Source organism: Kurthia sp. Dielmo, assembly GCF_000307285.2.
In the GTDB taxonomy this organism is placed as follows: Bacteria; Bacillota; Bacilli; order Bacillales_A; family Planococcaceae; genus Kurthia; species Kurthia populi.
On record NZ_HE578957.1, the window covers coordinates 523,315 to 580,985 of the forward strand.

55 protein-coding genes, 1 tRNA gene, 1 pseudogene, 1 riboswitch and 1 other annotated feature (1 of these 59 running past the window's edge) are annotated in these 57,671 nt (G+C 39.7%); of the genes and pseudogenes, 6 read left to right on the forward strand and 51 right to left on the reverse strand.

Annotation, left to right across the window (positions count from 1 at the left end; translation table 11 throughout):
* Positions 1–11: 11 nt before the first annotated feature.
* The gene (locus KTHG_RS07515) at positions 12–2,663 is read right to left on the reverse strand and encodes a valine--tRNA ligase (protein WP_139992518.1); all 2,652 of its coding nucleotides are present in this window, start codon (positions 2,661–2,663) and stop codon (positions 12–14) included.
* Between the two features lie 50 nt (positions 2,664–2,713).
* Positions 2,714–2,925 (reverse strand) — a binding site (T-box leader).
* Positions 2,926–3,004: 79 nt separating this feature from the next.
* Here KTHG_RS07515 and KTHG_RS07520 point away from each other — a divergent pair.
* The gene (locus tag KTHG_RS07520) at positions 3,005–3,397 is read left to right on the forward strand and encodes a VOC family protein (RefSeq protein WP_126991069.1); all 393 of its coding nucleotides are present in this window, start codon (positions 3,005–3,007) and stop codon (positions 3,395–3,397) included.
* Between the two features lie 47 nt (positions 3,398–3,444).
* Here the strand turns inward: KTHG_RS07520 and hemL are convergent, their stop codons facing one another.
* The 20 genes and pseudogenes from hemL to KTHG_RS07615 all read right to left on the reverse strand — a co-directional run bounded on the left by hemL (position 3,445) and on the right by KTHG_RS07615 (position 24,355).
* Positions 3,445–4,737, reverse strand: a complete 1,293-nt coding sequence (hemL, locus tag KTHG_RS07525; RefSeq protein WP_126991068.1) for a glutamate-1-semialdehyde 2,1-aminomutase — start codon at positions 4,735–4,737, stop codon at positions 3,445–3,447.
* 2 nt (positions 4,738–4,739) lie between these two features.
* The gene (hemB, locus tag KTHG_RS07530; protein ID WP_126991067.1) at positions 4,740–5,723 is read right to left on the reverse strand and encodes a porphobilinogen synthase; all 984 of its coding nucleotides are present in this window, start codon (positions 5,721–5,723) and stop codon (positions 4,740–4,742) included.
* A gap of 2 nt (positions 5,724–5,725) precedes the next feature.
* Complete coding sequence (locus tag KTHG_RS07535; protein WP_126991066.1) at positions 5,726–6,460, reverse strand: uroporphyrinogen-III synthase; 735 nt, start codon at positions 6,458–6,460, stop codon at positions 5,726–5,728.
* Positions 6,447–7,382: a hydroxymethylbilane synthase gene (gene hemC / locus KTHG_RS07540; protein ID WP_139992520.1), complete on the reverse strand. Its 936-nt coding sequence runs from the start codon at positions 7,380–7,382 to the stop codon at positions 6,447–6,449. Before hemC ends, KTHG_RS07535 begins: the two co-directional genes overlap by 14 nt.
* 16 nt (positions 7,383–7,398) lie before the next feature.
* Entirely contained in the window at positions 7,399–8,229 is an 831-nt protein-coding gene (locus KTHG_RS07545) for a cytochrome C assembly family protein (RefSeq protein WP_139992522.1), read from the reverse strand.
* Between the two features lie 94 nt (positions 8,230–8,323).
* Complete coding sequence (hemA, locus tag KTHG_RS07550) at positions 8,324–9,679, reverse strand: glutamyl-tRNA reductase (protein ID WP_139992524.1); 1,356 nt, start codon at positions 9,677–9,679, stop codon at positions 8,324–8,326.
* Positions 9,680–9,974: 295 nt separating this feature from the next.
* Positions 9,975–10,604 carry a ribosome biogenesis GTP-binding protein YihA/YsxC gene (gene yihA / locus KTHG_RS07555; protein ID WP_126991062.1) on the reverse strand — a complete coding sequence of 210 codons (630 nt, stop codon included), beginning with the start codon at positions 10,602–10,604 and terminating at the stop codon, positions 9,975–9,977.
* Positions 10,605–12,923: an endopeptidase La gene (lon, locus tag KTHG_RS07560; RefSeq protein WP_139992526.1), complete on the reverse strand. Its 2,319-nt coding sequence runs from the start codon at positions 12,921–12,923 to the stop codon at positions 10,605–10,607.
* A gap of 131 nt (positions 12,924–13,054) precedes the next feature.
* Entirely contained in the window at positions 13,055–14,314 is a 1,260-nt protein-coding gene (gene clpX / locus KTHG_RS07565) for an ATP-dependent protease ATP-binding subunit ClpX (RefSeq protein ID WP_126991060.1), read from the reverse strand.
* 156 nt (positions 14,315–14,470) lie between these two features.
* Positions 14,471–15,760: a trigger factor gene (tig, locus tag KTHG_RS07570; protein WP_139992528.1), complete on the reverse strand. Its 1,290-nt coding sequence runs from the start codon at positions 15,758–15,760 to the stop codon at positions 14,471–14,473.
* 105 nt (positions 15,761–15,865) lie between these two features.
* Positions 15,866–16,858, reverse strand: a complete 993-nt coding sequence (locus tag KTHG_RS07575) for a tetratricopeptide repeat protein (RefSeq protein ID WP_139992530.1) — start codon at positions 16,856–16,858, stop codon at positions 15,866–15,868.
* A 33-nt stretch (positions 16,859–16,891) separates the two neighbouring features.
* Positions 16,892–17,773 (reverse strand): HNH endonuclease, encoded by an 882-nt coding sequence (locus KTHG_RS07580; protein ID WP_139992532.1) that lies wholly within the window; start codon positions 17,771–17,773, stop codon positions 16,892–16,894.
* Between the two features lie 137 nt (positions 17,774–17,910).
* Positions 17,911–19,401: a D-alanyl-D-alanine carboxypeptidase/D-alanyl-D-alanine endopeptidase gene (gene dacB / locus KTHG_RS07585; RefSeq protein ID WP_255512413.1), complete on the reverse strand. Its 1,491-nt coding sequence runs from the start codon at positions 19,399–19,401 to the stop codon at positions 17,911–17,913.
* A gap of 152 nt (positions 19,402–19,553) precedes the next feature.
* Complete coding sequence (locus KTHG_RS07590) at positions 19,554–20,744, reverse strand: NAD(P)/FAD-dependent oxidoreductase (RefSeq protein WP_126991055.1); 1,191 nt, start codon at positions 20,742–20,744, stop codon at positions 19,554–19,556.
* Complete coding sequence (locus tag KTHG_RS07595) at positions 20,741–21,202, reverse strand: DUF1641 domain-containing protein (protein ID WP_139992536.1); 462 nt, start codon at positions 21,200–21,202, stop codon at positions 20,741–20,743. Before KTHG_RS07595 ends, KTHG_RS07590 begins: the two co-directional genes overlap by 4 nt.
* 546 nt (positions 21,203–21,748) lie before the next feature.
* Positions 21,749–21,883 (reverse strand): annotated as a pseudogene (locus tag KTHG_RS07600) (AraC family transcriptional regulator); the annotation flags it as partial.
* 60 nt (positions 21,884–21,943) lie between these two features.
* Positions 21,944–22,183, reverse strand: a complete 240-nt coding sequence (locus KTHG_RS07605; RefSeq protein ID WP_139992540.1) for a hypothetical protein — start codon at positions 22,181–22,183, stop codon at positions 21,944–21,946.
* Between the two features lie 117 nt (positions 22,184–22,300).
* Entirely contained in the window at positions 22,301–22,768 is a 468-nt protein-coding gene (locus KTHG_RS07610) for an 8-oxo-dGTP diphosphatase (RefSeq protein ID WP_126991050.1), read from the reverse strand.
* Between the two features lie 112 nt (positions 22,769–22,880).
* Positions 22,881–23,024: a hypothetical protein gene (locus KTHG_RS21140; protein ID WP_186439523.1), complete on the reverse strand. Its 144-nt coding sequence runs from the start codon at positions 23,022–23,024 to the stop codon at positions 22,881–22,883.
* Positions 23,025–23,044: 20 nt separating this feature from the next.
* Entirely contained in the window at positions 23,045–24,355 is a 1,311-nt protein-coding gene (locus tag KTHG_RS07615) for a DUF2252 domain-containing protein (protein WP_139992542.1), read from the reverse strand.
* A 133-nt stretch (positions 24,356–24,488) separates the two neighbouring features.
* Between KTHG_RS07615 and KTHG_RS07620 the strand changes: the two genes are divergently transcribed.
* Together KTHG_RS07620 and KTHG_RS07625 are read left to right on the forward strand one after the other, a co-directional pair.
* Positions 24,489–24,947, forward strand: a complete 459-nt coding sequence (locus tag KTHG_RS07620) for a DUF1307 domain-containing protein (protein WP_139992544.1) — start codon at positions 24,489–24,491, stop codon at positions 24,945–24,947.
* A gap of 89 nt (positions 24,948–25,036) precedes the next feature.
* Complete coding sequence (locus tag KTHG_RS07625; RefSeq protein WP_139992546.1) at positions 25,037–25,573, forward strand: cupin domain-containing protein; 537 nt, start codon at positions 25,037–25,039, stop codon at positions 25,571–25,573.
* A gap of 38 nt (positions 25,574–25,611) precedes the next feature.
* Here the strand turns inward: KTHG_RS07625 and KTHG_RS21145 are convergent, their stop codons facing one another.
* Positions 25,612–25,761 (reverse strand): hypothetical protein, encoded by a 150-nt coding sequence (locus tag KTHG_RS21145; protein WP_029499375.1) that lies wholly within the window; start codon positions 25,759–25,761, stop codon positions 25,612–25,614.
* A 187-nt stretch (positions 25,762–25,948) separates the two neighbouring features.
* On the opposite strand from KTHG_RS21145, the gene KTHG_RS07630 reads away from it, so the two are divergent.
* Positions 25,949–26,389, forward strand: a complete 441-nt coding sequence (locus KTHG_RS07630; protein ID WP_139992548.1) for a hypothetical protein — start codon at positions 25,949–25,951, stop codon at positions 26,387–26,389.
* A gap of 168 nt (positions 26,390–26,557) precedes the next feature.
* On the opposite strand, the gene KTHG_RS07635 is transcribed toward KTHG_RS07630, so the two are convergent.
* The 10 genes from KTHG_RS07635 to KTHG_RS07680 form a co-directional block, all read right to left on the reverse strand.
* Positions 26,558–26,959, reverse strand: a complete 402-nt coding sequence (locus KTHG_RS07635) for a hypothetical protein (RefSeq protein WP_222424333.1) — start codon at positions 26,957–26,959, stop codon at positions 26,558–26,560.
* 150 nt (positions 26,960–27,109) lie between these two features.
* A tRNA-Arg gene (locus KTHG_RS07640) sits at positions 27,110–27,183 on the reverse strand.
* An 80-nt stretch (positions 27,184–27,263) separates the two neighbouring features.
* Positions 27,264–27,758: a YfcE family phosphodiesterase gene (locus KTHG_RS07645; protein ID WP_139992552.1), complete on the reverse strand. Its 495-nt coding sequence runs from the start codon at positions 27,756–27,758 to the stop codon at positions 27,264–27,266.
* A gap of 10 nt (positions 27,759–27,768) precedes the next feature.
* Positions 27,769–28,359, reverse strand: coding sequence for an XTP/dITP diphosphatase (locus KTHG_RS07650; RefSeq protein WP_139992554.1), 591 nt, complete (start codon positions 28,357–28,359; stop codon positions 27,769–27,771).
* An 89-nt stretch (positions 28,360–28,448) separates the two neighbouring features.
* On the reverse strand, positions 28,449–29,243 hold the full coding sequence (gene racE / locus KTHG_RS07655; protein WP_126989279.1) for a glutamate racemase: 795 nt from the start codon (positions 29,241–29,243) through the stop codon (positions 28,449–28,451).
* A gap of 10 nt (positions 29,244–29,253) precedes the next feature.
* Positions 29,254–29,697 (reverse strand): MarR family winged helix-turn-helix transcriptional regulator, encoded by a 444-nt coding sequence (locus tag KTHG_RS07660; protein WP_126989278.1) that lies wholly within the window; start codon positions 29,695–29,697, stop codon positions 29,254–29,256.
* 74 nt (positions 29,698–29,771) lie between these two features.
* A complete protein-coding gene (locus KTHG_RS07665) occupies positions 29,772–30,221 on the reverse strand; it encodes an acyl-CoA thioesterase (RefSeq protein WP_139992555.1) in 450 nt (149 codons plus the stop codon).
* A gap of 131 nt (positions 30,222–30,352) precedes the next feature.
* Positions 30,353–31,120, reverse strand: coding sequence for a succinate dehydrogenase iron-sulfur subunit (gene sdhB, locus KTHG_RS07670; protein ID WP_139992557.1), 768 nt, complete (start codon positions 31,118–31,120; stop codon positions 30,353–30,355).
* A 2-nt stretch (positions 31,121–31,122) separates the two neighbouring features.
* A complete protein-coding gene (sdhA, locus tag KTHG_RS07675) occupies positions 31,123–32,877 on the reverse strand; it encodes a succinate dehydrogenase flavoprotein subunit (RefSeq protein WP_139992559.1) in 1,755 nt (584 codons plus the stop codon).
* Positions 32,878–32,936: 59 nt separating this feature from the next.
* Positions 32,937–33,548, reverse strand: coding sequence for a succinate dehydrogenase cytochrome b558 subunit (locus tag KTHG_RS07680; protein WP_126989274.1), 612 nt, complete (start codon positions 33,546–33,548; stop codon positions 32,937–32,939).
* Positions 33,549–33,821: 273 nt separating this feature from the next.
* Between KTHG_RS07680 and KTHG_RS07685 the strand changes: the two genes are divergently transcribed.
* Entirely contained in the window at positions 33,822–34,241 is a 420-nt protein-coding gene (locus tag KTHG_RS07685) for a YslB family protein (protein WP_139992561.1), read from the forward strand.
* A 224-nt stretch (positions 34,242–34,465) separates the two neighbouring features.
* Here the strand turns inward: KTHG_RS07685 and KTHG_RS07690 are convergent, their stop codons facing one another.
* The 13 genes from KTHG_RS07690 to zapA form a co-directional block, all read right to left on the reverse strand.
* The gene (locus tag KTHG_RS07690) at positions 34,466–35,695 is read right to left on the reverse strand and encodes an aspartate kinase (RefSeq protein WP_139992563.1); all 1,230 of its coding nucleotides are present in this window, start codon (positions 35,693–35,695) and stop codon (positions 34,466–34,468) included.
* 111 nt (positions 35,696–35,806) lie between these two features.
* Positions 35,807–35,990: riboswitch (Lysine riboswitch) on the reverse strand.
* 56 nt (positions 35,991–36,046) lie between these two features.
* Positions 36,047–37,819 (reverse strand): excinuclease ABC subunit UvrC, encoded by a 1,773-nt coding sequence (gene uvrC / locus KTHG_RS07695; RefSeq protein WP_126989271.1) that lies wholly within the window; start codon positions 37,817–37,819, stop codon positions 36,047–36,049.
* A gap of 108 nt (positions 37,820–37,927) precedes the next feature.
* Positions 37,928–38,242: a thioredoxin gene (gene trxA / locus KTHG_RS07700; protein ID WP_126989270.1), complete on the reverse strand. Its 315-nt coding sequence runs from the start codon at positions 38,240–38,242 to the stop codon at positions 37,928–37,930.
* Positions 38,243–38,463: 221 nt separating this feature from the next.
* Positions 38,464–39,441: an electron transfer flavoprotein subunit alpha/FixB family protein gene (locus tag KTHG_RS07705; RefSeq protein WP_126989269.1), complete on the reverse strand. Its 978-nt coding sequence runs from the start codon at positions 39,439–39,441 to the stop codon at positions 38,464–38,466.
* 35 nt (positions 39,442–39,476) lie between these two features.
* Positions 39,477–40,250, reverse strand: coding sequence for an electron transfer flavoprotein subunit beta/FixA family protein (locus tag KTHG_RS07710; RefSeq protein WP_126989268.1), 774 nt, complete (start codon positions 40,248–40,250; stop codon positions 39,477–39,479).
* A gap of 27 nt (positions 40,251–40,277) precedes the next feature.
* Positions 40,278–41,051, reverse strand: a complete 774-nt coding sequence (locus KTHG_RS07715; protein WP_139992565.1) for an enoyl-CoA hydratase — start codon at positions 41,049–41,051, stop codon at positions 40,278–40,280.
* 52 nt (positions 41,052–41,103) lie between these two features.
* Positions 41,104–41,685 carry a fatty acid metabolism transcriptional regulator FadR gene (locus tag KTHG_RS07720; RefSeq protein ID WP_126989266.1) on the reverse strand — a complete coding sequence of 194 codons (582 nt, stop codon included), beginning with the start codon at positions 41,683–41,685 and terminating at the stop codon, positions 41,104–41,106.
* Between the two features lie 77 nt (positions 41,686–41,762).
* Positions 41,763–43,475, reverse strand: coding sequence for an AMP-binding protein (locus tag KTHG_RS07725; protein ID WP_126989265.1), 1,713 nt, complete (start codon positions 43,473–43,475; stop codon positions 41,763–41,765).
* A gap of 868 nt (positions 43,476–44,343) precedes the next feature.
* Entirely contained in the window at positions 44,344–44,751 is a 408-nt protein-coding gene (locus tag KTHG_RS07730; protein WP_186439524.1) for a DUF350 domain-containing protein, read from the reverse strand.
* Positions 44,752–44,766: 15 nt separating this feature from the next.
* The gene (locus tag KTHG_RS07735; RefSeq protein WP_139992567.1) at positions 44,767–47,136 is read right to left on the reverse strand and encodes an endonuclease MutS2; all 2,370 of its coding nucleotides are present in this window, start codon (positions 47,134–47,136) and stop codon (positions 44,767–44,769) included.
* A 12-nt stretch (positions 47,137–47,148) separates the two neighbouring features.
* Positions 47,149–48,855, reverse strand: a complete 1,707-nt coding sequence (polX, locus tag KTHG_RS07740; protein ID WP_139992569.1) for a DNA polymerase/3'-5' exonuclease PolX — start codon at positions 48,853–48,855, stop codon at positions 47,149–47,151.
* Between the two features lie 60 nt (positions 48,856–48,915).
* On the reverse strand, positions 48,916–49,455 hold the full coding sequence (locus KTHG_RS07745) for a CvpA family protein (RefSeq protein ID WP_126989261.1): 540 nt from the start codon (positions 49,453–49,455) through the stop codon (positions 48,916–48,918).
* Positions 49,448–49,720, reverse strand: coding sequence for a cell division protein ZapA (zapA, locus tag KTHG_RS07750; RefSeq protein ID WP_126989260.1), 273 nt, complete (start codon positions 49,718–49,720; stop codon positions 49,448–49,450). Before zapA ends, KTHG_RS07745 begins: the two co-directional genes overlap by 8 nt.
* Positions 49,721–49,811: 91 nt before the next feature.
* Here zapA and rnhC point away from each other — a divergent pair, with 91 nt between their 5' ends.
* Positions 49,812–50,744 carry a ribonuclease HIII gene (rnhC, locus tag KTHG_RS07755; RefSeq protein WP_139992571.1) on the forward strand — a complete coding sequence of 311 codons (933 nt, stop codon included), beginning with the start codon at positions 49,812–49,814 and terminating at the stop codon, positions 50,742–50,744.
* 59 nt (positions 50,745–50,803) lie between these two features.
* Here rnhC and KTHG_RS07760 read toward each other — a convergent pair whose 3' ends face one another.
* From KTHG_RS07760 to pheT, 6 genes are all read right to left on the reverse strand, one after another.
* Entirely contained in the window at positions 50,804–52,594 is a 1,791-nt protein-coding gene (locus tag KTHG_RS07760) for an oligopeptide ABC transporter substrate-binding protein (RefSeq protein ID WP_139992573.1), read from the reverse strand.
* A 29-nt stretch (positions 52,595–52,623) separates the two neighbouring features.
* The gene (locus KTHG_RS07765) at positions 52,624–53,538 is read right to left on the reverse strand and encodes an ABC transporter permease (RefSeq protein WP_139992575.1); all 915 of its coding nucleotides are present in this window, start codon (positions 53,536–53,538) and stop codon (positions 52,624–52,626) included.
* 30 nt (positions 53,539–53,568) lie between these two features.
* Positions 53,569–54,531 carry an oligopeptide ABC transporter permease gene (gene opp4B / locus KTHG_RS07770; protein ID WP_139992577.1) on the reverse strand — a complete coding sequence of 321 codons (963 nt, stop codon included), beginning with the start codon at positions 54,529–54,531 and terminating at the stop codon, positions 53,569–53,571.
* Between the two features lies 1 nt (position 54,532).
* Positions 54,533–55,483: an ATP-binding cassette domain-containing protein gene (locus tag KTHG_RS07775; protein WP_139992579.1), complete on the reverse strand. Its 951-nt coding sequence runs from the start codon at positions 55,481–55,483 to the stop codon at positions 54,533–54,535.
* Entirely contained in the window at positions 55,480–56,499 is a 1,020-nt protein-coding gene (locus KTHG_RS07780; protein ID WP_126989254.1) for an ABC transporter ATP-binding protein, read from the reverse strand. The genes KTHG_RS07775 and KTHG_RS07780 overlap by 4 nt, the downstream gene beginning before the upstream one ends.
* A 456-nt stretch (positions 56,500–56,955) precedes the next feature.
* Positions 56,956–57,671, reverse strand: the end of a protein-coding gene (gene pheT / locus KTHG_RS07785; protein ID WP_139992581.1) for a phenylalanine--tRNA ligase subunit beta. The gene runs 1,690 nt beyond the window's last position; only the last 716 of its 2,406 coding nucleotides appear in the window; its start codon lies off the right edge, out of view; its stop codon occupies positions 56,956–56,958.

Genomic DNA, 57,671 nt, shown 5'->3' on the forward strand with positions numbered 1-57,671 from the left:
CTTTTTTTGTCTTACATTTCTTTTAATTCAGCGATACGTTTTTGAACCGTTGCTTGTTTTTCCAAGTAATCGGCTTCTTTTTCGCGCTCTTTCGCCACAACTGCATCTGGTGCACTTGCTACGAATTTTTCATTGTTTAATTTACCTTGAACACGTTTTACTTCTTTATTCCATTTGTCTAATTCTTTTTCAAGACGAGCAATCTCATCTTCAATATTAATTAAACCTTTTAATGGTAAGAATAGCTCTGCGCCTGAAACAACAGCTGACATTGTTTTACCTTCTGGCTCTACATTTAAGCCTACTGTTAATGTTTCTGGGTTACAGAATTTTTCAATATACGATTTATTCGCTTCAAGTACAGCAAGTTCTGCTTCTGTTTTAGCAGAGATGAACATTGGTACTTGTTTGCTCATTGGTGTATTTACTTCCGCACGAATGTTACGTACTGCGTGGATAATATCCATTAGCAGTTGCATGTTTTTCGCTTCTTCTTCGAAGTGAAGATCTTCACGAACTGTTGGCCATGCTGCATTGACGATTGTTTCGCCTTCATGTGGTAAGTGTTGCCAAATTTCTTCTGTGATAAATGGCATTAATGGGTGTAATAGACGCATTGTATTGTCTAATACGTATGCTAATACAGAACGCGTTGTTTTCTTCGCTGCTTCATCTTCACCGTATAATGGTAATTTCGCCATTTCGATGTACCATGAGCAGAAGTCATCCCAGATGAAATTGTTTAAGTAACGGCCTACTTCACCAAATTCGTATTTATCAGCAAGCTCTGTTACTTTTTCGATTGTGTCATTTAAGCGTGTTAAAATCCATTTATCTGCTACTGATTTTTCGCCTGTTAAATCGATTTCGTCATAAGTCATGCCATCCATGTTCATTAATGCGAAACGAGAGGCATTCCAAATTTTATTTGAGAAGTTCCAAATAGCTTCTACTTTTTCAGTTGTGTAACGTAAATCTTGACCTGGAGATGAACCAGTTGCTAAGAAGAAACGTAATGAATCCGCACCGTACTCAGCAATAACGTCCATTGGGTCAACGCCGTTACCAAGTGATTTTGACATTTTGCGTCCTTCGCCATCACGTACTAAACCGTGGATTAATACGTCTTCAAATGGGCGTTCGCCTGTGAATTCAAGTGATTGGAAAATCATACGAGAAACCCAGAAGAAAATAATGTCATAACCTGTTACAAGTGCACCTGTTGGGAAGTAGCGTTTGAAATCATCTGCTTCCTCATCAGGCCAGCCCATTGTAGAGAATGGCCATAATGCAGATGAGAACCATGTATCTAATACGTCTTGGTCGCGTGTCCAGTTTTCTTCGTCTGCAGGTGCTTCTTTCCCTACATACAATTCGCCTGTTTCGTTATGATACCAAGCTGGAATTTGGTGACCCCACCATAATTGACGAGAAATACACCAATCATGAACATTTTCCATCCAACGTGTATACGTGTTTTCAAAACGTTGTGGTACGAAGTTTACTTTTTCATTTTCTTTTTGTTGAAGCGCTAATGCTTCTTTCGCAAGTGGTTCCATTTTTACGAACCATTGTTTAGAAAGATAAGGCTCAACTACTGCGCCAGAACGTTCTGAGTGACCTACTGAGTGTAAGTGGTCTACGATTTTAATTAATACGCCTTGTTCTTGTAAATCTTTTACGATTTCTTTACGGCATTCAAAACGATCCATACCAGCATATTTGCCCGCTTTTTCGTTCATTGTACCGTCGCCATTCATAACCATGATGCGTTCTAAGTCATGGCGGTTACCTACTTCAAAGTCATTCGGGTCATGCGCTGGTGTCATTTTTACAACACCTGTACCGAATTCCATATCTACATAGTCATCTGCAACGATTGGTAATTCGCGGCCTACGATTGGTAGGATAGCTGTTTTACCAACTAAGTGTGCATAGCGTTCGTCGTTAGGGTTTACAGCGATACCTGAGTCACCAAGCATTGTTTCTGGACGAGTTGTCGCGATTTCAACTTTTTCGTCGCTATCTTTAATTTGATATTCCATGTGGTAGAAAGCACCTTGAACATCTTTGTAAATTACTTCGATGTCAGATAATGCTGTTTGTGCTGCTGGGTCCCAGTTGATGATGCGTTCGCCGCGGTAGATTAAGCCTTTTTCGTAAAGTTTTACGAATACTTCTTTAACCGCATCTGATAACCCGTCATCTAATGTGAAGCGTTCACGTGAGTAATCAAGTGCTAAGCCTAATTTAGACCATTGTGAACGGATTGTAGACGCATATTCTTCTTTCCATTCCCATGTTTTTTCTAGGAATTTTTCACGACCAAGGTCATAACGTGAGATGCCTTGTTCGCGTAATTTCGCTTCAACTTTTGCTTGTGTTGCGATACCGGCATGGTCCATACCTGGTAACCATAATGCATCGTAACCTTGCATACGTTTCATACGAATTAAAATATCTTGTAATGTTGTATCCCAAGCGTGACCTAAGTGTAATTTACCAGTTACGTTTGGTGGTGGAATGACGATTGAATAAGGCTCTTTACCACTTTCTGGTTGTGCTTTAAAACAATCTTTTTGTAGCCACCATTCATAACGACCGTCTTCGATAGCTTTTGGATCGTATTTCGTTGGCATTGAAATGTTTTGTTGTTCTGTCATGAGTACGCCTCCTAATTTTGTGCATAAAAAGAATCCCCATCAATCCTTAACATAAGGACGAGAGAACTTCGCGGTACCACCTTACTTCTAGCAACTTGCTAGCAGCTTCATTCGACATAACGGGTCGGCACCGGTTCTTGCTACTATTAGTTCACAAAAACTGCTCTGGGGCTACCTTCAAGCATCTACTTGAGGAACTTTCACCAACCGTTCCCTCTCTAACAAGTAGGAGTGCTCTACTCCTCCCCTTCATCGCATTGTATTTAGCTTCAATTCATTGTATCTAATTTATTTCCCTTTTTCAAGTATTTCTGTTATGTTGGAATCAAGAGGTGATAAGCATGAAACGATTTATTCATCATATTTGTATTCAGACAAATGATTATGCAGCATCGAAAAATTTCTATGAGACACTCGGCTTCACGCTTGCCAAGGAATCGCAGGGCTTTCATTCGCGCGATTATAATAGCTGGTTGAAGATGGACCACTTTTATATCGAGCTACAAACAGCAAAGCAAGGTGAGTTACTTCGTGATTTTTCGAAGCATTCTGCCGGACCTGTGCACTTCTGTCTCTATATCGAAGACTTACAAAAAGAAGTGGCTCGCTTACAAGTGCTCGGACTACCATTTGCGAAAAAGAACGGTCAAGTACTTTATGACGTTGAAGGTAGCCATCTAGCAAAAGTTGTTGCCCCAGAAGGAACAATTATTGAATTACGTGATTCATTTTAAATAAAAGAGGACTCCGTACAAATTGTACGAAGTCCTCTTTTTTCGTCTTAGCGACGTAATTGTTTAAATACTTTTTGGAATGCAGCAACCGTTTGGTCAATATGCGCTTCTGTATGAGCTGTTGACATGAAGACCCCTTCAAATTGTGATGGTGGAAGGAATACGCCTTCTTGTGCCATTAAGCCGTAGTATTCAGCGAATAAATCAAGATCCGCTGTTTTTGCTGTATCAAAGTTAATAACTTGTTCATTTGTTAAGAAGTAACCAATCATTGAGCCTGCGCGGTTTACGGTGTGCGGAATGTTATATGTTTCTGCCGCTTCACGGAAACCTTGCTCTAGACGGTCGCCTAATTTTTCAAAGTAAGCATATGATTCAGGTGTTAGGCGATTAATTGTTTCTAAACCAGCTGTCATCGCTAATGGATTCCCCGACAAAGTACCTGCTTGGTAAACTGGACCTGCTGGCGCAATTTGCTCCATAATGTCACGACGGCCACCGAACGCACCAACTGGTAGACCACCACCGATTACTTTGCCTAAGCAAGTAAGGTCTGGTGTCACCCCGTAGTAACCTTGCGCTGAGTTAAAGCCTACACGGAAGCCTGTCATTACTTCATCAAAGATTAATAATGTGCCCGCTTTTGTTGTAATATCACGTAACCCTTCTAAGAAACCAGGTAGTGGTGGCACACAGCCCATATTCCCTGCTACAGGTTCAACGATAATCGCTGCGATGTCTTCACCGTAATGTTCGAATGCTAATTTAACCGATTCTAAATCATTATATGGCACCGTTAATGTATTTTGAGCAATCCCCATTGGTACCCCAGGACTATCTGGTAAGCCAAGTGTTGCAACACCTGAGCCTGCTTTGATTAATAGTGAGTCACTGTGACCATGGTAAGAACCTTCAAATTTCAAGATTTTATCGCGACCTGTGAAACCACGTGCTAGACGAATCGCTGATAAGGTTGCCTCTGTACCAGAGTTCACCATACGCACCATTTCAACAGATGGTACACGTTTGATTACTTCTTTTGCTAATTCATTTTCAACAGCAGTTGATGCACCAAAGCTTGTACCTTGCATTGCAACGTCTTGAATAGCTTTAATAACATTTGGTTCTGCATGGCCTAAAATAAGTGGGCCCCATGATAATACATAGTCGATATAGTCGTTGCCATCAACGTCTGTGATAATAGCGCCTTTACCATGGTCCATAACGATTGGTGCTTGGTTTACAGCTTTAAAAGCACGGACAGGTGAGTTAACGCCACCTGGCATTAAATTAACGGCTTCTTCATAAATAGCCTTTGATTTATCGAACGAACGAGTCATGTTTATTTACCCTCCATAAAACGAATCGCATCTTTTGCATGATACGTAATAATTAAATCAGCGCCTGCGCGTTTCATTCCTAATAATGTTTCAAGCACTACTTGTTTTTCATCAATCCAGCCATTTAGCGCAGCTGCTTTAACCATCGCATACTCACCAGATACATTGTACGCAACAACAGGTACGTCATAGTTATTGCGCACATCGCGTACGATATCTAAATAAGCTAATGCGGGTTTAACGATTAGGAAGTCTGCACCCTCTTCAATATCAGATGTTGCTTCACGCATTGCTTCCATACGATTTGCTGGGTCCATTTGATATGTTTTACGGTCACCAAACTGTGGTGCGCCGTCTGCTGCATCGCGGAATGGACCATAATAAGCTGAAGCGTATTTTACTGCATAGGACATGATTGGCACATCTTCAAAGCCTGCTGCATCTAAGCCTTCGCGGATTGCTGCAACAAAGCCGTCCATCATATTTGATGGGGCGATAATGTCTGCACCCGCTTCTGCTTGAGATACCGCTGTTTTTGCTAATAAATCAAGAGATGGGTCATTTAATATTTTTTCATCAGCCGATACAACGCCGCAGTGACCATGAGAGGTGAATTCACATAAGCATGTATCTGCTATAACTAAAACGTTTGGATAATTCTTTTTAATAAAGCGTGTCGCTTCTTGAACGATGCCATGATCGTGATAAGCTTGTGAGCCTGTTTCATCTTTTTCAGCTGGTAAACCGAATAAAATAACAGCTGGAATGCCTAACGCAACAACTTCATCCATTTCTTCACCTAAGCGGTCAATTGAAAATTGGAACACACCTGGCATTGAAGACACTTCATTTTTAATGTTTTCACCATCTTGAACAAAGATTGGGTAAATGAAATCTTCCTTGTGTAAATGTGTTTCTTGAACCATTTTGCGCAGTACGGCTGTTTGACGTAAGCGACGGTGGCGTTTGAATGTTAATTGTGTCATGTTTAATTCGTTCCTTTCTGTTTGACGAGTTCATCAATTACGGCGCGCATCGTATACGTATGAGGCATGATAATATTCATTTCTCCCGCATTTTCGAGTGCCGTTTTTGTAATATGTCCAATTGCCGCGACATGATAAGGTTTTGATGCTTTATGTGCTTCAAACACCTCTACCGCAGATGGACTGGCAAAAATAATCGTGACTCGCTCCGTTAACAGTTCATTAAGTGCTGGCATATGCCGAGCAGTCTGAACTGTGTCATACACAGTATAGCACTCTACATCACAGTTGAGACCATCGGGGATTGTAGATTTCGCTAAATTACCACGGAAAAACACACATTTCTCCACAATTGCTGGCTGAAATTCCTTAATGAAAACATCTGCGCTATAAATGCTTGGCATAAAATCAATTGTAAAACCGATTGCGCTAAGAGCTGCTGCTGTTTTTTCTCCGACAACAGCTACCTTGCCGTGCCAATGTGCTGCTGTATAGCCGTAACGAATCAATTTTTGCTTAAAAAAACGGACAGCAGACTGACTCGTAAAAATAAGCCACTCTGCATCCATACTTGCAATAAATTTTTCATGATCCTCTGCCGTACGCTCTACAACTTCAATGAGCGGTAGATGTACTGCTTGACCACCGAGTTTTTGAATATACTCAGCAATCGCTTTTGTCACACTTGTCCCCGTGAGTACAAGCGTGTCGCCAGCAAGAGGATTAGTGTTGTTCATTTTGCTCAGCCTTTACGCGTTTAATTAACTCGTAAGCACCTTGCTCTGTTAAAATTTTCGCTACTGCTTTCCCTGCTTCTTCTGCATTTTTAGATGTCGCAGAATCCTCGTAAAACTCAGAAGCATCCGGTGCCGCTACAAGACCTGTAAAATGAATCTCTTCATTTTCATACGTTGCATAGCCAGCGATTGGCACTTGACAGCCACCATCCATTGCTGCAAGGAAGGCGCGTTCAGCGTGTGCTGTTTCCCATGTTGCTTTGTCGGTTAATTTCGCAAGCTCTTGTAATAATTCCGTATCATCACCACGACACTCAATACCAAGTGAGCCCTGTGCGACTGCTGGAAGACAAATTTCTGGCTCTAAATATTCTGTAACAACATCATTTGACCAGCCTAGACGGTTTAAACCAGAGGCCGCTAAAATAATCGCATCGTACTCTTCTGTTTCAAGCTTTTGTAAACGAGTATCAACATTCCCACGAATCCATTTAATCTTTAAGTCAGGACGTGCTTTTAAAAGCTGTGAACTACGACGTAAGCTTGACGTTCCGACTACCGCTCCTTGTGGTAAGTCTGCGAATTTTACGTGACCGACAGAAATAAATGCATCGCGTGGATCTTCACGTTTTGGAATACAACCAATGACTAAGCCTTCTGGCAATACAGCCGGCATATCTTTCATGCTGTGTACAGCAAAGTCGATTTCTTTGTCGTATAAAGCTTGTTCGATTTCTTTTACGAATAAGCCTTTGCCGCCTACTTTAGATAATTGCACGTCTAAAATGCGATCCCCTTTTGTGACAATTTCTTTCACTTCAAATTCAAATGGCACACCTGCTTGTTTCAATTGCTCGATAAACCAATTTGTTTGAGTTAATGCTAATTTACTTCTTCTTGAACCTACGATAATTTTACGCAAAATAATTCAACCTCTCTTAATACCAAAAATGGAATGCTGAAAAACGACTGCCTAGGAAGAAATTGATGAGTATGAATAAAAACGCATACACATTTGCCCACGCATATTTTGTCGCATATAACTTTCCTTTTTGGTTTCTATAAATAATAATCGAATACATAAATAATGAAATGAAAGAGCCTAGAATTTTAATATCCCAGAACTTCAAATCTGGTAATGCAATATATGCCCACATCATCCCTAAAATCAGACTAATGCCAAGCAATGGAATGCCACAATAAATCGTGTAGCTCATACCGCTTTCTGCCTGCGCTAACGATGGTAAGCGTGAAAATTGTTTTGGCCATTTTTTACTTTTTAATACATTATGCAAAACAATATACAACATCGCAAAAACAAAACCAATTGTAAAAGCACCATATGACATAATCGCAAACATAATATGAATCACAAGTAGTTCTGACACAAGTGTGTCACTTACAGGTGACGGTGCAAGTTCGTTTGGTGCAAATGTATGCACAACCATAAAGCAAAAACCAACGACATTAATTAAAATAACCGGTAAATCTAATTTAAATATACAATGCATCGCAATGGAGATAGCTACAAGCAACCAAGCATAAAAATAAATGCCCTCAAATAACGTCAGTACGGGGAAGCGATGTGTTTCCCAAATATAAAGCGCTAAAAAAGCAGTTTGCAGCAACCACACAATTGAGACACCCCAAAAGGCATAACGGTATAACCGCCTGTTCTTTTTCCAATAATCAATGAAATAAAAGACAAGGCTAATGGCATAGATGATGACCATTATTTCATGTAGCCTTGTCATCGTCATATCCGTCATAAGATCTCCTTCTGCTACTTAACTAAATTGCACAAAAAAGCGCCCTCATATCTACAAGTTTAACATATAGATACGAAAACGCTCGCAAAAAGATTTAATTAAATAGTAAATTTGTTTGGTCAATTGTCGCTTTAACACGGCGTTCTTTTTCCGCTAATTGATGCTTTTCTTTTTCTAGTTCGACAGCCTCTTCAATCCCAAAAATACGCTCGAATAATGCCAATTGCTCTTTTGCATTTACTTCACCTGCAAGCTCTTTTGCTTGAAGAATTGGTTCTTTCAACAACTGATTGACGATTGATTTTGTATGTTTACTCAATACTTTACGCTCGCGATCTGTTAAATCAGGCATTTTATTTTCAATGCTCTTCATCGTTTCTTGTTGAATGATATTCGCCTTTGCACGTAATGCTGAAATGACTGGTACAACACCAAGTTGACCAACCCATTCATTAATTTCATCTAGCTCGCCATCAATCATGTTTGTAATTTGCATAGCTGCACGTTCACGCTCTGCTAAGTTCGCCTCTACGATACCATGTAAATCATCAATGTCGTATAAGAAAATATTTTCAAGCTCGCCTACAGTTGGATCGATATCACGTGGTACGGCGATATCTACCATAAATAGCGGTTTACCTTTACGCATACTATCCACAAATTCCATTAACTCACGGTCAATAACATAGCTAGTAGCACCTGTTGAAGTAATTAAAATATCCGCATCTAATAGCGTACATTGTAATTCCTGCATCGATTTCGCTTCACCATGGAATTTTGCTGCAAGTGATTCTGCTTTTTCAAATGTACGGTTAATAACCGTTACTTGACCAACACCACTGCCATATAAGTTTTCCATCGCAAGCTCGCCCATTTTACCAGCGCCTAAAATCGCGATATGTTTTTTCTTTAATGAACCGAAGATTTTTTTTGCAAGCTCTACTGCTGCATACGATACAGACACAGCATTTTCACCAATGCTTGTTTCGTCATGCGCTTTCTTCGCAAATGTCACGCTCTGTTTGAAGACATGATTAAAAATCGTACCTGTTGTACCAATTTGTTGCGCTTCTAAAAAGCTGCTTTTTACTTGGCCTAAAATTTGTGTTTCGCCAAGTACCATCGAGTCAATTCCCGCTGTCACTTTAAATAAATGATTTAGCGATGCATCGTCTTCACGAATATATAAATGTGGTTCGAAGCTTTCCACTGGCATACGGAACCACGTAGCTAAAAATTGCTTCACAAAATGGCGACCTGTATGTACTTGGTCGACAACTGCATAGATTTCTGTGCGATTGCATGTCGATACGATTACGTTTTCTAAAATGCTTTTTTGTCCTTGTAATGCTCTCATCGCATCCGCTAACGTACCATCAGCAAACGAAAATTTTTCACGGATTTCGACGGGAGCTGTTTTATAGTTCAAGCCTACTACTAGGGTATGCATGAATAATACACCTCTCACGTTCAAATTAACTTCTCTATTATAGCATAGTCCATCTTGAGAAACTGCTTCTTTTTTATGTCCTATGTGCATTGTTCTATTGTTTAATTATAATTATTCTAATTAAGAATATACTCGTTATCACCTAAAATTTCAACCTTATTGTCTTGAAATGAAGGGAACTTCACGAAGCCGTCACAATTATACCTCTCTTCCTTTCACTTCCCAATTCCACTTTCAAAAAACATTTGACAACAAAAAAGCAGGATGCATCCTTATTGGATACCCCTGCTCTTTGTTACTTTTTCATATTTGTTGTATCTAAATCAACATCTTCTAAATCTTCACCTAGATATTTTTCAATTTCTTCCCATGCTTGGTCATACCCTTTACCTGTTTCAGAAGAGAATAAGATAATTGGGTCACGTGGGTCCATATCAAGTACTTCTTTGATCACTTTTTTATTGTGTTCCCATTTCCCTTTTTTCACTTTATCCGCTTTTGTGGCAATGATAATTGTTGGGATTTCATAATGTTTTAAGAAATCATACATCATACAGTCATCATCTGTTGGTTCATGGCGCAAGTCAATGATTTGCACAACGGCTTTTAATTGACGACGCGCTGTTAAATACGTCTCAATCATTTTACCCCATGCTTCACGCTCGCTTTTTGATACTTTCGCATAGCCATATCCTGGTACATCGACAAAAAATAATTGCTCTTCGATTTTGTAGAAATTAAGCGTTTGCGTTTTACCAGGTTTCGCTGAAATACGCGCCAATGCTTTACGACCAATCATGCGGTTAATAAATGAAGATTTCCCTACATTTGAACGCCCTGCTAGCGCAAATTCTGGGTAGCCTTCCTCTGGGTACTGCTCAGGTCGAACCGCACTCATTATCATATCTACATTATGGACTTTCATTTAATTGTTTCCTCCATCTAAAGCGATTGCTAGTACGTCCTCCACGTTCGATACGGCGTGGAATGTTAATTCATCACGCACGCTTTGTGGAATATCGTCTAAATCGCGTTCGTTTTGTTTTGGAATAATAATCGTTGTTAAACCAGCGCGGTGTGCACTTAACGATTTTTCCTTTAAGCCACCAATTGGTAGCACGCGACCGCGAAGTGTTACTTCCCCGGTCATACCAACTTCCTTACGAATCGGTGTATTTGTGATAGCAGATGTTAATGCTGTTACCATCGTCACCCCAGCAGATGGACCATCTTTTGGTACGGCACCTTCTGGAACGTGAATATGCACATCATGCTTCGCAAAGAAATCGTCGGCAATATCATACTTTTCTTGTTGTGAGCGCACATACGATAACGCCGTTTGTGCAGACTCTTTCATAACATCGCCAAGTTTCCCTGTTAACTGAATTTTCCCTGCTCCTGGTGAAATCGACACTTCGATTTGAAGCGTATCGCCACCAGCTGTTGTATACGCAAGACCTGTTGCAACACCAACAAGGTTTTCTTCGTTCGCTTGTCCGTAATGGAAACGGTGCTTTCCGAGTATATCCTCTAATGTTTTCGCTGTAAAGACGACTTTTTTCTTATCGCCGCGCACAATGGTACCTGCTGCCTTACGACAAAGCGTTGCAATGACGCGGTTTAAGCCCCTTACACCTGCCTCGCGTGTATAATAACGAATTAAATCTTTTAACACATCTTCTTTTACTTGGACTTGTGATTTTGTTAAACCATGATCCTCGATTTGACGAGGTGTTAAATGATTTTTTGCAATCGCCAATTTTTCAAGCTCCGTATAGCCAGCAATTTGAATGATTTCCATACGGTCACGTAAAGGACCAGGAATGCCACCTAAATCATTTGCTGTCGCAACGAATAACACATTTGATAAATTGTATGGTTCTTCAATGAAGTGATCACTAAATGTACCATTTTGCTCGGGATCTAATACTTCAAGCATTGCCGCCGCAGGATCGCCGCGGAAGTCATTCGCCATTTTATCAATTTCATCTAATAAGAAGACAGGATTTGTTGTGCCAGCTTTTTTCATACCTTGAATAATACGTCCCGGCATCGCGCCTACATACGTACGGCGATGACCACGAATTTCAGATTCATCACGTACACCACCTAGTGACATGCGGACAAATTCACGATTTAATGATTTTGCAATTGATTGTGCTAGTGATGTTTTACCAACACCGGGTGGACCAACTAAGCATAGAATCGGGCCTTTTAAGGAGCCTTTTAATTGCTGTACCGCTAAGAATTCTAAAATACGCTCTTTTACTTTTTCAAGACCTTCATGATCTTTATTCAAAATTTGCTCCGCTTTTTTCAGGTTGTGGCGGTCTTTCGTTGCTTTTGACCACGGAATTGCAACCATCCAATCTAAATAATTTCGGATAACACTGCTCTCTGCAGCTTGGACAGGAATCGCCTCATAGCGTGCTAGTTCCTTTAAAACCACTTTCAAAGTTTCGTCTGGCATACCCGCATTAAGAATTTTTTCGCGTAATGCTTCACTATCTTTTTGTTTGCCGTCTTTATCGCCAAGTTCTTTTTGAATTGCCTTCATTTGCTCACGTAGATAAAACTCTTTTTGTGTTTTTTCCATCGCGCGCTTCACCGTACTATTAATCCGTTTTTCAACAACTAAAATTTCTTGCTCATTTTGCAAACGATTCATTAACGTCTCTAAGCGTTCACGCACATCTGCAATACGTAAAATCTCTTGTTTCGCCTTCATTTTCAATGGTAATTGTGTCGCGATGTAATCGGCTAAATGGCCCGGCTCATCAATCTCTTGTGCATGATCGATTAAATCTGGAGACATACGACCATTCATTTTCACATAACGAGAAAATTGATCGGTTACAAGACGCATAAAAGATTCGACTAATACATCTACTTGTGCGTCATCTTCAAAAGCTTCGACATTTACAAAAGTTGCGCTATTCTCTTCAATCATTTCTGTGACAGAAGCACGGTACTTTGCCTCAACGATTAAACGCATTGAATCATTGGGCAATTTTACGAGTTGCTTCACGTATGCAACAACACCCATCGCGTAAAAATCTTCGCGTGTTGGGTTTTCAGTAGCTGCCTGCTTTTGCGTTACTAAAAAAACAAGTTGATCTGCTTTCATTGCATCATCAACAGCAGCCATCGAACGTTCACGACCTACATCAATATGTAAAGACATTTTTGGGAATACAACGAGACCACGTAGCGGAATCATTGGGATATGTTGTGTAACTACCATGCGGGGCCCACCTCCATCATTGCATATTCAATTTACCCGCAAATCGAACTGCATTTTTGTTATATAAACAGAAAAAAAGCTGGCTGCGACCGTTCATTGAGACAATCGAAGCCAGCAAAAGCTGTTAAAGTTTATGCCGATGTTTTTTCATCGTCTTGAACTTCAGTTCCGTCTTCTAAAATAAGTTTCGGACGTGCTTTATCTTGTAGTGTTTCTTTTGTGATAATGCATTTTACAACATCTTCACGAGAAGGTAATTCGAACATGACATCAAGCATCGTATCTTCAATAATTGAACGAAGACCACGAGCACCTGTTTTACGTTCGATTGCTTCTTTGGCGATTTCAAATAACGCTTCTTTCTCAAATACAAGCTCAACACCATCTAACTCAAGCATTTTGACATATTGCTTCGTTAGCGAGTTTTTAGGCTCTGTTAAAATTTGAACAAGCGCTGCCTCGTCAAGTTGTTCAAGACTAGCCAATACTGGCAGACGACCAATAAATTCAGGAATTAAACCGAATTTTAATAAGTCTTCTGGAATCAAGTATTGCATGAACTTATCGTCATCTACTTTTTTCTGTTCAGAACCAAAGCCAATTACTTTTGAACCTAAGCGGCGTTTGATGATTTGTTCAATACCATCAAATGCACCACCAACGATGAATAAAATATTCGTCGTATCAATTTGTAAAAATTCTTGATGTGGATGCTTACGGCCGCCTTGTGGTGGAACGCTTGCTGTTGTACCTTCTAAGATTTTTAGAAGTGCTTGTTGTACACCTTCACCAGAAACATCACGTGTAATGGATGGGTTCTCAGACTTACGTGCGACTTTATCGATTTCATCAATATAGATAATCCCTTTTTGTGCACGTTCAATATCATAATCAGCTGATTGAATTAATTTTAATAAAATATTTTCTACGTCTTCACCAACGTACCCAGCTTCAGTTAATGAAGTGGCGTCTGCGATAGCGAACGGTACATCAATAATGCGAGCCAACGTTTGTGCTAATAACGTTTTACCGCTACCTGTTGGTCCGATTAAAACGATGTTTGATTTTGCCAATTCGACATCATCAATTTTACTATTTGAATTAACACGTTTGTAGTGGTTATATACTGCTACAGAAAGGGCTTTTTTCGCACGATCTTGACCGATGACATAATCATCCAAAATGGTACGAATTTCTTGTGGTTTTGGAACATCTTTGATTTCTACTTCTTCTTCTGTGCCTAGTTCTTCTACTACGATTTCAGAGCAAAGATCGATACATTCATCACAAATGTAAACACCAGGACCTGCCACAAGCTTGCGCACTTGTTCTTGCGGTTTCCCACAGAAAGAACATTTTAAATTGCCTGTTTCATCATTAAATTTGAACAATTATTTCACCCCTATTCAAGCCAATGTTACAAGATAGTTACTGTTTTAGCAACTATAATGCCCATGACTCCTCTTTATACGTCTATGTATGACAAAACAAGGTACGGAAAAAAACCGCACCTTGTCTTTGATGTTTATTCTTCTATAGAAGAAAGATTAAGCAATTTTAGCGTTTTCAACTAAGAACTCAACAGTTTTTTGTACTTTTACATCATGTGTGATGATTGAAGTACCACCTAGAGCAGCTGTGATTTGGTCAGCTGTCATTTTGAATTGTTCAGCCATTTTAGCAAGTTCTGCTTCAATGTCAGCTTCAGTAGCTTCGATGCCTTCAGCTTCAGCGATTGCATCTAATACTAATGATACGCTTACGCGTTGTGCAGCTTCTTCTTTACGTTCAGCGCGGAATGAAGCTTCATCAGTACCTGAGATTTGGTAGTAGAAGTCAAGGTTTAAACCTTGCATTTGAAGTTGTTGGTTGAACTCTTGTAACATACGGTTTAATTCAGTTTCAATCATAGCTTCTGGTACGTCGATTGTAGCGTTTGCAGCAGCAGCTTCTACTAAATCGTCACGTAATTTGCCTTCTACAGCTTCTTCTTTTTGTTTAGCAGTAGTTTCTTTTAATTTAGCGCGTAAAGCGTCTAAAGTGTCAACTTCGCTATCGATTTCAGAAGCTAAGTCATCGTTTAATTCTGGAAGTTCTTTAGCTTTGATTTCTTTAACTGTTACTTTGAATACAGCAGGTTTACCAGCTAATTCAGCAGCGTGGTATTCTTCTGGGAAAGTAACTTCTACTTCTTTTTCTTCGCCAGTTTTAGCACCGATTAATTGTTCTTCGAAGCCTGGGATGAATGAGTTAGAACCGATTTCTAAAGCGTAATCTTCGCCTTTACCACCGTCGAATGCTTCGCCATCTTGGAAGCCTTCGAAGTCGATTACAGCAGTGTCACCGTTTTCAACAGCGCCATCTTCTTTTACTACTAATTCAGCAAGACGTTTTTGGTTTTCAACAAGGATTGCTTCAACTTCTTCGTCTGTTACTTCTACAGATTCTTTAGAAACTTCTAAGCCTTTGTAGTCGCCTAGTTTTACTTCAGGAATAACAACAACTTTCGCTGTGAAAGTGAAAGGTTGGTTTTTGCCTAGAGCATCTGGAGCGAAGTCGATTTCTGGTTGATCTACTGGAGAGATACCTGTTTCATCGATTGCTTTTGTGTAGTTAGCTTGTAGTAAGATATCAAGTGCATCTTGGTATAAAGATTCTACGCCGAATTTTTTCTCGAATAATTGGCGAGGCATTTTACCTTTACGGAAGCCTGGTACGTTGATTTGTTTTACTACTTTTTTGAATGCTGCATCTAATGCTGCATTTACTTCTTCAGCTGGCACTTCAACTGTTAATAAACCGTTGTTGCCTTCTTGTTTTTCCCATTTTGCTGACATGTGTATAACCTCCAAAATTAAATTCAAAGAGCTTAAAATTGTGTTTTACCGCTCATTTGATAACTGTTTTAGTATATCATAGTTCCGTTCACTTTCAACTCATTTTCACGCTTCAGGGAGCTCTGAAAATTTTTCGAGTTCTGCAAAAAAGTTTTGCAATTCGGAATTGCTTTGTGCAGGGTGGCCAAACATCTGATGTACATAATCAATATAGCCTTCTACGATCTCTTCCGCCTCATAGTCAAACCATGCAAACGGATACGTAACGAGCACGTGACGCGCTATTAAATATTGTACCATGTCACACGTTGAAACTTCTTGTTCTAGCTTATTTTCGACAAGTTCTAGTACACGAGCGACAATTTCCATATTTTCAGGCAGTACAAGCGTCGCCGTATTAACAAGTTCTGTGTGACCAAATTTTGATACTTCTACATAAATCGATACTTCTTGCTCTACCAAAATATAGAGCGCAATCGATTGCACCATCGGATGAACATCTTCTGATTCAATAATGTTTTTTAAACGTTTCGCAATCGGACGCACATTCGTTTGTTGCAGAGTACGTAGTAATTGAACTTGTTTTAATAAAGATTGTTCAAAAAAAGCATCGAGTAAATAATTAGATTCATCTAGTTGCTCTTCAACATGCGTTTGCTCTTCTTTGTTACGCTCAGAAGCCGCGATGCGACCATTCAAGGCGCGAATATGTTCAAATTGCTCGAATGATTGCGGTGGAATAACATTTTCCGTCATCAATTGTGAAATAATAGCTTCCACATGTTGAAATTCACGTAATTCCATACAAGTTGATAAATAAAGCTCCATCACTTCAATATACATATCTGTACCCATCGCGAATAATTCTTCGCAAATGGCACGGGCTTCTTCAAAACGCTTCACTTCAAATAATGAAAAAGCATAGGCACTGAGTAATTGCTCATCACCTTCTTCATACGCCAACACTTTTTCAAACGCTTCAATAGCTAAGTCATATTGATAATTTTCCGCATAATGATGCGCTTGCGTCTTAAAACGTTCCAGCGTACCTGGAAACATAATAACGTTCTCTTTTGTAATGTATTTTTTCTTTGGCATGCTCGGACGCTCCTTTTGCAAAATCATATCATATTATATTGACTGAAACACTTGATTCCTATGCCATTTCACATACTTTTTCTGCTCTTTTACAAGCACAACTTGTTGTCCCTCATACAAACCAAGTGCATACTGATCATCCATTAAACGCTCGGATACGAGTAGCTGCCCTTTATCATTCATCGTCACAAGCCCTTCCTTAAACAACATATGATGATTATGACAAAGTACAAGCGCATTATATTTATCAAGTCGCTCTTCTTGTGTACATTTTTCAGGTGCTTTTATAAACGGCACATCTAATAAAGGTGCAAATGCCGCCCCACAAATGGCACAGTTCGTATGCTCTGTTAGTGCATCAAGACGTCGTTGTTGTAAGAATTCATCACGTTGTGCGATAAATGCTGTTTGCCAATCACGGAGTTTTCCTAACAACGACACCGTCAAATTACTTGTTTCCTCTAATAAAGTCGGCTGAATCAATTGATCCTCGACAACAATTCGCAATTGCTTAATTAAATAAAGCGTTAATTCTACATGAATCGGAAATAAATAGCCGCTATTGCCACTACCATCTTGTTGGAATGGCGCATATTTTTCAGGTAACAATGGACGAATGTTTTCAAATAAAGGCGCAATGTCTAATGGTCGTTCTAAATCAGTATACGCCACCTTTGCCCGGTATTTTTTTTGCCCTGCCTCATCTGTCACAATATGCGTCGGCTCTTTGACAACACTAAGTGCTTTAATTTGCCCTTTCACATAATGCATCACTAAATCCCCCGGCACTAAATCATTCATATATTCCCATGAAAAATTGCGCGCGCCTGATCGGTCAAAAATAGCTGTTTGAAGAAGCGATTGTTTGCGCTCCTCTTCATATGTTTCACCTTGCATGACGATTAACCCGTTCATAACATTCCCTCATTCGTTGATAGTTTCGTTACTTCTAAGTATACACATTCTGACGAGAGAACAAAATGCTTGCAACAAAAGCAAAATAAAAAGCAGAAACCCTCTATATGACGAGGATTCCTGCTTTATCTAGCCTATTACTTTGTTTTCTTAGCTGTGACAACTACATCATCATTAATAATTGTTGTAACAACGGAGTCAATCAAGGCCGTTGAAGATGACCCGCTTGTTAAGACACTCACAATTAGTGGATCTCCGTCTTTTTGGGTCATATAGCCACTTAATGTACGTACATTATTAATTGAACCTGTTTTTGCCACAATACGATTGGTCATATCAGCTGTTGTAAAGCGGTAACGTAATGTGCCGCCTACCATACGTTCATCATTTCCTGCGACTGGTAAGCTTGTGTACAATGTTTTATAGTATTTTTCCTTTTGTGCATGGTATAAAAATTTCGTCATTTGATTTGCGGTTACTTTATCTTGATGTGATAAGCCCGAACCATCAATATACGTCCAATTCTTCGCTGACACAGAATGAGCTGTCGCATATGTTTGAATTGCTTTCACGCCGCTTGCATTTGTCCCTTTATTGAATACTTTTTTACCCATTGTTTTTGTTAATGTATCTGCAATCCCATTATTACTTAATTTCATAAATGGCACCATAATCGATTTAAGTGGGACAGATTTATCTGTAATACGTGTAGTCGTACCTTTTTTCGGTGTAACTGCTAATTTATACGCAGGATTTTTTAGTGTAATACCGGCTTTTGTTAATTCCGTCGTAAAAATTGTCATCGTATGTTTGGATGGATCATCCACTGAAATCCATTTATCGGTTTTTGAACCTTCTGCAATTTTCCCTGTTACATATACTTTATTTGTTCCATATTTACGTGAAATTTTAATTGCTGTTGTATCGCCTTTTTTGACGGTCTTTGCTTTATTCACAACTTTTAAATGACCTTTTGCGCTAAAGGCTACTTTTGGTTCCTTCCCCTCTTTATCGCCCTTCACATAAACAACGACTGTGCCGGTATCATATTCTTTGTTTGGTGATGTTGCGAGTGCAGATACGGGTGCACCGTAATACGTTAATGAATCAGCTTTATTAATGCCTGGCGCTAAATATTTATTATCAAACCAGCTCTCATCACCGTACACATGGCCACTAATTTTTTTGATTCCTTTTGCTTTTAATACTTTCGCGAAATGCGTCAAATCTGATTTATGCAGCGTCGGGTCCCCTTGTCCAACTAAATAAATGTCCCCCATTAGTGTGCCATTTTTCTTTAATTTCCCGGTCGTTTTTACCGTTGTTGTAAAGCGATAATTTTCACCTAATGTACTAAGTGCTGCAGAACCTGTTAATAATTTCATATTCGATGCCGTCGACATTAAATTTTTGGCATTATATGTATACAAAATTTTACCCGTTTTTGCATCTCGTACGCTAATACCTGTTGTTAATGTTGAATCTTCTAATGTTTTATTTAATGTTTTTATTGTCGAATTTGTTAAAATTTCTTTTTGTGTCGTATTAGTTGTTGCCGCCTGTGATTCCATAACGGGACTAAATAGAAATAGCCCTGCTAAAGCACTTGCGAACGATACACGTTTCATTTTATTCACGTCATTCGCCCCTCTCTCGTTTTATTATAGGTGCAAACAATAACAAATTTATATTACTTTTTGATTACAAATTTTAACACCTTTTTTGTGTGCATTAAAAAAAGGCTTTGCACTATGCAAAGCCTCTTCAAAATCTATATGGCTTAGTAAGCTAAACCGTAAAGTGCTTTAATGTGAGATAAGTAGCGAATGTTAGACGCTTCTTTCATTAATGATGCTGGTAAACCTTTTAGTTGTGTGCTGTTGCCACCAACTGTTGCGACGCCGTCTTTACGACCTAGTGACGCAAGTGTACCAGAATCTACTGGTGCGAATTCGTTCATTTCTTTGCCTGTTAAATAAGCGAATAAGTTGTACCCAACTAATTCACCCATTTGCCAAGCATTTTGAGCTGTTGGCGCATATGGACGATCTGTTTCTTTGTTTGCACCTGGTGCGTAAGCTGCTGCTGCATCCCCTACAACGAATACATCTTGGTGAGAATCTGATTGTAAGAAGTCATTTACTACGGCTTTCCCGCGGTTACAAACTAAACCTGATTCTTCTACGATTGGATATTGGGCTACGCCACCTGTCCAAACGACTGTGTTTGCTTCGATTTTTTGGCCATCTTTAAGTGACACAACATTGCCTTCAACGCCTGTTACAGGAAGACCTGTTAAGAATTCAACGCCGCGGTCTGCAAGTGATTTTGTCGCGCGTTCGATTAATTCTTGAGGAAGTACTGGTAAAATACGTGGGCCAGCTTCCACTAATTTAATGTCTAAATCAGATGCTTTTACGCCGTATTTTGCTGCGATTTTCGGCATATTATCAACGATTTCACCAACAAGTTCAACACCTGTTAGACCACCACCACCGATAACGATTGTGGCATCAGCTTTGTTACCTGTTTCAGCGAATGATTTGATTTTAGAGATGATGTGTTCACGGATTGTGTTCGCATCTTCAACTGATTTTAGAACGAATGAATTTTCTTCAAGTCCCGGAATACCGAAGTAGCCTGTTTTTGAACCTAATGCGACAACTAATGCGTCGTATGATAAGTTTTCACCGTTATCTAATTTTACTGATTTGTTGTCTACTGAGAATGATTCAACAGTTGCGATTTTTAGCTTGATGTCTTTGCCGCGGAATAATTTTCCTAAGTCAAAAGCAACTGCTTTTTCGTTTACTGTGCCACCTGCTAGACGGTGTAATTCCGTGATGATTTGGTGTGTTGGGTATTTGTTAACAACAGTTACTTCGGCTTCGTTGCCATCTAAATATTGACGAACTGTTAATGCAGATAATACGCCGCCGTAACCTGCACCTAAAATGACGATTTTTTTCATTGGTTAAACCTCCATGTTACTAAGTGTTGTGGAATATTAGTGGTTTTGTTTTCTTTTGAAACTTCTAAGAAAGCATTTGCAAAACGGAATACGCTTTGTACTTGTGGGTCTTTCATTAATTTTAAAATGCCGAATAAGCCGATTTGTTCGTGGCTTACATCTGCGCGGTCTTTTGCTTCAATTGCAGTTGCAGCTAAACCTTTTGCAGATTTTACGACTGGTCCTACGATTTCAGAAGTCGCGTTGACCATATCATTTTTGAATACCGTATCTGTAGCAAGACCTTGTGCCACATCATACACTTGTGTAAGAGTTGTCACCATTTCTGCAAGTTTTGGTAATTCGTTCACTAAAGCTGTTAATGAAGCTTGTACTTGTGGATCTAATAATTGGTCAAGTACGTCTAATTGTTGTTGGTTTACTGCTGGTTGTTGTGATTGAGTAGTCTGTTCTGACATATCCAATTCTCCTTTACAATAACTATTTCTGTGACTTCACAAACGTGAAATTTGTGTCTAAGAGCATTTTGCTCTAGTGTAATGCGCTTCTAAATGATCTTTCAGGCATCGCCCATCGTCGCGGTGCAACTTTCCATTACTTCATCAAACTTCCATTCAATGAAGTGAAGAAACGACAAATAACAAGTAACATAATGCGAATGTTCAAGACTGTTCAAATAGGTGTTGTCAACAAATCTCAAATCAATTTTAACATAGATTACTTTGAAAAACAGTTGTTTATCGAGATTTGCACGCATTCGGAAAACTTCCTTTTTACGATTTCGTGAAGCCTTTCACAAAGGATTATACACCTGTCTAACGATAATTCCTATAGTGATTAACTGAAAATTCTTTCAATAACTTTTTTTCATAGAATTTTTTCAAAACTTCTATGAATCTTTAAATATTTTAACGTTAAAATATTTAACACCTTCACTATCATAACATAAATCGTTATAAATCGCCGAAATGAATACTTAAGTTTTTAAAGAAAACAGGATACCGCTAACTATAAATACTGCGAAACTGCTTTGGTGTACAGTTTGTGAATTTTTTTAAAACTTTTGTAAAATGGCTTTGATCATGAAAGTGAAGCAACTTCGCAATAGAGTGATTGACCTTTCCTTCATCAATCATTGCATATGTAACGCGTATTTCATCAGTAAAATGTGCTAATGAAAAGCGAAAATGTACGACAGGTCAAACAATAATCGTAGTTGTCTGTCGCTTAAAAAGATAATAGCATTCGATATTATTAACACGCCATTTTTGATAAGACGCCCATTCTTTAGGAAATGTTTTTTTAATAACTTGTGCAATAAAAGGTTGAGCCCCTATATAAGCCATTGTATGTAAAATTTCTTTTGTTGCATTATGCACAACAGTTACTGGGATATGAAACGTTTCTTCAATAACTAAACGTTCTTCGTCTACTCCCACAAAAATTCCTCCTTCACGATTGCCAACATCTAATTTAGCGACAAAATAAATGAATTTTCGAGAGAAATTTCGCGTACTTTAAAAAAGGCGCCAAAAGGAATTGGTTTTTACACAAAATTACATTTTATGGATTCTATATCCTTCCACCTCTTGCCTACTTTCATTCCATTCTCCGTGAATTTCAAACACCCCCTCTTCAAAAAACAATGGAAATCGACGTTTAAACCATGGCTGCATTGGTAATGACATTGCTTCATCTAATGTAACCCAGCACAATTCGCCTTCTGGTGGATGTTCGAGTAATGTACCTTCAAAATCTGTTGCGACATAATTAAATACCATATAGCGATAATTATTTTTCGTATCCGCATAGCCATCCACACCTTTATAGATGAGATTTTTCACCTTGAGCCCTGTTTCTTCAAAAACTTCACGAGCTGCACCTTCTGCAATGCTCTCAGGAAAATCCACTTTACCACCCGGCCCTAGATACCCTGGAAAGCCTCGTTCTGGTGGACGATTTAGTAATAAAATACGCTCTTCTTTCTTCACAATACACATCGTATAAATATCCGTATTAATCATATTTGTTCACGCCCCTTTTCTACACTTATCATACTGCTTTTAAAATATTGATTTCAATCCTACAATAGCGCTTAAAAATTGAACAAGCAGGAAATTGAAATCTCCCGCTTATTTATTTTTGATGACGACATTTTTTACAATAGCTATTTACTAAAATAAGCAGTTCCTCTGGCTTTATCGCATCCCCAAGTCTTATTGTTTTAATGACTACTCCACATTTTTTACAATGTACTTCTTTTTCAAATGGTATTGGCATATAATCCCCCCCTCATTCCTTTATCGGAGAATTATGGCCGTCTTAAATGTTTCATAATCTCTCTTCACTTGCTCCTTATACATAAATGTCGCATACGATACATAGTGAATAAACTGCTCTTTGTCAGTAATCGCCTCTAAAATTTCTTCTGCGCTACGATATGCCCCTTCGATATCTGCACGCGTATGGATTTTCGCCGCGACACAGCCCATCGTCTCAACCGTCCGCTTATAATCCTTCTCCGTCACTAAATCGTTCGGCTTCACTTTCTTTTTATATGGGGACCGTTCACGAATATAAAACTCCTTATCGCCAATAGTCATATAGCCAACATACGGATCATTTAAATGATGCATCGCTTTTTGTGTCGCTACAACGCGTTCTCCTTGATGCGGATGTTTCTGCCAAAATGTTTCGTTGTAGGGTAGAAAATAAGCTGGCACTGGCGGACGTGCTTCTTTCATTTCAAGCACCAAATCATCATGACCTCCCGCTTCTAGCCCGCCCTCAATCAAAATATAATAGCGGCTTAGGCCAATAGAAGCCGTCCCTGAGCCGTATTTACGCGCAATATCTTTAATGCGAAAATGCTGTGCATTGGGCACATGTTTTTTCTCAAGCGTCTTTATATAGTCCTGCATAACCTCCCCAATTTGCATCGCCTCATGTCCCGTTACTGGCTGCACCTCTTCGTCAAAATGAAATACGCGTTCGCCTCGCTCATTACTGTACGTAATGTCGGCTAAGAGATGATTGCGCTTACGCTTTTCTAATTTCTTTAATACTTTTTTTATCGGTTTTTTCGTATTGTCTACTGTGAATACAAGCGTTAGCGGATCTTGTTCGTTCGCCACAAAACGTGCTAGTTGCTTATAATAGCTTTCCGTAAACGTCCGAATGAATGTCCGCTGCTCTTCAGCTGTGCGTCCTTGCTCATCGGCATAAAGCGCAATGCTCGTACTCATGCGCAAAATATCGTATAAATAGGAACCAACATAGCCTTCATCAAAATCATTGGCGTCAAAAACGATTTGTCCCGCTTCATTTTGGAAGCATCCGAAATTATCCATATGCATATCTCCTTGAATCCATACGGGTCTATGCTCAGGCGTATGATAAAGCGATGGAATCTTCGTCACATCATAGTAAAATAAATAGGCACTCCCTCTAAAAAATCGGTACGCACTCTCCTGCATCTTGTCATACTTTGCTTGGCGCTGTGCCTCACTTAGTCCCATACAGTCCACATCAAATTCATGTAGCACGGTTTCAATAAAATGCTTACGCAAAGCTTGGCGTGTATGTTTCACACGTTCATTATTAATCGGCATCGAACTCCTCCTTTAATATTTCAACTATGTAACGAAGCTATCAATTTCATGTAATTTCACTGTTTTGCCTATATTATTACCCTCCATTTCGATACACTTAACAACGTAAAAAAAGAAAAGGTTGGTGATTCGAATGATGAAACGCACACTATGTACCCTACTGGTCGGTACAAGTTTTTTATTAGGTGCTTGCACACAAGAAGATACAGCAACCTATGAAATGCAGCAAGACGGCATCGACATGACCGTCAAAAATTATTATGTAGATGATACTATTACAAAACAGCATATTGAAACGACGATGTCATATAAAACGCTTGGCTACGCTTCAAAAGAAGCTGCACGTGAAGCGAATTTAGATGCTGAGCAAGAATATAATCACGAAGCTGGTATACGCTATAAAGCAAATTATAAAAGGAATGCGATTGCAACCAATTTGACGATTGATTATGATAAAATCGAACATTTAGAGGCACTTGAAAACTTGCGGGGCGTTACCTTTGAAGTAGAATCGACAAATCCGGTTCAAGTAAATAAAATCAAGACCGAAATGCTTTTAAAAGAAAATGGTTTTAAGAAGCTTGAGGAGTAATTTGTAAGCTATTGTAGGGCGAAAAAGGACATAGGCAATTTCGACTGTTTCTGTTACACTAAATGTATTGATTTAAAGGGGATTAGACTATGTTGCCAACTACCGTAAAACACCGTTATACAGGCGAACAAATTACGTTTGTCGAACGCACGAAAGACTACACCATTATTGAAGTAACACTACCAGCCAACGGGGATGGCCCACCACTACATAAGCATGACCGCTATGAGGAAAATTTTGAAGTCATTAGCGGTCAACTAACGGTCACTGTAAATAAAAAAACGACCATTTTAAAGCCAGGTGATGCAGCACTTGTTCGTCTAAAACAGGCACACCGCTTCACAAATGCACATCCAGAGCCGGTAACATTCCGTGTGACACTAACACCACGTTGTGATTTTGAGACGTCTGTGCGCATTCATTACGGACTGATGGACGATAATCTAACAGATGATAAAGGTAATCCGAAAAAATTTACCCATCTAGCTATTATCCTGTACTTCCAAAACACATGGATTGCTGGTATTCCAATTAGTATTCAACGCTTTATTGCGAAGCGCATTTTAGCGAAAGCTGAGAAAAACGGTACGTTAAAAGAATTAGAAAAATATTATATTGAAGCATAAAAAAAGAGGCTCTCACACATGTGAAAGCCTCTTTCTTATTATTTCCCTTGCTTTGCTTGTTTCTTTTGTAAATATGCCTCACGTAATTGTGCAAGACGTTCTTGTTTATTGGACTGAGCCGGCTTGTTTTTTTCGTGGAACTTCGTTACTGCTGCCTGGCCTTTTGAATCTAATTGATATTTTCCCATTTTGGTTCACCTACTTTTTGTTAACGTAACCATACTACTATACATTATTTTCGTCGATTCGTGTAAAGAGAATGTTTGGAAAAAGATGCTACCTTATTTTTTCTTTTTAACCTCATCTTAACCTTTGGCCTATAGGATAGGTAGTAAGAAGTGGTAATCTACCACTAAAAATGAATGGAGGTTTACAATGAAAAAACGTTTAATTAGTAGTAGTATGGCTGTTGCTTTATTATTTACAGGTGCTGGACACTCGTCTGCAACTACAGTAACAACTGCAGCACAAACAAATTTATCAAGCTTGCAAGGTATGGATCTCGAGAACGCATTATTGGCCGTGCAAAGTCAGCGCGCAGGTTTATTGGAAGATCAACTAAAGAATCAGCTAGAACAGGTACAAGTACGAAATGCTGAGATTTCAAAACTTAATGAACGGTTAGCTACTTGTAAGAATGAAGAGGAAAGAGCATTGATTAAACAACAAATGGATACGCTAGCCAATTCGCAGCAAATGGATACGCTTCGTCTTCAAAGCTTATCAAATAAACGCAACGAAGCATTTGATACAATGACTAATTTCATTAAAAAAATGCAAGATAATCGTTCGTCTATCCTAACAAATATGCGCTAATAAATAAAACCTCCACCGTCGTTTGAATACGGTGGGGGTTTTCATGTTTATATATGGCTTTCTATCGTTTAAAATTCCGCTTCAATATGCTCAAAATATCATCGCAATTTAGCTTGAAATATTGAAAACCCTCTCCTAGTGATTTCATTCCTATTCTCGTATGTACTGTTAGTCACTCGTCTCAAGCAATTCTCTTGTCTTCCAGTCATATACTTTGTAATCCATTTCAAACTGATGATTGTGACTTACCGTAATCTCACAATAATATGGATTGGCCTCGCCATATGCGGGTAGCTCGGGTTTCCCCTTACTCCTAATTTCCTCGTCTAAATACACCATATCAAAATACGTTTTCGTCGTATGATGTCGCCCACTTTTAGCGGTATCAATCGTACATTTCCCCTCTAGCTTGTCATAGTCTTTTGCCACAATTGATTTTAAATCCGGTACCGTAAATACGAGTAGCCCGATTCCCACTACAAATAGCCCGAGCGTTTTTAAAATACTTAAAAACGGGAAAACCCGGTCCTTAACCATTATGATTAAAAGAAAGATACTGCCAGCCGCCATCACAATACCCACAAGCAATACAAGATAATAATCGATTATTCTCCACTTCCCTATGCCATATTCTCTTTATTTTATCATTTTCTAGAAAACAAAAAACGCATTAAATTCTTATCTAATAAGAATTTAATGCGTTTTTCGATGACACCTTGATGTCCCAGGAGGGATTCGAACCCCCGACCGACGCCTTAGAAGGGCGTTGCTCTATCCAGCTGAGCTACTGAGACGGTATTGCCTAATTCGATTAGGACAATACTTATTATATAGGACGTTTCTATAAGCGTCAATAAATTTTTTTAATATAGAATTAGAAATTAATTTTTGTAATGAGCTGATGTTGATCGTCTAAAAATGTAACGCTATAGCTATCGGCTGTTGTCTCAATAACCGCATAGCTTTTTTCTTTACGGCCACGTGGTGATTTGAGGCTACCAGGGTTTAAAAAGAGTGTGCCATCAACTAATTCAGCGCCTAAAGCATGCGAGTGACCAAATAAAACGATATTGGCACCAACCTCCTGTGCACGCATCGCAAGTGGTGTCAGTGTCGTTTTGACATTAAATAAATGACCATGTGTCATAAATACCGTCTTATCCTCGACATCGACCACTTCCTCTACTGGATAGTTCACATCATAATCACAGTTCCCGCGTACACGTTTACAATCTTTTATATGCACATCCTCATAAGCAAGCTCACTATCGCCACAATGGAAATAATACGCTGCATCTGGATGTGCTGCGATCACATCAGGAATAATTGCAGCATCTCCATGCGTATCACTTAATACGACAATCTTCATCGAATCCCTCCTATAATTTACCTGCTAATTTTTCTGTTAATAAACGCAGTGCATTGCCTCGGTGAGACACCTTGCCTTTTTCCTCTGCGCTTACTTGTGCTAATGTTTTGCCGAGCTCTGGCATGTAGAAAATCGGATCGTAGCCAAAGCCAGCCTCTCCTCGGCGTTCACGTAAGATTTGACCCTCACAGTAGCCTTTTACAGTCATCGTGTCCATCTCTGGACCTGTGATTGCTAGGCAGCATACGAAACGTGCTGTACGGTCCTTATCTGGCGTTTCTGAGAGCTTTTCAAGCACTTTATCGATATTCGCTTCATCATCATGGTCGCCTGCGTAACGTGCTGAATAAACGCCTGGTTCGCCGTTTAGTGCATCCACTTCTAAGCCACTATCATCGGCAATGACTAATTGCTGTAAATCTTTTGCTAGTGCCTCTGCTTTTAAAATGGCATTTTCCTCAAATGTTGTTCCTGTTTCCTCAATATCCATGCTTGGTGCGACATCAAATAGTGTTAATACATCATAGCCAAGTGGTTTAAAGATGGCTTCAAAATCATGTGCTTTCCCTTTGTTTTTTGTAGCGATAACGACTTGTTTCATAATTAATTCCCTCCATATGTAGAAAAGGAGCTGCCATGCAAAACCTTCTTCTGTTGAAGAAAAGCTCCTGCGGGACAGCCCCTTGTTTGTTATAACGTAATGCGCGCTGCATTCACGTCATCGATTGGTAGCCAGTTCGTTGCGATATCTTTAAAGATTGGCAATGAGCCTGTTGCAAAAAATCGATGTTGTGGTGCAGTTGTGGCACTTCGTTCGATACCTTTGAATTGTAGAATATCTAATGCTTGCTTCGCTGTCTCAGTAGCTGACGATACGATATGTACCTGGTCGCCAACTGCACGTTGAATCAAATCTTTAATAATTGGATAATGGGTACATCCTAAAATTAATGTGTCAAACTGATTTTTTTCTAATGGTTGTAATGTCTTTTTCACTAAGTCAAAAGCAAATTCACTTTCATACTCGCCACTTTCGACAAGTGGCACAAGCGGTGGACATGCAAGCGATGAAATTTTACTTGATGAATAAAGTGATGCTACGGCATTTTCATACGCCCCGCTTTTCACTGTACCCGCTGTTGCGATAACTGCGATATCATGTGTTTTCGTCGCCTTGATTGCGGCTTGTGCACCTGCATTGATGACACCGATGATTGGAATGTTGCTATGTTTTTGTAGACTTTCTAATGCTACGCATGTTGCCGTATTGCATGCAATGACAAGCATTTTTATACCCATCTCTTCCAGTTTATTCGCCATTTGCCATGTAAATTTCACGACTTCTTTAGGCGTTCTTGGACCGTATGGGCAGCGCGCTGTATCACCGATATAGTAAATCTCTTCATTAGGTAAATAGTGAAGCATTTCTTTTACAACGGTTAAGCCACCAACACCTGAATCAATAACTCCAATTGGAGCATTCACGTTAACCGCCTCATTCCTCTTTCATTTCTTGATACATTCGTAAGAGGAGTGTTGAAAGAACCTCCACTTCCGAATCGTCAAAATCTTTAACAACGTCTTGTAAATAGCCTTGTCGCTTTTCAACAACCTCCGTAATAATTTGTTTACCCTTTTCCAACAAATGTACACGGACCACACGACGATCTTTCGTATCGCGAGAACGAATGACTAATTCTTTCTGTTCCATACGATCGACTAAATCAGTTGTTGTACTAAACGCTAAATACATTTTAGTAGAAAGTTCGCCAATTGTCATGTCCCCAAGTTCATCTAACCACTGAAGCGCGATAAATTGTGGTGGCGTAATTGTATAATTACTCAAAATTTCGCGACCTTTTTGTTTAATGTTTCCGGCGATATGTCGCAAACTTTTTTCGACACTTAAAATATTTTCAGTTAACTCGTCATGCGGCATTAAAATCACTCCCGTAAAGTATATATAACCTCTATTTTGACTTTAAATGCCTTAATAAGCAAGTCATTTCTGAATTATTTAACTGTTCCGGCAAGTGACTCTAATTGCTCATTATTGAACGCTATAGATTTCCCTGTATTTTTATTCATTTGTACGACTGTGCTTGTGCCTGTAAAAATAATTTCTTGCCTCTTCAGTGCAACATAATGCATATCAATCGATGAGCGACCAACACGTGCTATTTTCACACCAACCTTTAACACATCGTTGTAGTAGGCCTGTTGCACATAGTCACAATGAAGATTTGCCATGACCGGCACACCGAAGACACCTGGCTCAAGCTCTTGTGCCATTAAGCCGCTATTTTCCATATACGCTGTACGTACCTGCTCAAAATAAATAAACGGTACGGTATTATTCATATGACCAAATAAATCTGTTTCACAAAAACGTACTTTAATATCCTCGAAATAATAAAAATCAGCCAACCATGTTTGTACATCTTCAATATATGCTGGTAACATGTAAATCCCCCTAAATAAATGAATAGTTGTTCATTCTCATATTTTACCAACTTTTTCTCGTAATTGCACATATTTTCTTTTTACAAACAAAAAAGCCACCCGCAGAAGCGAGTGGCTTTTGTTCAATATTCTTAGTCGACCATGTGGTCAGAACCGAAGAAGTTTTTGAACATTTGAACTGTTGCAGCACGGTTAAGTGAAGCAATAGAAGTTGTTAAAGGAATACCTTTAGGACATGCTTGAACACAGTTTTGAGAGTTACCGCAGTTAGCAAGACCGCCGTCTCCCATAATAGCGTTTAAGCGTTCGTCTTTCACCATTGCACCAGTTGGGTGAGTGTTGAATAAACGAACTTGTGATAAAGGAGCTGGACCCATGAATGAAGAGCCAGAGTTTACGTTAGGGCATGACTCTAAGCAAACACCACAAGTCATACATTTTGATAACTCATAAGCCCATTCACGTTTACGTTCTGGTAAACGAGGACCTTCACCTAAATCGTACGTACCATCGATTGGAACCCAAGCTTTAACTTTTTTAAGTGAGTCGAACATGCGTGAACGGTCAACTTGTAAGTCACGGATAATTGGGAATGTGCTCATTGGTTCGATTGTAAGTGGTTGTTGTAATTGGTCAACAAGAGCTGAACATGATTGACGTGGACGGCCATTGATAACCATTGAACATGCGCCACAAACTTCTTCTAAACAGTTCATGTTCCATGCTACTGGAGTAGTTTTTTTACCGCTTGTAGTTACTGGGTTCTCACGAATTTTCATAAGAACAGAGATAACGTTCATATTTGGGCGGTAAGGAACTTCGAATTCTTCCCAACGAGTCGATGCCTCTGGACTATCTTGACGTTTTACTTTAACAGTAATTGTTTTTTGTTCTGCCATGATTAGTGAGCACCTCCTGTGTAGTCACGTTTACGAGGTTTGATCATAGAGCAATCAACTTCTTCGTAAGTGATAATTGGATCAAATGACGGTGTGAATTCAGCAATTGTTGTTTTTAAGAAGTTCTCATCGTCACGTTCAGGGAATTCAGGTTTGTAGTGAGCACCACGAGATTCATCACGTAGTAACGCACCTTTTGTAATTACGTTTGCAAGCGCAAGCATGTTACGTAATTGACGAGTAAATTGAACACCTTGGTTAGACCATTTAGCTGTATCATTTACGTTGATGTTGTTCCAACGTTCTTTGAATTCAGCTAATTTTTCAAGTGTTTCTTGTAATTGTTTGTTGTAACGAACAACTGTTACGTTGTTTGTCATTAATTCACCAAGCTCTTTGTGAAGAAGGTAAGCATTTTCGTTACCTTTATCCATTGAGATAACTTCATTCCATTTAGCTTGTTCTTCGCGAACTGCATCATCATAAATTTTAGATGGAAGGTCTTCAACGTGTTTGTCTAAACCTTTAATGTAGTTAACTGCGTTTGGACCAGCTACAGTACCACCGTAGATAGCTGAAAGTAATGAGTTAGCGCCAAGACGGTTACCACCGTGTTGAGAGTAATCACATTCACCTGCAGCGAAGCAACCAGGGATTGTTGTATGTTGATCGTAATCTACATATAAACCACCCATAGAATAGTGAACTGCTGGGAAGATTTTCATTGGTACTTTATGAGGATCATCACCTACGAATTTTTGGTAGATTTCAATAATACCACCAAGTTTAACATCTAATTCGTGTGGATCTTTGTGAGATAAGTCAAGGTATACAACGTTTTCACCGTTAATACCTAATTTTTGGTTGATACATACGTCGAAGATTTCACGAGTCGCAACATCACGAGGTACTAAGTTACCGTACGCAGGATATTTTTCTTCTAAGAAGTACCAAGGTTTACCGTCTTTATAAGTCCAGATACGGCCACCTTCACCACGAGCAGATTCTGACATTAGACGTAATTTGTCATCGCCAGGGATTGCTGTTGGGTGGATTTGAATCATTTCACCGTTTGCGTATTTAGCACCTTGTTGGTACACGATAGATGCTGCAGAACCAGTGTTGATCATTGAGTTTGTTGATTTACCGAAGATGATACCAGGGCCACCAGTTGCCATAACAACTGCGTCACCACGGAATGCACGGATTTCGTGAGTTGCAAGGTCTTGTGCTTTAATACCTTTACATACGCCTTGTTCATCTAAGATTAGGCCTAGGAATTCCCAGCCTTCGAATTTTGTAACTAAGCCTTCTACTTCCCATTTACGTACTTGTTCGTCAAGTGCGTATAGAAGTTGTTGACCAGTTGTTGCACCAGCGAACGCTGTACGGTGATGCATTGTACCGCCGAAACGACGGAAATCTAAAAGACCTTCTGGTGTACGGTTGAACATAACGCCCATACGGTCTAGTAAGTGGATGATACCAGGTGCTGCTTCACACATTGCTTTTACTGGTGGTTGGTTTGCTAAGAAGTCACCGCCATAAACAGTATCATCAAAGTGGATCCAAGGTGAGTCCCCTTCACCTTTAGTATTAACGGCACCATTCATTCCGCCTTGCGCACATACAGAGTGTGAACGCTTAACCGGAACTAATGAGAATAATTCTACTTCTGTGCCCATTTCAGCAGCTTTCATTGTAGTCATTAAGCCGGCTAAACCGCCGCCAACAACTAGAAGTTTGCTTTTCGCCATGTTTTTTCTCACTCCTCGTTCAAATAGTAGTTAGCGTTTTCAATAAATTAGCTTATCGATTAAACGAAAGCTAAAATTGCCATTACGCCTACTACAGATAGCAATACAAAGAAAATCATTGTTACCCAAGTTGCAACTTTTTGAGATTGTTTAGATTGTGTAATACCCCAGCTAACTAAGAATGACCAGATACCGTTAGATAAGTGGAATGTAGCTGCGATGATACCAACAATGTAGAATGCTAACATTGCTGGGTTTGATACGATGTCAGCCATCATATCGTAGTTAACTTCAGCATCTGCAAGCGTTTTTTGTAAACGTGTTTGCCAGATATGCCAAGCAATGAAAATTACTAAGAAAATACCTGATAAACGTTGTAACATGAAGAACCAGTTACGTGTTGTACCAAAACGTTTTAGATTTGATTTTGCAGTAAATGCAATATATACACCATAGAATGCATGGAACATTAATGGAATATAAATTACAACCCATTCTAAAACTAATAAGAATGGCATTTTTTCAACTAAGCCTGCTGCTTCGTTGAAAGCTTCTACACCTTTAGTAGCTTGGAAGTTGACTAATAAATGGAACACTAAAAACAGACCTACAGGAATTAAACCAAGTAGTGAATGTAGTCGACGCCAATAAAACTCTTTTTCTTTCGCCAAGACTGTTACCCCCCTCAGTACTTAAAACTTGCAGCACAAGATTAACCATCGTTAGATTCGCTAACGTATGGTTTCACTACAAGCTTTATCATGGTACAATATTATGACAAGTTCATTGTACTCTCATAACTATTGAGCGTCAAGGAAACCAAAGCAATTTCAAAGCGTCCTATACGTGTGGAAACCGCTATAAATGAGTTGAATTATCTATTTCGAGCAAATATTTTCTATCTCATTCAAATTTTAGACAAATTTTAAGAAAGAAGTGGTCATATGTCGCAAGAATTAACACAAAATGTTTCTGCGTTTGGCTACGAGCTTATTCGAGACCATATTCTGTCTTCTATCTTAGGTAAAAATGAAGAAGATATTCTCTACTGGGCTGGTAAAGAGCTAGCACGCAAATTCCCCGCTACGACACTAGAAGAAGTATTACAATTTTTTGCAGATGCTAGTTGGGGCACCTTAACACTTGATAAACAATCAAAAGATGAAGCGTTCTTTACATTATCAGGTGCTGAAGATTTACTACATATTACACATCGTTGCTTCCGCTTAGAAGCTGGCTTTTTAGCTGAGCAGCACCAAAATATGTCTGGACTTCTTACAGAATGTCTAGATGATAAGCATGAACGAAAAAACAGCGTAACCTTCCATGTAAAATGGGATTTAAAAGATCCAATCGAACGTTAATTCCTTCAATGCTCAAAAAAAGGATTGCGAAAGCCGCAATCCTTTTTTTATATAATAAAATGACTGATTTATGAAAATAATCGTTTATTATTGATGCCTTTCATGTCATTTCATTTTTAAATAGAAGAAACTCAAAATTTTTAGAGATTTCTGTTCAATTTCCACTTGGATAACTGGACATTTGCCTACACAAAAGACTACTCTTTTTTTTATTTCTTTTCCGTTTAAACTTCTACTGAAACTTTACTTAATTCAAATTCCTCATGTAGAGCATTGGCTGCTTTTAACATATCTTCATGCGCTACTACGACCGACACTTTGATTTCAGATGTACTAACCATCTTCACACCGATGCCTTCGCGGTATAGACGGTCAAACATCGCCGCCGCAACTCCTGGATTAGAGGCCATACCTGAGCCAACAATCGATACTTTTGCTAATTGACTCTCATGCTCGATATGGTCATAGCCTAATGTACTTTTATGTGCTGCTAAAACGGTTAATGTCTCTTGTAACTGTGATTCTTTAACAGAGAATGACACCGTTGGACTGCCTTGTGCGACAAGCGCCTGTACAATAATATCAACATTGATATGATTTTTAGCTAATGTTGTAAAAATATTGGCAAGTGAGCCAGTATAGCTTTCATTATAATAAACGGTCATACGCACGATTTGCTCTTCAAAGGCAACTCCGCGCACTACTAGATTTTTTTCCACTATAACTTCCTCCTTCAAAATCGTTCCCTCAACTTCTTCATAACTCGAGCGAACAGTCATCGGCATACGATGATTTTTAGCGACCTCCACGCTACGTGGATGAAGCACACCCGCGCCTAAATGTGCGAGTTCAAGCATTTCATCATAAGACATCTCCTGTAGCTTACGCGCGCCTTTAATATAGCGTGGGTCACTTGTATACACGCCGTCCACATCGGTGTAAATATCACAGCGTTCTGCGCCAAGAGCTGCCGCAAGTGCCACCGCTGTCGTATCCGAGCCACCTCGACCGAGCGTCGTAATATTCCCTTGTGCATCAATGCCTTGGAAACCCGCTACAACAGCAATTTTATGCTCATTTAATGCTTGCTGAATCGTTTTTGCTTGAATGTTTTCAATACGTGCATTGCTCGGTACTTGCTCCGTCACAATGCCCGCTTGCCACCCTGTAAAAGACTGTGCTTCAATGCCTAAAGATTGAAGCGCCATCGATAATAATGAAATTGTCACCTGCTCACCTGTTGTTAGCAGAACATCCATTTCACGTTTTGAAGGAGTCGTTGCTATCTCATTTGCCATTGCGACAAGTTGATCGGTCGTTTTCCCCATTGCAGATACAACGGCCACAATGCTATGACCTTTTTTATATTCCTTTTGAATTCGCTGTGCTACGTGCTGAATTCGTTCTGTTGTCGCTACCGAAGTACCGCCAAATTTTACAACTAAAGTACTCAAATTTATTCGCTCCCCACATATTGTCTATGTCAGGCAGTCAACATGAATCAAAAAAAGGCCGACCTAAATTTTAGGCCGACCTTCGCATGTACGTTCATCGTTCGAACATTCATGTGTGATAGCCCTCCAGAACCATTGCTGATTCTGACAATTCCACATTTCTTAAATGTAGAACCAACAGTTAGAAAGAATAGATTTCCTAACCATTTCGGCGGCCTCCCCTTTCAACACTCCTCACCGGTTCTATCCAACCTAAGAATGTTTACTATTAGAGTTCCGCGCCTCTATCATCACTAATCTAGTGATTTCATTTGGTGCTTTAACATTATCACAATATTTGGAAAAGGACAATTATTTTTTTGAAAAATACGCAATTACGGTATTACTCAATGATTTTGGTAGTCCAGCTTCTACTAATTGTGCCTCATCTGCTTCTTTAATTTTCTTAATCGAGCCGAAATGACGCAGTAGTTGCTGCTTTCGCTTTGGACCAACGCCTGGTATCTCATCTAATACCGACGTAATCGCATTTTTTTGGTGCAACTGACGATGGAACGTAATCGCAAAGCGGTGCACTTCATCTTGTATACGCTGTAATAAATAAAAGGCCTCACTATTATGCTTGAGTGGCACAAGCTCCGGTGGCATACCGTATAGCAGCTGCTTCGTACGGTGCTTATCATCCTTTGCCAGACCCACAATCGGAATATCGAGCCCTAGCTCATCCTCTAGCACCTCGCGCACGACCTCCATTTGCCCTTTACCACCATCTGTGACGATTAAATCAGGCCAAGGCTGGTCATCACGTAGCATCCGTGTATAACGACGACGTACGACCTCACGCATCGCTCCGTAATCATCATGCGCCTCTGCCTGCTGAATTTTAAATTTACGATAATCCTTTTTACTCGGCTTACCGTCAACGAATACAACCATTGCAGAGACGGTATCGGCGCCAAAAATATGTGAGTTATCGAAGGCTTCGATGCGCAGCGGTGTAACGATTTGTAATGCATCCCCTAGTTCCTCACAGGCTCCAATCGTGCGCTCCTCTTGACGCTCAATCAGCTTAAATTTCTCATCAATCGAGTTTTGCGCATTTTGCGTCGCAAGCTCTAGCAATTCTTTTTTCTTACCCTTTTGTGGCTGTAGTACAGTAGCATGCAGCGCCTCTTCTAGCATCTTCGCATCAATTTGTTGTGGGACGAGTATTTCCTTCGGTAGCAAATGCCCTTTTTCATAAAAGCGCGCCACAAATGTTAAAAATTCTTCTTCCGGCTCTCCGTAGGACGGGAACATCGATACTTCACGCTCGATTAGCTTGCCTTGACGTACAAAAAAGACCTGTACACAAATCCAGCCCTTATCGACCGCATAACCAAAAATATCGCGATCTGTGAAGTCATTAATAATAATTTTTTGATGTTCTACAACTTTTTCGATATGCGCAATTTGGTCTCGAAATTCCTTTGCTCGCTCAAAATCAAGCTGCTCAGAGGCCTCATACATTTTCTTCGTTAATTCTTTTTTGACATCATCCTGCCCACCCTTTAAAAAGCGTGAAATTTCCTGCTTCATGTCATCATAGGTTTCCTTAGGAATGTCTTTGACACAAGGCGCAAGACACTGGCCAATATGATAATAGAGACAAACGCGATTTGGCATCGGATCACATTTGCGTAATGGATATAAACGATCTAGTAGCTTCTTCGTTTCAGCAGCGGCATAGCCGTTTGGATAAGGACCAAAGTATTTTGCGCGGTCCTTTTTCACTTTACGCGTAATCATTAGGCGTGGATAGCGTTCATTTGTTATTTTCAAATAAGGATATGTTTTATCATCCTTCAGCATAATATTATATTTTGGGTCATGTAATTTAATTAGATTAAGCTCTAGTAAAAAGGCTTCCATATCCGAGGATGTCATAATGTATTCAAAATCGACAATTTCACTAACTAAGCGCTCCGTTTTCGCATTATGTGAACCGGTAAAATACGAGCGCACACGATTTTTTAAAACTTTCGCTTTCCCTACATAAATAATCGTTCCTTGGCGGTCCTTCATTAAGTAGCAACCCGGCTTATCCGGTAAGATGGCGAGCTTTTGTTTTAATAAGTCATTCAACGACGTTCCCCCCTCATATACTCATTATACAAAATCGAACAGGCGTTCACAAAAAAAGAGCGCTTATGCCGTAGCACAAGCGCTCTTCTTTCTATATGTTGTTGCTTATTAAGCGTGTTTTGATACGAATTCAGCTAAAGCTTCTTTTGGTTGGTAACCAACAACTTTATCTACTAATTCGCCATCTTTGAATAATACAAGTGTAGGAATTGACATAATACCGAATTCAGCAGCTGTTTGTTGGTTTTGGTCAACATCTACTTTTACGATTTCTGCTTGTCCTTCGATTTCAGGTGCTAGTTCTTCAAGAACTGGCGCGATCATTTTACATGGTCCACACCAAGTTGCCCAGAAATCTACTAATACTAAACCTTTTTCAATATCGCCATGGAATGACGCGTCTGTTGCATGTTTAATTGCCATAATTATATAGCCTCCTTAGTTCTCATTATCGAAAGTTTAGCACATTTCAAGGGTGCCTGCGACTTTTTTGCTTGATATAAAGATATATCCGCATAATCTAGCGAATGAATCTTCCGGTATCTCTTTTATCCAATGCGGATTTCCTATAAAATCGTCTCTTTCATATCTTTTTTAATACAAAAGAGGAACCACATTGCTGTGATTCCCCAGTGTTTTTAAAATTACGCGTTCACTTGAAGCGCTTTAACTTCTTCGATTAGAAGAGGTACTACTTCGAATAAGTCGCCTACGATTCCGTAGTCAGCTACGTTGAAGATGTTTGCTTCTGGGTCTTTGTTAATAGCAACAATGACTTTTGAATTCGACATACCCGCTAAATGTTGGATTGCACCAGAGATACCTGCAGCGATATAAAGGTCTGGCGTTACAACTTTACCTGTTTGGCCGATTTGTAGTGAGTAATCACAGTATTCTGCGTCACATGCACCACGAGATGCACCAACCGCACCGCCAAGAAGATTAGCAAGCTCTTTTAATGGTTCGAAGCCTTCAGAGCTCTTTACGCCACGACCACCAGAAACGATTACTTTCGCTTCTGAAAGGTCAACGCCTTCTGTCGATTTACGAACAACGTTTTTCACGATTGTACGTAAGTTTGTAATATCTACTGATAATGCTTCAGCAGAGCCCGACTTCGATGCATCTTTTTCAAGAGGCTCGATGTTATTCGGACGTACAGATACTAATAGTGGAGAGCTTTGAGATTCCACTTTTTCAAACGCTTTACCAGAGTAGATTGGGCGGATAAATTGTGCGCTATCGCCTTCACCCTCGATTTTTGTGACGTCTGAGATAAGACCTGCTTCTAGTTTTGCCGCAACTTTTGGTGATAAATCTTTACCAAGTGCTGTGTGACCAAACACGATTGCTTCTGGGCCTTCTTGGTCGATTACGGCGTTAAGCGCTTGACCGAAACCATCAGAAGTATAATGTTGTAAGTGTGGGTGCTCCACTGTAATAACACGGTCAGCACCATAAGCGAATAGCTCACCTGCTAAGTCACCTACTGATTGGCCGAATAATGCTGCAACGACTTCGCCGCCGCCAGAGATCGTTTTACCTGCTGCGATTGCTTCAAATGATACATTTCGTAACGCGCCTTCACGTGCTTCTGCTAAAACAACTACTTTTTTTGACATTGTAAATCCTCCCATCAATTTGTTTACTTAGGATGTTAAATAACTTTCGCTTCAGAATGTAGTAATGATACTAATTCTTTCACTTGAGCTGGTAATTCACCTTCAAGTACGCGACCTGCTGCTTTTGTTGGTGGAAGGAAAATTTCCACAACGTTTGTTTTTGGTTCTACATCGTCTTCATCGATGTCTAAATCATCTAACTCTAATTCTTCAAGCGGTTTTTTCTTCGCTTTCATAATCCCTTGTAGTGAAGGATAGCGAGGTTCATTTAAACCTTGTTGTGCTGTGATTAATAGAGGTAGAGCTGTTTCGATTTCTTCTGAATCCCCTTCAACGTCGCGAACGATGTTTGCTTTACCGCCACTAATTTCAAGAGAAGTAATAGTTGTTACATAGTTAATGCCTAATAATTCTGCTAAACGTGGAGCTACTTGACCTGAGCCGCCGTCGATTGCAACGTTACCGCCTAGGATTAAGTCTGCTTCTTTATCTTTTAGGTATTCTGCTAAAATAGCTGAGATTGTATATTGGTCTAAATCATCTAAATCTTCTTCAGCGTTGATTAATACGGCTTTATCTGCGCCCATTGCTAATGCTGTACGAAGTTGTTTTTCTGACTCCTCATTACCGATTGTCAGTACTGTTACTTCGCCGCCCTCAGCGTCGCGGATTTTAATCGCTTCTTCGATGGCATATTCATCGTACGGATTGATGATAAATTCAGCACCGTCTTCTTGAATTTGACCTCCGTTAATAACGATTTTTTCTTCCGTATCAAAAGTTCTTTTTACTAATACAAAGATGTTCATAATCGTAAACCTCCCTATGTGTATTATCTATTTTCCCTTAAATACTGGCTTGCGTTTTTCTACAAACGCTGCGATGCCTTCTTTTGCATCTTCTGTCTTAAAGCATGCTGCAAAGTGCTCGGCTTCCGCTTCTAATGTTTCCTTTAGATTGGGTGTATCGCCTAAACGAAGTAGGTCGATGGCTGATTTTAATGCTAGTGGACTCTTTTCAGCAATTTTTTGTGCTTTTTGAAGTACACTCGCTTTCAGCTCCTCTTCTGGAAAATGGGCATTAGCTAACCCCCACTGTACAGCTTCCTCACCTGTTAATGACTCAGACGTAAACATCATTTCTGCTGCTTTAGCAAGTCCAACATGGCTCGGTAATCGTTGCGTACCACCATACCCTGGAATTAATCCAAGGTTAAGCTCAGGAAGCCCAAGCTTGGCATTAGACGCGACATATCGGATATGGCAACTCATGGCTAATTCCAATCCGCCACCTAGCGCAGCACCATGAATGGCCGCGATAACTGGTTTCTCGAAAGTTTCGATTTTTCTGAAAATTTTATGCACAGCCATTGTCTGATCATGCATTTGTTTTTCCGTTTCAACTTGCGTAAACTCTTTAATGTCTGCACCAGCTGAGAAAAATCGGCCTTCGCCGTGAATAACGACAACACGTGTATCTGGATCGTTGGCAATTTTATCAAATAGACCGTCAAGCTCGACGATCAGCGCATAGCTCATTGCGTTCGCGGGTGGGCGATTAATCGTAATGACTGCTAGGGCGCCTTGGTTCGATAATTGTAGAAAGCTCATTCGCTAATTCCCTCCTATATGTAAGAGGCTGAGCAAAAGCTCAGTCTCTAAATTATGACTTAATACCATTTAGCAATAACTCATATACTTTGGGTGCTAGTGCGAGCAAATCAAATTTTTGGTCTTTCATCACCCATGAAGTCGTTACTTCATCAATGGTTCCAAAAATACATTGTCTCGCCAAACGAATGTCCATATCCGCTCTGAAGTCACCTGCATTAACACCTTGTCGTAAGATTTCATCGATTAAATCAAGATAACCTTTTAAAATAGCATTAATTTTCGCTCGAACTTCAATATTGGATTGGCGCAATTCTAGTTGTGTCACGATCCCGAGATGTTTATTATCCGTTTGTACTTTAAAGTGACTTTCAATCATCTTTTGCAGTTTCTCAGAAGCTGTTTCATTGCGATCTACAATCACTTGTAAGCGGTTAATAAAAACTGCCATCTTATCTTCAAAAACGGAGATTAAAATATCCTCTTTATTTTTGAAGTATAAATAAATGGTTCCATCCGCAACACCAGCTTGCTTCGCGATTTTCGAAACTTGCGCTTGATGATAGCCGTTTTCTGCAATAACAATTACTGCAGCGTCTATAATTTGCTTATACTTCGGCTTTTCTTTCCTCACTTTGTATCACCACCATATCCAAAAAATGAATGGTTATTCATTCACATCTTTATAATAAATGCACCTGGTAAGTTTTGTCAAGCAAGGTTATCATTTTGTTTTGCTTTTTCTTCATCCACAAGCTGACGACGCAAGATTTTCCCTACCGCGGTCTTCGGTAACTCTTCTCTAAACTCATAAATACGTGGCACTTTATACGATGCTAGATTTTTACGGCAGTAACGATTTAATTCGTCATCACTTACCTCTGCACCTTCTTTTTTCACAATAAATGCTTTTACAGTTTCACCGCGATACGGATCTGGTACTCCGATAACGACACATTCTTGAATCCCTTCATGCTCATATAGTACCTCTTCGACTTCACGCGGATAAATATTGTAGCCACCTGCGATGATGATATCTTTTTTACGGTCCACAACGAAGAAATAACCATCCTCGTTCATATACCCCATATCACCTGTTAATAGCCATCCGTCACGTAATGTTTGTGCTGTTTCCTCAGTACGATTCCAGTAGCCCTTCATAACTTGTGGTCCTTTAATGCATAACTCGCCCACTTCTCCAACGGCTACTTCCGTCATCGTCGTTGTATCCATAATCGCCGCATCAGTATCTGGCCAAGGCACACCAATCGAGCCTTTCACACGTCGGTCAATCCATAAGAAATTACTATGCGTTACTGGCGAAGATTCTGTTAGCCCATAGCCCTCTACTAGCTTACCGCCTGTTACTTCCTCGAACTGATCCTGTACTTCAACTGGTAGCGGTGCTGAGCCACTAATACATGCCTTAATCGATGATAAATCATACTTCGCAATATCCGGATGATTTAAAATGCCAATATAAATTGTTGGTGCTCCTGGGAATAATGTCGGCTTATGCTTATCAATTGTTTTTAAAAGCTCTGTCGCATCAAACTTCGGCACTAAGAGCATTTTAAAGCCCATCATGACACTAAGCGCTAATACCGTTGTCATGCCGTACACATGGAAAAATGGTAGCACCCCAAGTACCACATCCGGCTCCTGCTCATCCTCTGGAATACGATAATCATTCGTCCACATTGCACAGGCCTGCACATTCGAGACAATATTACGATGCGTTAGCATAACCCCTTTTGGGAACCCTGTCGTGCCACCTGTATATTGTAATAATGCCAGATCCTCATTAAAATCAAATGCTTCATCGATTGGTATTGCCGTATCTGGGCTTGTACGTAAAATTTCAGTAAATAAATGATTTACCCCTTGATGTTCCACTGAAACTTTGAAACCATACTCTTTTCGTTGCATGAACGGGTAGACGACATTTTTCGGGAATGGTAAGAAATCTTTTAAGCCCGTTACGACGATATGTTCTAAGTCTGTATCCTTCCATGTTTTCATAATACGTGGATACAAAATATCGAGTGTAACGATTAGTTTTGCACCAGAATCTTTTAGTTGATACGCCACTTCACGCTCGGTATAAAGTGGATTGGTCATCACAACCGTACAGCCGGCATACATCGCACCAAAAAAGCTGACTACCGCCTGTGGTGTATTTGGGAGCATAATCGCAATGCGGTCTCCTTTTTGAAGGCCAAGTTTTTGAAGATAATTTGCAAATTTATACGCGTATTGTTGTAACTCTTTGAAGCGAACTTCTTTTCCCATAAAATAGATCGCGACATTATCTGGTGTCTTATCCGCCATCTCTGATAAATACTGTTGCAGCGGTATCTCTCGGTAATCGAGTGATGTTGGGACTTCTTCCGGATAACTTTTTAGCCAAAGTTTCTCAGTCACTTGCGAACACCCCTTTGCAATAATAAGTTAAAAACTTACATTAAGTATATCGGACGGAAATAGAACTTTCAATGAATAGCCACTCATTTTTTCGTTTTTTCGAGAAAATTCGTAACAAAAATAGAATTTTTTATTTTCGAACGTCCGATTTCTAATTATTGATACACGATTATGGATGTTTGCCCGCAATATTTTTTCTGCATGTATTACCAAAAGATTAGCTAGCACAAAATGGTCAGAACCTCAGAAAGCGTGTTTTAGCTACGACATATTTCAAAATAAGTGTCAGCTAGCGACCATTGTCGGATAAATTTTTAGCGTTTTCCTAATGATGTTGCAAAAACTGTCAACAAAAACAATTAAATTGCGACAAACGCGCAAAAATATAGCAACGCTGCCCAGTCAACCGAAGCATTTTTGACCTAAAAAAACATAAAAAAGGCTGTTTTGCGCTCTCCGCCGGTTCTTTAAAGGACCGTTTCAGACGATACATTCACTTTACAAAAAAATAAATGACAACTTTTTATAAAAACAGCTTCCTAAGCAGATCTCATAAAATACCAGACCATAGTACAACAAAAATACCCCTTAATCTATTAAAACCGGACAAAAATAGCCCCTTAGAGCACCTGAAACGGGGCATTTTTTTATCTTTCGATTACAATAATGTTGTAACTATCGCCAGTAGTTTGATAATTATTTTTCATTTTCTTATTTTTATGCAGATGTTTAACAAAATAGCATGGCTATATTCTTAGCGATGGCACATATTTAAAGATATGTCGTATCCAAAAGCCGCTTCTTAGTGTAATGAGCGATTTCAAATGAATAAAAAAAAGAGACTGCTTTTACGCAGTCTCTTTAAAACTTATGGAATCGTCGAACCGATAACAAATGACAGACCTAACGAAATTGCAAATGAAATAAAGCCAACTGCCATATTGCCCTTTGCAATCTCCTTATCAACGTCAAGTCGCGGTGTAACAAATTCAAATAATAAGTACGCAATAATTAATAATACGAAACCAAACATACCCCAGCCAATTGTTGCGAGTAATGTGGCGTGATGCTCAATCGAATAGCGAAAGACATTACAGATACCAATAATCTTCCCGCCGGTCGCCAGTGCGACAGCGACGTTTCCTTTCTGAATTTCCTCCCAGTTTTTATAGCGTGTTACCACTTCAAACATTGCCATTGCGACAAGCAAGCATAGTAGTACAACGGTATAATAACCGGTCATTTCTACAACTGGATGTTGCCAAAATGCGTCCATGAGCACCGTTCCCCTCTACTTAAATTCTACAACCGTTACGCCATAGCCGCCTTCATTCGCATTACCAAAGTGGTAGCCTTTTACGCGAGGATGTCGTTTTAATAATTGTTGAATTCCTTCGCGGAGCGCGCCTGTTCCTTTACCATGAATAATCGATACTTGGTGATAATTCGATAGTAAGGCATCGTCTAAATATTTCTCCGTACGGTGCATCGCATCTTCATAGCGCTCACCACGTAAATCAAGCTCAAGTTTTACTGCTTGGCTACGATTTCGAACACTTGAGACATTAACGGTATCTTTCACTTTTTCAGGCTTGATGTATTCTAGATCTTCCTCTGGTAATTTCATTTTTAAAATACCAATTTGAACAGCCCATTCACCTGACTTATCTTTTTTCAGCAATGTACCGCGCTGACCATAGCTAAGCACTTTTACTTCATCGCCTGCTTTTAATTCCTGTGCACGCGCATTTAGTTGGCGTTGTTTTTTCAGAACGCGATTTTCCTGTGCAGGTGTCGCATCTTCAAGACGTTTTCTCGCATCAATAATTTCATGCTCCTTGACCGCTTCATTAGCACGGTGCTGCATTTTATGAAGCTCATCAATGACATCCTCTGCCTCGCGCTTCGCAGCATCAACAATTTTACGCGCTTTTTCTTTTGCTTTTTTCGTTAGCTCTTCTTTTGTCGCTTCGTATTCCGCTATTTTGCGGTCTAAGTCGGCACGGAGCTCATTTGCTTCTGCCACAAGGCGTGCTGATTCTTCCGCATCTTTCTCTGCTTGAATACGAGACGTTTCAAGGGACGCAATCATTGATTCAACTTCATGCGTTTCTGTACCTGTATAATTTTTCGCCGTATCAATAATATGCTCGGGTAAGCCTAAGCGCTGTGAAATTTCAAAGGCATTTGAGCGCCCTGGTACCCCGATTAATAAACGATACGTCGGACTTAATGTATCGACATTAAACTCCATACTCGCATTAATTACACCTGGACGATTATAGCCGTATGCTTTTAATTCTGGGTAGTGGGTCGTCGCCATTACACGCGCGCCGCGACCATGCACTTCGTCTAAAATCGAAATGGCAAGTGCAGCCCCTTCTTGTGGGTCTGTACCCGCACCTAATTCATCAAATAATACAAGCGATTCATGGTCAAACTCATGTAAAATATCGACAATATTCACCATATGGCTTGAGAAAGTTGAAAGGCTTTGCTCAATTGATTGCTCATCACCAATATCAGCAAATAGTTGCGTAAAGACAGCAAGCTCTGAGCCATCTAATGCAGGAACCGGAATCCCCGCTTGCGCCATTAAGGTACAAAGACCAACCGTTTTTAGCGTAACCGTTTTACCACCTGTATTTGGACCAGTAATAACGATTGCTGTAACATCATCGCCAAACTCAATGTCATTGGCAACGGCCATATCCATATCTAGTAACGGGTGGCGCGCCTTTGTTAATTTCATATAACCGCGGTCATTCATTTTAGGCATCGTGCATTTATTCGCTTGACCGTATTTTGCCTTAGCAAGGACAACATCAATAGCACCTAAAATTTGTACGAGTATAAATAAGCTATGTGCGACTTCTTGCACTTTTGCAGATAGCTCCATTAAGATGCGATCTACTTCTGCTTTTTCCTTTACTTTTAGACCTTGAATTTCATTATTCGCCTGTACAACGGCATCTGGCTCAATGTAAAGCGTTTGACCTGATGCGGATTGGTCATGGATGACACCGCCGTAATGACTACGGTACTCCGCCTTTACAGGAATAACAAAACGGTCATTACGAATCGTAATAATTGAGTCTGACAGCATTTTCGCTGCAGCACTACCGCGTGTTAAGCTCGCTAAACGGTCACGCACTCGGCCTTCTTGTGTACGCAGTTGTGTACGAATGCCGCGTAATGCTTGGCTCGCTGAATCCATCACTTTGGCATTATCATCAATACAGCTGTTAATTTCATGCTGTAAACCAGTTAAAATTGGTAACTCCTCTTTTTTTGCTTCAAATAATGGAATGGCAACTTCTTCGTCTGCCACTACGGTTTCAATAAATTCACGTAAAATACGGCTTGCGCGAATCGTGCTTGAAATCTCCATTAATTCTTTCGGACTTAGCATCCCACCAATTTGTGCGCGGCGTGCGTGTGGACGAACATCAAAAATGCCGCCCATTGGCACACTTCCTTTTAGACGTAAAATAGATAAAGCTTCATCCATTTCCGCTAGTAAACCTTGTACGGCTTCAAGTTCTGTTTCTGGTGCTAGTTTTGCTAATCCTTCTTGTCCAAGTGAGCATGTCGCAAAACTCGCTACTTGCTCACGTACTTTATCAAACTCTAGTGTTTTCAATGCGCGCTCGGCGATCATTCAAAACGCCCCCTACTTATTATTTAAAAAATCCATGAACTTTTCAAAGCTCCATGTGTTGACAATCATGTCTTTGTAAAGCCACGCTTTTTGTGCGTATTTCGTTCCAATATCCATATAACGTAGTTGTTCAATCGCATGTGCATCGGTATTAATCGCTACGGGTACACCTGCTTTTGCAGCCATCTCTAAATGCTCAACACATAAATCAAGGCGATATGGATTTGCATTCAACTCTAAAATTTTACCATATTCTTTCGCCCATGCAATGAGTTGTGCCATATCTGGGTTGTAACCGTCACGCTGATGAATAACACGTCCTGTCGGATGCGCAATCATATCGACATGCGGATTTTTTAGTGCAGTATGCAAACGCTCCATAATTTGCTCCTGCGGTTGTGAGAAGCTTGAGTGAATCGATGCAATAACAAAATCTAAGCTACTCATCACGTCATCACTAAAATCGAGTGAACCATCCGGTAAAATATCCATCTCTGTACCACGTAATAAATGAAATTCTGGATGTGCGTGATTGAAAGCATAGATTTCTTCTTTTTGCTGTTCTAAACGCTCTGGCGTCAAGCCATTCGCCACTTTTAAATATTGTGAATGGTCGGTAATTACCGCATAGTCATAGCCGCGCTCTATCAACGCCTCACCCATTTCGCGAACGGTATGTGCGCCGTCTGACCACGTCGTATGCATATGTAAATCACTGCGAATATCCGCAAGCGTTACGAGATGCGGAATATCGGCATGACGTTCAAATTCTGTATGTCCGGCACGTAACGTCGGGGGTATAAACGGTAAATCGAAATGATTGAAAAATGCTTCCTCTGTCTCAAATGTTAACACAGAACCATCCGGCTGCTCGACGCCATACTCGCTAATTTTTTCATCGCGCTCTTTAGCGATTTGACGCATGCGTACATTATGTTCTTTTGAGCCTGTGAAGTGATGCAGTGCTGTTGGGTACTCCGCATCCGTCACAATACGGAAATCGGCATTCGCGGCATCATCTCCTGCTAAAATAACCGAAATTTTCGTATCACCCGCCGCTACAATTTCGGTATACGATAATGCCGTTAATAATTTGTCCTTCACGACAAGCGGCTGTGCAGAGGCAATAATAAAATCAATATCCTTGCTCGTTTCTGCTACACGTCGGAATGAACCCGCTACAGAAAAGCGCTCAATCTCTTCAATGGCCTCTAAAACAGCATTAATCTCTTTAACATTTTCCTCAAGCTGCCAAATCGGATGGCGCTCTGAACGCTGACCAAACGTTTCAAGCTCTTTTAATAGCTTTTCAACCGTTTTCTTACCAAAGCCCGCAAGTTCACCTACTTTCCCTGATTCACAAGCTGCCTTTAAGCTATCTGCCGAATCGACACCTAGCTCCTGATAAAGCTTCGCGATTTTTTTACCACCAAGACCAGGAATTTTCAGTAGTAATGGTAAGCTTGCTGGCACTTCCTCTTTTAACGAGGTCAAATCACTTGATTCACCTGTTTCTAATAAATCATGGATAACAGCGGCTGTCCCTTTACCGATACCTTTAATTTTTGTGACATCTTCTATTTCTTCGATGCTACGCGGGTCATTCTCAAGCGCAGCTGCTGCCTTACGAAAAGCAGAGATTTTAAACGGATTTTCACCCTTTAATTCTAAATACGTTGCAATCGTTTCTAATGTGTTAATAATTTTCTTTTTATTCATACTGAGCATCCCCTTATTAAAAAACGAGCGCCCACAACAGTAGGCGCCCGCTTTTCGTTATTATTTCGTATAAACGAACCACAATTGTTGGAACATTGTCGAAATGAGTGGTGTATATTTAAGTATTAAGTTTGTTAAAATAGAACTGTCAATGAAGTTCTGAATACTTTCAATTGGTAGTAATGCCAAAATGTAAAGTAAGAAGAATAACATGAAGTACACCTGGATAAAGCCTAATAAACCACCTAGAAGACGGTTAAAGCCCCCTAGCACTGGTACGTACTGTACGAAATTGAATAGTGATGCAATAATTTTAAAAACGAATTTGACAATAAAGAAGATCAAGACAAATGCCAAAACGTTATAAAATGTTTGCATTAAGTCTGCACCATCCATACCAAATTTCAGCGCAGTATCATCGGCAACTGTTGGATATGGTACGTACATGACAAATTTTTCAGCTAACGATTTGTAGCCGATAAGCGCAGCAATAATCGCCGCTACTAGTCCTACTAAATTAACAAGCTGATACAGTACGCCACGACCGACGCCTGTAAGAATACCTGCAATTAGTACTATAATAATGATTAAATCAATCATTCACGTCATCCTTTAATTTTTTAAGTTGTGCTTCTAATTCTTCGATGCGTTGCTTGTAGTTCATTGAATCATTGACCGCATTAACTGCTGTTAGGACAGCTAACTTGGCAATATCTAAAGAAGGGCTGGCACTGCGAATACCTCGCATTTGTTCGTCGACGGTGTTTGCTACATGCCGCATATGACTCGGCGATTCCGTTCCCACCATGTTATAGGTTTGTCCATAAATGTTTACAGAAATACGATTTAAGCGTTGCTCTGACAATGCCCGTTCCCTCCTTTTAAATCCTATTTCTAATAATACCATGAAATGCAATATCATGTGAATAATCTACTAAAAGAAAGGGCGAGAAATTATGTCTACAATCGTTTTAAAGTTATCTGCTCAAGATCAACAAAAAGTTCATGACTACTATGATGCACAAGCTGTTCCAACAAATGCACCTGGAGCCGTCTTTATGGCGAAAACCCCGCATGCAACGATTACCTCTTATAAGTCTGGAAAAGTAATGTTCCAGGGTACGGAGGCGGAGCAAGAAGCAAATCGCTTCGGCGAATTTGAAGCACCTACTACTATGACGTTACCAAAGGGTGATAAGCTCCCAGAAAAATTCGCTAACATGAATGTACTCGGTTCAGATGAGACAGGAACGGGTGACTATTTCGGGCCGATTACGGTAGCGGCGGCGTATGTACCTCAAGATAAAATGGCGTTACTCAAAGAACTTGGCGTCAAAGATTCAAAAATGCTAACCGATGCCAAAATGCGTGCTATCGCACCTGCCATCATGGAAGCCGTCCCTTACAGCGTGCTGACACTGCATAATGATAAATACAATAAAGTAAAGGCACAGGGCTGGTCCCAAGGGAAAATCAAGGCGCTCCTACATAATCAAGCACTGCGCCATGTGTTATCAAAAATTGCGCCAACAAAGCCCGATTTTATTTTAATCGACCAATTCGAAGAGCGTGACACATATTATCGTCATATCCAAGAAGAAAAAGATATCATTCGTGATAACGTTTTATTCTCAACAAAGGCAGAACAACTGCATCTTTCTGTCGCTGCCGCATCGATTATCGCACGCTATGCTTTTCTTTCTGCGATGGACCAATTATCGGTGGAAATCGGTGTTGAGCTACCAAAAGGTGCCAGTGCGAAAGTAGACCAAGTCGCTGCAAATATCTTACTATCACAAGGTGAGGAAGCGTTACAATCCGTTACAAAATGGCATTTCGCCAATACAACAAAAGCATCGCGTATTGCCGCGAAAAACCGTATGATTTAACGAACAAAAAAGAGGAATGGCCCGCTATGGACCATTCCCCTTTTTTTGTGTTCTAAATCTTATTTTGCAGGAGCGTCTTCAGTTACTTCGATATCTTGTAAATGTTTATCAGAACCATCTAAATAGTTAATTGAATAACCTTTCACACGGTTGTTTACAGGAACGATTTCTGTACGGAAGTATGTTGGAACAGTTACTGCTTGTTCAAACATATACTCTTGCCAAGCTTTGAATGCTTCACTACGGTGAGCAGCATCTAATGATTCTTTTGAATCGATATCCGCTAATAGTTTTTCTAACTCAGGCGTTGTGTAGCGGCTGTAGTTAAATTGTGCATTTTTCGCATATAAGCCCATTGGTGATGGGTTTGTACCTGTACCCCATGCAGCCATAAACATGTCGATATCTTTATCATCTGCTTGTACTTTATCGTAGAAGCTGTTGAATTCGATTGGGCGACCTGTTGTTAATTCAACTTTAAGACCAACATCTTTCCAGTTTTGGATATAGAATTGAACGATTTTATCATCTTTATCCGTACCAGCCATTGTTGCCATTTTGATTGTGAATTCTTTACCGTCTGGATCTTCTACAAAACCATCATCATTTTTATCTTCGTAACCTGCTTCTTTAAGAAGAGATTTCGCTTTTTCAGCATCATAATTAAAGCCTGTTAATGAATCATCATAGAATGACTCGAATACTGGTGGAATTAATGAGTTACCACGTGTACGTAAGCCATCGTAGTAAGCTTTTGCTACTTCTTCAACGTTCATTGCGTAAGCAACTGCTTGACGTAATTTAACATCTTTCATTTTCGCATCTTCATTTACAACAACTTCGCCTTTTTTAGAATCCCATTTACCCATTTTGAAACCTAGGTAAGAGTAAGCTAATTCTGGGCGACCAAGAATTTGTGCGTTTTTAAGATCTTTTACATCTTCGTATTGGTTTGCTGCATAGCTTTGTAAAATATCGTGCTTACCTGCTTTCATCGCTGCTGCTGCAGAAGATGAAGGTACAACTTCGATAACGACTTTATCTAATTTTGGTTTGCCACGGAAATAGTTTTCGTTTGCTACCATTTGAACAGACTCACCATTAACAACTTTATCAACAACGAATGCACCAAGTGTTACTGGATTTTTACGTACTTCATCAGATTTTACTAAATCTTTTGCTTTAATGCCTTCAAGTTGGTGCTTAGGTGCTGCGTAGCCCCATAGACCGTCACCACCAGAGTAAATTGCTGGTGAAACTTTCTTAAGTGTTAACTCCATTGTGTAGTCATCCACTTTTTTAATACCGCTAATGTCTTTTGCTTTACCATCGTGGTATTCTTTTGCACCCTCGATGTTTTGGAAATCAGCGTCATAACGTACACCTGTGTAATCTTTGTCGGCAATAATATAGTACGGATAAATAACATCTTCGATTGTAAATGGTTTACCGTCAGACCATTTTACATCTTTTTTAATTGTTACAGTTGCCGTGTTTTTATCTTCATCCACTTTTAAAGATGCTAAGCCTGTATCGCTAATTAAGAAGTCTTCTTTTGTATCAAAAAGTGCGTTAGAAGTCCACTCCATGATTGTTGAATCATAAGCATCCTCGTATAATTCCCAGTTAAAAATCCCTTGGAATGGTGAGTCACTTACAAGGCCAACTTGTAATGTACCGCCGCTTTTTGCTTCTGCATCATTTTTCACAGTATCTGCTAACTTACTTGTGTCTACCTCTTCTTTACCACTATCCTTGCCTTTTTCACTGTCACTACCGCCGCCACAAGCTGCAAGTACTAACGTGATGATGCCGACAAGAAGTAGCATCAGCCAATTCTTTTTCTTCATCCAATCTCCTCCTCTTTTTTCCCTCTTTGTTACCCCAATCTTTGTTTAGCATCTGCTGAACGTCGTAGAGCTTGTCCAATATAATTTATGCCAAGCATCAATACTAAAATCAGCAGCGATGCTGGTAACCATACCCACCACTTCTCAGCGATTACCGTTTGATTATTGGCAAAGCTGACAAGGGTTCCTAGACTTGGTGTCGTATCTGGTAAACCAAAGCCTAAGAATGTAAGACCTGTTTCAATACCGACATTGCCGGCGAAGTTAAGCGTTAACTCGACGATTAATAATGAGCTCAAGTTTGGCATAATACCTTTGAACATAATCGCGAAATCGCTCGTACCCATCGTTTTTGAGGCGCTGACATAATCCCGTCGACTTTCCGACAATGCCTTACTGCGGACAAGCCTTGCGGTACTTACCCACATAAACGCACTCATAATAAGAATAAATGACCATTTATCATATTTTGGAATGATCGTCACGAATACGATGATGATCATTGTAGATGGTAATGTGATGATGAAATCGATTAGACGCATGAAGAAGTTATCGATGATGCCACCGTAGTAGCCACAAATAATCCCTACTGCAACACCCAATATACCGGTAATGACTGTAATGGCAATGGCGATAACAATAGAGTTACGCGCCCCGATAATTAATTGCCCTAAAATATCACTACCACCCTGGTCTGCACCAAGGATGAAGCCATTTTCACCTGGCTTCGCAAATTCATCTAATAAACTAATTTTCATTAATTCTTCTTGATTGATAAATGGTGCCCAAATAATCGACCCTAATATAATGAATGCGACGATGATTAAAGAACCCATCGCGATTTTATCTTTTTTAAACTCACGCCAAATGACCCGAAAACCAGTCGCTGGCGTACTTTCTAACTCATGTTCAGTTAATTGTTCATTGTTAAATTGTTGTTCCATCGTATTCACCTCTTCTTTCGGTTTAAGTTATTATTCGATACGGATTCGTGGGTCGACGATACTTAAAATAATATCCGACAATAGACTACCTAATAACGCAAGGAAGCCATATAGCATAACAAGTGCCGTAATAACACTGTAGTCACGCCCCATGATTGACTGAATGAATAATTGTCCCATACCAGGGAAACCGAAAATTGTCTCGATGAATACAGAACCACCAAGAATACCTGTAATAGAGAAACCTAGGAATGCCGCAATCGGTAATAATGAGTTACGGAAAATGTGACGTGTATACACTTTATTCATCGGAATCCCTTTACTGCGAGCTGTTTTCACAAAATCCTGCGTTTGTGCATCAATAATTTCAGAGCGTAAATACTGAATGATACTTGTTGTCGCTAAGAATGCGTACGTAATCGCTGGTAAAATTAAGTGATACACCTTACTCCAGAAGTACCCCAATGTACCAGGGTCCTCCCCAACAGATACAGTTCCTGAAGTTGGGAACCATTGTAACTGGTAGCCGAAAATATAAAGGAAAATTAACGCTAATACGAATGTTGGAATCGCATAGCTGACAAAGCTATAAAGCACAATTGTTTTATCGCGTAATGTATTTTGATAACGACCTGCAATCACACCTAATGGAATCGCAATTAAATACGTTAAAATAACACTTACCAGTGATAGCCATAGTGTATTTAGACCACGGTCACCAATTAGTGAGGCAACACTTACTTTAAAGGTATAGCTATCCCCGAAGTCCCCGCGAAACATATTTGTTACCCAGTGCCAGTACTGTACATACCACGGATCATAGAAGCCTGCTTGCTGACGTAACTCTTCTAAACGCGCCGGATCCGTTTGTGGTGTAATTAAGCCTGTAAATGGATCACCTGGCATAAATTTCGCCAAAATAAAAATCAACATACTAAGCACGAATAGCTGTGGAATCATAATTAAAAATCGTCTAACAACTGTTTTCCACATATTATTCAGCCCCCTTTTCGAGACCAATCATCGCCGTTTTATGCGTCGATGAAATTTCTTTTAATGGATATACTTTACCGTCTTGATCGTAGTAACGATGTGAATCGGCTTTATAAATGGCTTCGACCTTTTGACGCTCGATTTTACGCTCGATGCGTGTCTCAGGCTCGATATTTGGAATCGCTGATAATAAACGGTTCGTGTAAATATGTTGTGGGTTGTTGAAAATATCATTTCGTGTACCCGTTTCAACAAAGCGCCCTTTATACATAATTGAAATATGGTCACACATATGACGTACAACGCCCAAGTCATGTGAGATAAATAAATAGCTAAGACCATATTCCGTTTGAATATCCTTCATAAAGTTCAGTACCTGTGCTTGTACCGATAAATCAAGTGCTGATACCGGCTCATCCGCAATAATCATTTTCGGATTACAAGCAACTGCGCGTGCAATACCAAGACGCTGCTTTTGACCACCAGAGAATTCATGCGGGTATTTCACCATTGCTTCCTCAGATAAGCCGACAATTTCAAGCAGCTCGATAATGCGGCGTTTCTCCTCTTGCGGTGATAAGTTCAAGAAGTTGCGAATCGGTTCTGCGATGATTTCCTGTACGCGTTTACGTGGGTTCATTGCAGAATGGCTATCTTGAAAAATCATTTGGATATCACGATTATACGCACTATCACGTTTTCGACGTTGATTCGTCACATCCTGTCCTTCGTAAATCACTTTTCCAGATGTGATTTTTTCAAGACCAATAATCGCCTTCCCTGTCGTTGATTTTCCTGAACCTGACTCGCCTACAAGGCCGTATGTTTTCCCTTTTTCAAACTCCATTGATACACCATCAACCGCATAAACATGGTCAACGACTGTATTAAAGAAGCCACCGCGAATCGGATAATGCACATTTAAATCTTTTACTTCCATAAACGACGTCATTGTACGACACCTTCCTTCGTTTCTTGCTCTTCAAAATTGAAGGTTTGCCAGCATGTGCAGCGTACAAGATGTCCTGGTGAAATTTCATGCATTTGTGGTTCCACTTCATGTGCATTTTCGCTCACCCATGGAATACGTGGCGCAAAACGACAACCTGATTTTGGCATTTTCGTAAGCGTTGGTACCATCCCTTGAATCACTTGCAGACGGTCATGATCACGCTCTGTTTGTGGAATCGAATTTAGTAATGAACGTGTATATGGATGCTTCGGATTTCTAAATAGCTCCTCAACTGGTGCTACCTCGATTACCTGTCCTGCATACATTACAGCTACGCGTGTCGCAACTTCTGCTACAACACCTAAATCATGCGTGATTAGCATAATTCCCGCATTTGTTTCTTGCTGTAGCTCGATTAATAAGTCTAAGATTTGTGCTTGAATCGTTACATCAAGTGCCGTTGTTGGTTCATCCGCAATCATGATACGTGGCTTACACGCAATTGCAATCGCGATCATTACACGCTGACGCATCCCGCCTGATAATTGGTGTGGGAATTGACGCGCAACACGCTCTGGATTAACGATTCCTACTTGGTCAAGCAGCTCTAGCGCACGTGCTTTTCGCTCTTGATCGGTCATCTTCGTATGGAACACAAGCCCCTCTTCGATTTGGTCACCGATACGCATTAATGGATTTAGTGCAGAAAGGGGATCTTGGAAAATAAAACCGATGTCATTTCCTCGTATTTTATTTAATTTATCCTCCGAATAATTAACAAGATTTTCTCCTTTGTATAAAATCTCGCCAATTACGGTTGTATTGCCCGGTGGGTGTAGACCTACAATGGATGTTGCAAGTGTACTTTTACCACATCCTGACTCTCCAACAATCGCAAGTACTTCATTTTCATTTAATGTTAAGTTCACATCGTGAATTGCATCATAATATGTATCCTTAATTCGAAAACTTGTAAATAAATGATTAATTTCTAACAATGGCTTTGAAAGTGTCATCATGCCCACTCCTTTCTGTTTATATTCACAAAACTATTACGAAAGAAAAATATTTCGGTAATTAAAATGTTATATTGTTTATTAATATAACATAAATTTCTAAATTGTCTATATATTTAGAACATTAAAATGAATCATACCTATATAAAATTTATTTTTAGTCCAATAGGCGCTTGAAAGTTTTTTGTTATATTACAATTATTTACACATTTATTGTATTTTTCAAATTAACATCTGTCTTTATACAATAAAATTTAGTTAAATTTTCTCATTAATGTTTTATATCATCTATCTATTCCTCATTTTACTATAAAATCAAACCTAAAAAATCCCTTTTTATACTTTTTCAAGGTCGAAAAAGCAACAATCATACGCAGTAATACCCTGACATATTTTTACGCACAAAAAACACCTCCAACAAAATTTTGTTGGAGGTGTCTTACATTGCTTATAGTATTAACGTAATGTTACGCCATTTTCTTGTAATGCAGCAACAACTTTGTCATGTACTGCTGTGACATCTTCATCTGTTAATGTACGTTCAGGATCGAAGTACGTTAAACTAAATGCGATTGATTTTTTACCAGCTTCCATATGGTCGCCTTCATAAACGTCGAATACATTGACTGCTTTTAGTAATTTACCACCAGCAGCTGTAATAATTTCTTCTAATGATGCAGCAGTTGTTGTACGGTCTACAACTAATGCGATATCACGAGAAATTGATGGGAAGCGAGGAACTGCTACATATTGTAATGGTGCAATGTCAGCCGCAAGTACTTGCGCTAAATTGAACTCTGCTACAAATGTATCTTTCACGCCAAGATTTTTTTGTTCTTGTGGGTGCAATTGACCTAAGAAACCAATACGTTCGCCATCTAATAAGATATCCGCAGTACGTCCTGGGTGCATACCGTCAACTTTTGCCGCTACATAAGTGATGCGGTCTGCTACGCTTAATTTTTCAAATAATGCTTCAAGCGCGCCTTTTAAGACGAAGAAATCCACTTGTTTGTGCTCACCTTGCCAAGAATTTTCTACCCATTTGCCTGTCATCGCAAGTGCTACATGTTCACGTTCTAGTGGTAGGCCTTCTGCTGTTTCACCTAAGAATACAGAACCAATTTCATATAACGCCACTGTGTCAGCTTGACGAGATATGTTATAAACAA

What these genes read in the sequence shown, in the direction of transcription:
- KTHG_RS07660 (WP_126989278.1), bottom strand. Translation starts at nt 29,697, where the DNA reads ATGCCGCATGACGAGTTAACTGAAAATATTTTAAGTGTCGAAAAAAGT.
- KTHG_RS07625 (WP_139992546.1), top strand. Translation starts at nt 25,037, where the DNA reads ATGTTGCCAACTACCGTAAAACACCGTTATACAGGCGAACAAATTACG.
- KTHG_RS07710 (WP_126989268.1), bottom strand. Translation starts at nt 40,250, where the DNA reads ATGAACATCTTTGTATTAGTAAAAAGAACTTTTGATACGGAAGAAAAA.
- KTHG_RS07635 (WP_222424333.1), bottom strand. Translation starts at nt 26,959, where the DNA reads ATGGCGGCTGGCAGTATCTTTCTTTTAATCATAATGGTTAAGGACCGG.
- dacB (WP_255512413.1), bottom strand. Translation starts at nt 19,401, where the DNA reads ATGAAACGTGTATCGTTCGCAAGTGCTTTAGCAGGGCTATTTCTATTT.
- KTHG_RS07780 (WP_126989254.1), bottom strand. Translation starts at nt 56,499, where the DNA reads ATGACACTTTCAAAGCCATTGTTAGAAATTAATCATTTATTTACAAGT.
- KTHG_RS07620 (WP_139992544.1), top strand. Translation starts at nt 24,489, where the DNA reads ATGATGAAACGCACACTATGTACCCTACTGGTCGGTACAAGTTTTTTA.
- KTHG_RS07630 (WP_139992548.1), top strand. Translation starts at nt 25,949, where the DNA reads ATGAAAAAACGTTTAATTAGTAGTAGTATGGCTGTTGCTTTATTATTT.
- KTHG_RS07610 (WP_126991050.1), bottom strand. Translation starts at nt 22,768, where the DNA reads ATGATTAATACGGATATTTATACGATGTGTATTGTGAAGAAAGAAGAG.
- opp4B (WP_139992577.1), bottom strand. Translation starts at nt 54,531, where the DNA reads ATGTGGAAAACAGTTGTTAGACGATTTTTAATTATGATTCCACAGCTA.
- KTHG_RS07580 (WP_139992532.1), bottom strand. Translation starts at nt 17,773, where the DNA reads ATGAACGGGTTAATCGTCATGCAAGGTGAAACATATGAAGAGGAGCGC.
- KTHG_RS07705 (WP_126989269.1), bottom strand. Translation starts at nt 39,441, where the DNA reads ATGTCAAAAAAAGTAGTTGTTTTAGCAGAAGCACGTGAAGGCGCGTTA.
- KTHG_RS07590 (WP_126991055.1), bottom strand. Translation starts at nt 20,744, where the DNA reads ATGAAAAAAATCGTCATTTTAGGTGCAGGTTACGGCGGCGTATTATCT.
- KTHG_RS07730 (WP_186439524.1), bottom strand. Translation starts at nt 44,751, where the DNA reads ATGGACGCATTTTGGCAACATCCAGTTGTAGAAATGACCGGTTATTAT.
- KTHG_RS07650 (WP_139992554.1), bottom strand. Translation starts at nt 28,359, where the DNA reads ATGAAACAAGTCGTTATCGCTACAAAAAACAAAGGGAAAGCACATGAT.
- KTHG_RS07765 (WP_139992575.1), bottom strand. Translation starts at nt 53,538, where the DNA reads ATGGAACAACAATTTAACAATGAACAATTAACTGAACATGAGTTAGAA.
- trxA (WP_126989270.1), bottom strand. Translation starts at nt 38,242, where the DNA reads ATGGCAATTAAACATGCAACAGACGCGTCATTCCATGGCGATATTGAA.
- KTHG_RS07775 (WP_139992579.1), bottom strand. Translation starts at nt 55,483, where the DNA reads ATGACGTCGTTTATGGAAGTAAAAGATTTAAATGTGCATTATCCGATT.
- KTHG_RS21140 (WP_186439523.1), bottom strand. Translation starts at nt 23,024, where the DNA reads ATGCCAATACCATTTGAAAAAGAAGTACATTGTAAAAAATGTGGAGTA.
- KTHG_RS07575 (WP_139992530.1), bottom strand. Translation starts at nt 16,858, where the DNA reads ATGCCAAAGAAAAAATACATTACAAAAGAGAACGTTATTATGTTTCCA.
- hemB (WP_126991067.1), bottom strand. Translation starts at nt 5,723, where the DNA reads ATGACACAATTAACATTCAAACGCCACCGTCGCTTACGTCAAACAGCC.
- KTHG_RS07595 (WP_139992536.1), bottom strand. Translation starts at nt 21,202, where the DNA reads ATGTCAGAACAGACTACTCAATCACAACAACCAGCAGTAAACCAACAA.
- sdhB (WP_139992557.1), bottom strand. Translation starts at nt 31,120, where the DNA reads ATGGCAGAACAAAAAACAATTACTGTTAAAGTAAAACGTCAAGATAGT.
- KTHG_RS21145 (WP_029499375.1), bottom strand. Translation starts at nt 25,761, where the DNA reads ATGGGAAAATATCAATTAGATTCAAAAGGCCAGGCAGCAGTAACGAAG.
- yihA (WP_126991062.1), bottom strand. Translation starts at nt 10,604, where the DNA reads ATGAAAGTCCATAATGTAGATATGATAATGAGTGCGGTTCGACCTGAG.
- polX (WP_139992569.1), bottom strand. Translation starts at nt 48,855, where the DNA reads ATGAATAAAAAGAAAATTATTAACACATTAGAAACGATTGCAACGTAT.
- tig (WP_139992528.1), bottom strand. Translation starts at nt 15,760, where the DNA reads ATGTCAGCAAAATGGGAAAAACAAGAAGGCAACAACGGTTTATTAACA.
- KTHG_RS07715 (WP_139992565.1), bottom strand. Translation starts at nt 41,051, where the DNA reads ATGAGCTTTCTACAATTATCGAACCAAGGCGCCCTAGCAGTCATTACG.
- hemL (WP_126991068.1), bottom strand. Translation starts at nt 4,737, where the DNA reads ATGACTCGTTCGTTCGATAAATCAAAGGCTATTTATGAAGAAGCCGTT.
- KTHG_RS07665 (WP_139992555.1), bottom strand. Translation starts at nt 30,221, where the DNA reads ATGTTACCAGCATATATTGAAGATGTACAAACATGGTTGGCTGATTTT.
- hemA (WP_139992524.1), bottom strand. Translation starts at nt 9,679, where the DNA reads ATGCATACCCTAGTAGTAGGCTTGAACTATAAAACAGCTCCCGTCGAA.
- KTHG_RS07685 (WP_139992561.1), top strand. Translation starts at nt 33,822, where the DNA reads ATGTCGCAAGAATTAACACAAAATGTTTCTGCGTTTGGCTACGAGCTT.
- KTHG_RS07515 (WP_139992518.1), bottom strand. Translation starts at nt 2,663, where the DNA reads ATGACAGAACAACAAAACATTTCAATGCCAACGAAATACGATCCAAAA.
- KTHG_RS07615 (WP_139992542.1), bottom strand. Translation starts at nt 24,355, where the DNA reads ATGCCGATTAATAATGAACGTGTGAAACATACACGCCAAGCTTTGCGT.
- KTHG_RS07645 (WP_139992552.1), bottom strand. Translation starts at nt 27,758, where the DNA reads ATGAAGATTGTCGTATTAAGTGATACGCATGGAGATGCTGCAATTATT.
- KTHG_RS07745 (WP_126989261.1), bottom strand. Translation starts at nt 49,455, where the DNA reads ATGATTGATTTAATCATTATTATAGTACTAATTGCAGGTATTCTTACA.
- lon (WP_139992526.1), bottom strand. Translation starts at nt 12,923, where the DNA reads ATGGTAGTTACACAACATATCCCAATGATTCCGCTACGTGGTCTCGTT.
- KTHG_RS07760 (WP_139992573.1), bottom strand. Translation starts at nt 52,594, where the DNA reads ATGAAGAAAAAGAATTGGCTGATGCTACTTCTTGTCGGCATCATCACG.
- KTHG_RS07545 (WP_139992522.1), bottom strand. Translation starts at nt 8,229, where the DNA reads ATGACGGATATGACGATGACAAGGCTACATGAAATAATGGTCATCATC.
- KTHG_RS07535 (WP_126991066.1), bottom strand. Translation starts at nt 6,460, where the DNA reads ATGAACAACACTAATCCTCTTGCTGGCGACACGCTTGTACTCACGGGG.
- rnhC (WP_139992571.1), top strand. Translation starts at nt 49,812, where the DNA reads ATGTCTACAATCGTTTTAAAGTTATCTGCTCAAGATCAACAAAAAGTT.
- KTHG_RS07520 (WP_126991069.1), top strand. Translation starts at nt 3,005, where the DNA reads ATGAAACGATTTATTCATCATATTTGTATTCAGACAAATGATTATGCA.
- KTHG_RS07735 (WP_139992567.1), bottom strand. Translation starts at nt 47,136, where the DNA reads ATGATCGCCGAGCGCGCATTGAAAACACTAGAGTTTGATAAAGTACGT.
- sdhA (WP_139992559.1), bottom strand. Translation starts at nt 32,877, where the DNA reads ATGGCGAAAAGCAAACTTCTAGTTGTTGGCGGCGGTTTAGCCGGCTTA.